The organism is Burkholderia mayonis (assembly GCF_001523745.2).
Classification (GTDB): Bacteria; Pseudomonadota; Gammaproteobacteria; order Burkholderiales; family Burkholderiaceae; genus Burkholderia; species Burkholderia mayonis.
Window position 1 is genome coordinate 2,013,180 of the sequence record NZ_CP013387.1, and the last position, 54,007, is coordinate 2,067,186.

General features: G+C 64.6%; 63 protein-coding genes and 1 pseudogene (1 of these 64 running past the window's edge). 41 read left to right on the forward strand and 23 right to left on the reverse strand.

Features of this window, described 5'->3' with window-relative positions; all coding sequences use genetic code 11:
- Positions 1-2: 2 nt before the first annotated feature.
- The 5 genes from WS70_RS27670 to WS70_RS27690 are packed head-to-tail and all read left to right on the forward strand — an operon-like array spanning position 3 to position 5,552.
- Positions 3-1,403 carry a sigma-54-dependent transcriptional regulator gene (locus tag WS70_RS27670; protein WP_059598274.1) on the forward strand — a complete coding sequence of 467 codons (1,401 nt, stop codon included), beginning with the start codon at positions 3-5 and terminating at the stop codon, positions 1,401-1,403.
- Entirely contained in the window at positions 1,387-1,896 is a 510-nt protein-coding gene (locus WS70_RS27675) for an Hsp20/alpha crystallin family protein (protein WP_059472856.1), read from the forward strand. Before WS70_RS27670 ends, WS70_RS27675 begins: the two co-directional genes overlap by 17 nt.
- Before the next feature lie 7 nt (positions 1,897-1,903).
- Positions 1,904-4,045, forward strand: a complete 2,142-nt coding sequence (locus tag WS70_RS27680) for a CDC48 family AAA ATPase (protein ID WP_059472855.1) — start codon at positions 1,904-1,906, stop codon at positions 4,043-4,045.
- Positions 4,042-4,842: a GvpL/GvpF family gas vesicle protein gene (locus tag WS70_RS27685; protein WP_059472854.1), complete on the forward strand. Its 801-nt coding sequence runs from the start codon at positions 4,042-4,044 to the stop codon at positions 4,840-4,842. The genes WS70_RS27680 and WS70_RS27685 overlap by 4 nt, the downstream gene beginning before the upstream one ends.
- Positions 4,830-5,552, forward strand: a complete 723-nt coding sequence (locus tag WS70_RS27690; RefSeq protein WP_059472853.1) for a GvpL/GvpF family gas vesicle protein — start codon at positions 4,830-4,832, stop codon at positions 5,550-5,552. Before WS70_RS27685 ends, WS70_RS27690 begins: the two co-directional genes overlap by 13 nt.
- A gap of 134 nt (positions 5,553-5,686) precedes the next feature.
- On the opposite strand, the gene WS70_RS27695 is transcribed toward WS70_RS27690, so the two are convergent.
- Entirely contained in the window at positions 5,687-6,709 is a 1,023-nt protein-coding gene (locus tag WS70_RS27695) for a succinylglutamate desuccinylase/aspartoacylase family protein (protein ID WP_059472852.1), read from the reverse strand.
- A 642-nt stretch (positions 6,710-7,351) separates the two neighbouring features.
- Here WS70_RS27695 and WS70_RS27700 point away from each other — a divergent pair.
- The 3 genes from WS70_RS27700 to WS70_RS27710 all read left to right on the forward strand — a co-directional run bounded on the left by WS70_RS27700 (position 7,352) and on the right by WS70_RS27710 (position 10,394).
- Entirely contained in the window at positions 7,352-7,585 is a 234-nt protein-coding gene (locus WS70_RS27700; protein WP_059472850.1) for a DUF7661 family protein, read from the forward strand.
- A gap of 221 nt (positions 7,586-7,806) precedes the next feature.
- Positions 7,807-8,775 (forward strand): YihY/virulence factor BrkB family protein, encoded by a 969-nt coding sequence (locus tag WS70_RS27705; protein WP_082716370.1) that lies wholly within the window; start codon positions 7,807-7,809, stop codon positions 8,773-8,775.
- Between the two features lie 455 nt (positions 8,776-9,230).
- Positions 9,231-10,394, forward strand: coding sequence for a porin (locus WS70_RS27710; RefSeq protein ID WP_059472849.1), 1,164 nt, complete (start codon positions 9,231-9,233; stop codon positions 10,392-10,394).
- Between the two features lie 1,251 nt (positions 10,395-11,645).
- On the opposite strand, the gene WS70_RS27715 is transcribed toward WS70_RS27710, so the two are convergent.
- Entirely contained in the window at positions 11,646-12,089 is a 444-nt protein-coding gene (locus WS70_RS27715; protein WP_059472848.1) for an HU family DNA-binding protein, read from the reverse strand.
- On the opposite strand from WS70_RS27715, the pseudogene WS70_RS27725 reads away from it, so the two are divergent.
- A pseudogene (locus WS70_RS27725) lies at positions 12,088-13,492 on the forward strand (acyltransferase family protein). The gene WS70_RS27715 and the pseudogene WS70_RS27725 overlap by 2 nt on opposite strands.
- A 270-nt stretch (positions 13,493-13,762) precedes the next feature.
- Here WS70_RS27725 and galU read toward each other — a convergent pair.
- Both galU and WS70_RS32570 read right to left on the reverse strand, forming a co-directional pair.
- Positions 13,763-14,650, reverse strand: a complete 888-nt coding sequence (gene galU, locus WS70_RS27730) for a UTP--glucose-1-phosphate uridylyltransferase GalU (protein WP_059472846.1) — start codon at positions 14,648-14,650, stop codon at positions 13,763-13,765.
- A 276-nt stretch (positions 14,651-14,926) separates the two neighbouring features.
- Positions 14,927-15,064: a hypothetical protein gene (locus tag WS70_RS32570; protein WP_203236009.1), complete on the reverse strand. Its 138-nt coding sequence runs from the start codon at positions 15,062-15,064 to the stop codon at positions 14,927-14,929.
- 218 nt (positions 15,065-15,282) lie between these two features.
- On the opposite strand from WS70_RS32570, the gene WS70_RS27740 reads away from it, so the two are divergent.
- Entirely contained in the window at positions 15,283-16,455 is a 1,173-nt protein-coding gene (locus WS70_RS27740) for an acyltransferase family protein (RefSeq protein ID WP_059598272.1), read from the forward strand.
- 465 nt (positions 16,456-16,920) lie between these two features.
- On the opposite strand, the gene WS70_RS27745 is transcribed toward WS70_RS27740, so the two are convergent.
- From WS70_RS27745 to WS70_RS27755, 3 genes are read right to left on the reverse strand one after another with little or no spacing between them, the layout of a single operon-like run.
- Positions 16,921-19,374, reverse strand: coding sequence for a glycosyltransferase family 4 protein (locus WS70_RS27745; protein ID WP_059472844.1), 2,454 nt, complete (start codon positions 19,372-19,374; stop codon positions 16,921-16,923).
- On the reverse strand, positions 19,371-20,840 hold the full coding sequence (locus WS70_RS27750) for an oligosaccharide flippase family protein (RefSeq protein WP_059598271.1): 1,470 nt from the start codon (positions 20,838-20,840) through the stop codon (positions 19,371-19,373). The genes WS70_RS27745 and WS70_RS27750 overlap by 4 nt, the downstream gene beginning before the upstream one ends.
- Before the next feature lie 48 nt (positions 20,841-20,888).
- A complete protein-coding gene (locus WS70_RS27755; protein ID WP_059598270.1) occupies positions 20,889-23,051 on the reverse strand; it encodes an NHL repeat-containing protein in 2,163 nt (720 codons plus the stop codon).
- Positions 23,052-23,605: 554 nt separating this feature from the next.
- Here WS70_RS27755 and WS70_RS27760 point away from each other — a divergent pair.
- Genes WS70_RS27760 through WS70_RS27770 form a run of 3 tightly spaced genes read left to right on the forward strand, consistent with a single transcriptional unit; the run spans position 23,606 to position 26,712 of the window.
- A complete protein-coding gene (locus WS70_RS27760) occupies positions 23,606-24,664 on the forward strand; it encodes an acyltransferase family protein (protein ID WP_059598269.1) in 1,059 nt (352 codons plus the stop codon).
- Between the two features lie 34 nt (positions 24,665-24,698).
- The gene (gmd, locus tag WS70_RS27765; protein ID WP_059598268.1) at positions 24,699-25,742 is read left to right on the forward strand and encodes a GDP-mannose 4,6-dehydratase; all 1,044 of its coding nucleotides are present in this window, start codon (positions 24,699-24,701) and stop codon (positions 25,740-25,742) included.
- Positions 25,729-26,712 (forward strand): GDP-mannose 4,6-dehydratase, encoded by a 984-nt coding sequence (locus WS70_RS27770; RefSeq protein WP_059472839.1) that lies wholly within the window; start codon positions 25,729-25,731, stop codon positions 26,710-26,712. Before gmd ends, WS70_RS27770 begins: the two co-directional genes overlap by 14 nt.
- On the opposite strand, the gene WS70_RS27775 is transcribed toward WS70_RS27770, so the two are convergent.
- From WS70_RS27775 to WS70_RS27840, 14 genes are all read right to left on the reverse strand, one after another.
- Positions 26,697-27,074: a cupin domain-containing protein gene (locus WS70_RS27775; protein WP_059472838.1), complete on the reverse strand. Its 378-nt coding sequence runs from the start codon at positions 27,072-27,074 to the stop codon at positions 26,697-26,699. The genes WS70_RS27770 and WS70_RS27775 overlap by 16 nt on opposite strands.
- A gap of 509 nt (positions 27,075-27,583) precedes the next feature.
- Positions 27,584-27,958, reverse strand: a complete 375-nt coding sequence (locus WS70_RS27780; RefSeq protein ID WP_059598281.1) for a Mor transcription activator family protein — start codon at positions 27,956-27,958, stop codon at positions 27,584-27,586.
- Entirely contained in the window at positions 27,955-28,395 is a 441-nt protein-coding gene (locus WS70_RS27785) for a gp16 family protein (RefSeq protein WP_059598267.1), read from the reverse strand. Before WS70_RS27785 ends, WS70_RS27780 begins: the two co-directional genes overlap by 4 nt.
- Entirely contained in the window at positions 28,379-28,720 is a 342-nt protein-coding gene (locus tag WS70_RS27790; RefSeq protein ID WP_059598266.1) for a DUF2528 family protein, read from the reverse strand. Before WS70_RS27790 ends, WS70_RS27785 begins: the two co-directional genes overlap by 17 nt.
- A 107-nt stretch (positions 28,721-28,827) precedes the next feature.
- Positions 28,828-29,100, reverse strand: a complete 273-nt coding sequence (locus tag WS70_RS27795; protein ID WP_059598265.1) for an HU family DNA-binding protein — start codon at positions 29,098-29,100, stop codon at positions 28,828-28,830.
- Between the two features lie 63 nt (positions 29,101-29,163).
- Positions 29,164-29,781 (reverse strand): DUF3164 family protein, encoded by a 618-nt coding sequence (locus WS70_RS27800; RefSeq protein ID WP_059598264.1) that lies wholly within the window; start codon positions 29,779-29,781, stop codon positions 29,164-29,166.
- A gap of 118 nt (positions 29,782-29,899) precedes the next feature.
- Positions 29,900-30,139 carry a hypothetical protein gene (locus WS70_RS27805; protein WP_059598263.1) on the reverse strand — a complete coding sequence of 80 codons (240 nt, stop codon included), beginning with the start codon at positions 30,137-30,139 and terminating at the stop codon, positions 29,900-29,902.
- On the reverse strand, positions 30,133-30,384 hold the full coding sequence (locus WS70_RS27810; protein ID WP_059598262.1) for a hypothetical protein: 252 nt from the start codon (positions 30,382-30,384) through the stop codon (positions 30,133-30,135). Before WS70_RS27810 ends, WS70_RS27805 begins: the two co-directional genes overlap by 7 nt.
- Entirely contained in the window at positions 30,381-30,710 is a 330-nt protein-coding gene (locus WS70_RS27815; protein WP_059598261.1) for a hypothetical protein, read from the reverse strand. The genes WS70_RS27810 and WS70_RS27815 overlap by 4 nt, the downstream gene beginning before the upstream one ends.
- Before the next feature lies 1 nt (position 30,711).
- Positions 30,712-31,926, reverse strand: a complete 1,215-nt coding sequence (locus tag WS70_RS27820) for an ExeA family protein (RefSeq protein WP_108034086.1) — start codon at positions 31,924-31,926, stop codon at positions 30,712-30,714.
- Entirely contained in the window at positions 31,923-33,722 is a 1,800-nt protein-coding gene (locus tag WS70_RS27825; RefSeq protein WP_059598260.1) for a DDE-type integrase/transposase/recombinase, read from the reverse strand. The genes WS70_RS27820 and WS70_RS27825 overlap by 4 nt, the downstream gene beginning before the upstream one ends.
- Positions 33,723-33,739: 17 nt before the next feature.
- Positions 33,740-34,651 (reverse strand): DUF3102 domain-containing protein, encoded by a 912-nt coding sequence (locus tag WS70_RS27830; protein ID WP_059598259.1) that lies wholly within the window; start codon positions 34,649-34,651, stop codon positions 33,740-33,742.
- A 12-nt stretch (positions 34,652-34,663) separates the two neighbouring features.
- Positions 34,664-34,969: a helix-turn-helix domain-containing protein gene (locus WS70_RS27835; RefSeq protein WP_021158474.1), complete on the reverse strand. Its 306-nt coding sequence runs from the start codon at positions 34,967-34,969 to the stop codon at positions 34,664-34,666.
- Positions 34,966-35,445 carry a hypothetical protein gene (locus WS70_RS27840; protein ID WP_059598258.1) on the reverse strand — a complete coding sequence of 160 codons (480 nt, stop codon included), beginning with the start codon at positions 35,443-35,445 and terminating at the stop codon, positions 34,966-34,968. The genes WS70_RS27835 and WS70_RS27840 overlap by 4 nt, the downstream gene beginning before the upstream one ends.
- Before the next feature lie 120 nt (positions 35,446-35,565).
- Between WS70_RS27840 and WS70_RS27845 the strand changes: the two genes are divergently transcribed.
- Entirely contained in the window at positions 35,566-35,802 is a 237-nt protein-coding gene (locus WS70_RS27845) for a hypothetical protein (RefSeq protein ID WP_059598257.1), read from the forward strand.
- 45 nt (positions 35,803-35,847) lie between these two features.
- Here the strand turns inward: WS70_RS27845 and WS70_RS27850 are convergent, their stop codons facing one another.
- Positions 35,848-36,030: a DNA-binding protein gene (locus tag WS70_RS27850; protein ID WP_059598256.1), complete on the reverse strand. Its 183-nt coding sequence runs from the start codon at positions 36,028-36,030 to the stop codon at positions 35,848-35,850.
- Between the two features lie 125 nt (positions 36,031-36,155).
- On the opposite strand from WS70_RS27850, the gene WS70_RS27855 reads away from it, so the two are divergent.
- The 26 genes from WS70_RS27855 to WS70_RS33485 all read left to right on the forward strand — a co-directional run bounded on the left by WS70_RS27855 (position 36,156) and on the right by WS70_RS33485 (position 52,424).
- Complete coding sequence (locus WS70_RS27855; protein WP_059598255.1) at positions 36,156-36,584, forward strand: helix-turn-helix domain-containing protein; 429 nt, start codon at positions 36,156-36,158, stop codon at positions 36,582-36,584.
- Positions 36,581-37,351: a hypothetical protein gene (locus WS70_RS27860; protein ID WP_059598254.1), complete on the forward strand. Its 771-nt coding sequence runs from the start codon at positions 36,581-36,583 to the stop codon at positions 37,349-37,351. The genes WS70_RS27855 and WS70_RS27860 overlap by 4 nt, the downstream gene beginning before the upstream one ends.
- 73 nt (positions 37,352-37,424) lie before the next feature.
- A complete protein-coding gene (locus tag WS70_RS27865; protein ID WP_059598253.1) occupies positions 37,425-37,613 on the forward strand; it encodes a hypothetical protein in 189 nt (62 codons plus the stop codon).
- A complete protein-coding gene (locus WS70_RS27870; RefSeq protein WP_059598252.1) occupies positions 37,594-38,130 on the forward strand; it encodes a hypothetical protein in 537 nt (178 codons plus the stop codon). Before WS70_RS27865 ends, WS70_RS27870 begins: the two co-directional genes overlap by 20 nt.
- 14 nt (positions 38,131-38,144) lie before the next feature.
- A complete protein-coding gene (locus WS70_RS27875) occupies positions 38,145-38,525 on the forward strand; it encodes a hypothetical protein (protein WP_159082985.1) in 381 nt (126 codons plus the stop codon).
- 100 nt (positions 38,526-38,625) lie between these two features.
- Positions 38,626-38,850, forward strand: a complete 225-nt coding sequence (locus WS70_RS27880; protein ID WP_059598279.1) for a hypothetical protein — start codon at positions 38,626-38,628, stop codon at positions 38,848-38,850.
- Positions 38,851-38,916: 66 nt separating this feature from the next.
- Positions 38,917-39,264, forward strand: coding sequence for a putative holin (locus tag WS70_RS27885; RefSeq protein WP_021158467.1), 348 nt, complete (start codon positions 38,917-38,919; stop codon positions 39,262-39,264).
- 2 nt (positions 39,265-39,266) lie between these two features.
- Positions 39,267-39,878 (forward strand): transglycosylase SLT domain-containing protein, encoded by a 612-nt coding sequence (locus WS70_RS27890; RefSeq protein ID WP_059598250.1) that lies wholly within the window; start codon positions 39,267-39,269, stop codon positions 39,876-39,878.
- Complete coding sequence (locus WS70_RS27895) at positions 39,875-40,474, forward strand: hypothetical protein (RefSeq protein ID WP_059598278.1); 600 nt, start codon at positions 39,875-39,877, stop codon at positions 40,472-40,474. The genes WS70_RS27890 and WS70_RS27895 overlap by 4 nt, the downstream gene beginning before the upstream one ends.
- The gene (locus WS70_RS27900) at positions 40,471-40,809 is read left to right on the forward strand and encodes a hypothetical protein (RefSeq protein ID WP_059598249.1); all 339 of its coding nucleotides are present in this window, start codon (positions 40,471-40,473) and stop codon (positions 40,807-40,809) included. The genes WS70_RS27895 and WS70_RS27900 overlap by 4 nt, the downstream gene beginning before the upstream one ends.
- Positions 40,806-41,138, forward strand: a complete 333-nt coding sequence (locus WS70_RS27905; protein ID WP_006485389.1) for a hypothetical protein — start codon at positions 40,806-40,808, stop codon at positions 41,136-41,138. Before WS70_RS27900 ends, WS70_RS27905 begins: the two co-directional genes overlap by 4 nt.
- 1 nt (position 41,139) lies before the next feature.
- Positions 41,140-41,685 carry a DUF3486 family protein gene (locus WS70_RS27910; RefSeq protein WP_059598248.1) on the forward strand — a complete coding sequence of 182 codons (546 nt, stop codon included), beginning with the start codon at positions 41,140-41,142 and terminating at the stop codon, positions 41,683-41,685.
- A complete protein-coding gene (locus WS70_RS27915) occupies positions 41,682-43,184 on the forward strand; it encodes a terminase large subunit domain-containing protein (protein WP_059598247.1) in 1,503 nt (500 codons plus the stop codon). Before WS70_RS27910 ends, WS70_RS27915 begins: the two co-directional genes overlap by 4 nt.
- Entirely contained in the window at positions 43,181-44,656 is a 1,476-nt protein-coding gene (locus WS70_RS27920; RefSeq protein WP_059598246.1) for a DUF935 domain-containing protein, read from the forward strand. Before WS70_RS27915 ends, WS70_RS27920 begins: the two co-directional genes overlap by 4 nt.
- Positions 44,657-44,678: 22 nt before the next feature.
- Positions 44,679-45,485, forward strand: a complete 807-nt coding sequence (locus WS70_RS27925) for a phage head morphogenesis protein (protein WP_226382877.1) — start codon at positions 44,679-44,681, stop codon at positions 45,483-45,485.
- Positions 45,482-46,009 carry a phage virion morphogenesis protein gene (locus tag WS70_RS27930; RefSeq protein ID WP_059598244.1) on the forward strand — a complete coding sequence of 176 codons (528 nt, stop codon included), beginning with the start codon at positions 45,482-45,484 and terminating at the stop codon, positions 46,007-46,009. Before WS70_RS27925 ends, WS70_RS27930 begins: the two co-directional genes overlap by 4 nt.
- 214 nt (positions 46,010-46,223) lie before the next feature.
- Positions 46,224-47,342, forward strand: coding sequence for a hypothetical protein (locus tag WS70_RS27935; protein ID WP_059598277.1), 1,119 nt, complete (start codon positions 46,224-46,226; stop codon positions 47,340-47,342).
- A 45-nt stretch (positions 47,343-47,387) separates the two neighbouring features.
- Entirely contained in the window at positions 47,388-48,311 is a 924-nt protein-coding gene (locus tag WS70_RS27940) for a major capsid protein (RefSeq protein ID WP_059598243.1), read from the forward strand.
- Positions 48,312-48,385: 74 nt separating this feature from the next.
- Entirely contained in the window at positions 48,386-48,718 is a 333-nt protein-coding gene (locus tag WS70_RS27945) for a DUF2190 family protein (protein WP_059598242.1), read from the forward strand.
- The gene (locus WS70_RS27950) at positions 48,669-49,172 is read left to right on the forward strand and encodes a gp436 family protein (protein ID WP_226382880.1); all 504 of its coding nucleotides are present in this window, start codon (positions 48,669-48,671) and stop codon (positions 49,170-49,172) included. Before WS70_RS27945 ends, WS70_RS27950 begins: the two co-directional genes overlap by 50 nt.
- A complete protein-coding gene (locus tag WS70_RS27955) occupies positions 49,172-49,636 on the forward strand; it encodes a Gp37 family protein (protein WP_059598240.1) in 465 nt (154 codons plus the stop codon). The genes WS70_RS27950 and WS70_RS27955 overlap by 1 nt, the downstream gene beginning before the upstream one ends.
- Positions 49,633-49,878, forward strand: a complete 246-nt coding sequence (locus tag WS70_RS27960) for a hypothetical protein (RefSeq protein ID WP_059598239.1) — start codon at positions 49,633-49,635, stop codon at positions 49,876-49,878. The genes WS70_RS27955 and WS70_RS27960 overlap by 4 nt, the downstream gene beginning before the upstream one ends.
- Before the next feature lie 3 nt (positions 49,879-49,881).
- Positions 49,882-51,315 carry a phage tail sheath subtilisin-like domain-containing protein gene (locus WS70_RS27965; protein ID WP_059598238.1) on the forward strand — a complete coding sequence of 478 codons (1,434 nt, stop codon included), beginning with the start codon at positions 49,882-49,884 and terminating at the stop codon, positions 51,313-51,315.
- Between the two features lie 2 nt (positions 51,316-51,317).
- Positions 51,318-51,842 carry a phage major tail tube protein gene (locus WS70_RS27970; protein WP_059598237.1) on the forward strand — a complete coding sequence of 175 codons (525 nt, stop codon included), beginning with the start codon at positions 51,318-51,320 and terminating at the stop codon, positions 51,840-51,842.
- Between the two features lie 122 nt (positions 51,843-51,964).
- On the forward strand, positions 51,965-52,294 hold the full coding sequence (locus WS70_RS27975) for a phage tail assembly protein (RefSeq protein WP_059598276.1): 330 nt from the start codon (positions 51,965-51,967) through the stop codon (positions 52,292-52,294).
- A 4-nt stretch (positions 52,295-52,298) separates the two neighbouring features.
- Positions 52,299-52,424: a hypothetical protein gene (locus WS70_RS33485; protein ID WP_257791896.1), complete on the forward strand. Its 126-nt coding sequence runs from the start codon at positions 52,299-52,301 to the stop codon at positions 52,422-52,424.
- A 2-nt stretch (positions 52,425-52,426) separates the two neighbouring features.
- Here the strand turns inward: WS70_RS33485 and WS70_RS27985 are convergent, their stop codons facing one another.
- Entirely contained in the window at positions 52,427-52,669 is a 243-nt protein-coding gene (locus WS70_RS27985) for a hypothetical protein (protein WP_059598235.1), read from the reverse strand.
- A 29-nt stretch (positions 52,670-52,698) separates the two neighbouring features.
- On the opposite strand from WS70_RS27985, the gene WS70_RS27990 reads away from it, so the two are divergent.
- Positions 52,699-54,007 carry the 5' portion of a phage tail tape measure protein gene (locus WS70_RS27990; protein WP_059598234.1) on the forward strand. 1,304 nt of this gene lie beyond the right edge of the window, so only the first 1,309 of its 2,613 coding nucleotides appear in the window; the start codon lies at positions 52,699-52,701; its stop codon lies off the right edge, out of view.

Consider the following 54,007-nt stretch of genomic DNA (forward strand, 5'->3'; position numbering starts at 1 on the left):
CCATGAATACGGTTCCAAGCCCGATGCCCGCGCGCGTGCTGATCGTCAACGAGCCGATTTTCGGCTCGCGGCTGACCGAGCTGCTACGCCACGCGGGCCTCGACGCCGTGTCCGCGCAAACCGGCTACGCGGCGCTGCGGACCCTGGAGCAACAGCGCTCCGACGCCGTGGTGCTCGACGACCGCCTGCAGGACATGAGCGGGCTGGACCTGCTGCACGCGATCCGGCGACGGACGCCGCAGATGCCGGCAGTGATGCTCACCGACCATCCGGACGTGCAGGGCGCCATCTGCGCGATGCGGGACGGCGTTCAGGACTACATCTCGAAGTCGGTCGACGACGACGTGCTGGTGCGCGCGGTCAGGACGGCGCTGACCAGCGGCGGCGGCCGGAGCGGCGAGCCGTCGGTCGCCGCCAGCCTGTGCGAAAGCATGGGGCCGAGCGAAGCCGTCGCCCGCCTGGTCGCCCGGATCGGGCTCGTGGCGAAGAGCACGTTTTCGGTCCTGATCCTGGGCGAAAGCGGCGCGGGCAAGGTACTGGTCGCGCGCGCGATCCATCGCAGCAGCGGGCGGCGCGCGGCGCCTTTCGTCGCGATCGATTGCGGCGCGATTCCGGAGCAACTGCTCGAATCGGAACTTTACGGCTACGAGAAAGGTGCGTTCACCGGCGCGGCCGTCGCCAAGTCCGGCAAGTTCTCGGCCGCGAACTACGGTACGCTGTTTCTCGACGAGATCGCCAATCTGCCGCTCGCGTCGCAAGCCAAGCTGCTGCGCGTGATCCAGGAGCGCACGCTGTATCGCGTGGGCGGCAACACACCGCTGCCGCTGGACGTGCGCATCGTCGCCGCCACCAACGAAGACATCGAGCAAAAGGCGCTCGATGGCGGCTTTCGCCGCGACCTCTTCTTCAGGCTGTCCGAATTCGTGATCCACGTCCCCGCGTTGCGCGAACGACGGGACGACATCCTTTACCTGGCGCGGCACTTCGCCACGCAAACCTGCACGGAATTGGACAAGTCCCCCGTCACGTTCTCCGACGCGACTTGCGAGCGCTTGTTGAATCACCCGTGGCCGGGCAACGTCCGGCAGCTACGCAACACGATCCGGCAAGCCGTCCTCGTCGCGGGCGACATCGTGCAGCCGGCTCATCTCAATATCGCCTCGTCCGGCAAGCATGCGGCGCCGGCGCCGGAATTCGGCTGGGAAGGACTGTCGCTGAAGGAAGTGGTACGACGCAATATCGCCGACATCGAACGGCGAGTGATCGAACAGGTGTTGCAGGCGACCCATGGCAACAAGGCCCAAGCGGCACGAGTCTTGCAAGTCGACTACAAGACCATCCATTCGAAGGTCAAGGAGTACCGCATCGAATTCCGAGGAGTCGACGATGAAGACCAAGCGTGACGGAGCGAAAGAAGCCGCCAGTGGCTTCGAAGGCATCATGTCGGGCATCGTGAACCTGGTGGAGAAACTCAACGAACTGGCTCAGACCGGCAATGAACTTCAGCTGCTGAAAGAGCATACGACCGATGCGGGTATCCGGGGCGTCTACGGCATCAACATCAAGGTCGGTTTGGGGCAGGACAAGGATAGGGTCTCGGTCGAGCCGTTCGGCAACATCCGCAAGGACAAGTCCGGCCACGCGGTGGTGCAGGAAGTGATCGAACCGATCGTGGACGTGTTCGAAGAGACCGACCATACGCTCGTGGTGGCGGAAATGCCGGGCGTGAGCCTGGAAGACGTGAGGCTCGACGTCCAGGACGACGTGCTCACGATCGTCGCGGAGCACCGGCCCAAGAAATACATCAAGGAAGTGCTGCTGCCTCGCCCGTATACGCGCGACCAGATGCAATTCGGCTGCAACAACGGGATTCTCGAAATCAAGTGCACGGACTGAAACGGCCATGGACAAAGCTGAACAGACCGGGCTCCAGTTGCGGGTGACCGAAGGGAACGCCCGCGACGTCGGCCGGGCGCTCGCCCGCATGGGGCCGGAGGATCTCGAACTGCTGGCCGCGGCGGTAGGCGATCTGGTCGAAGTGCGCGGCAAGCGCACCACCGTATGCAAGGCCATGCTCGCGCACAAGGAGTTGCGCGCCCAGTCGCGGGTGCAGCTGGACGGCGTCGTGCGCGGCAACGCCGGCGCCGGCATCGACGAGCTCGTCACGCTGAAGAAAGTGACCGCGCGTCCGGCAAACCTGGTGCAGTTGGCGCCCATCAACGCCGCTCCCGCGCCGAGCGACCTCGACTACATCGCGGGATTGCTCGACGGCCTGCCGGTGATCGAGGGCGACCGCATCCGCGCGACGCTGTTCGGCAGCCGCAGCGCGGATTTCAAGGTGACGAGCTGCACGCCGCGCGGACCGGTGCTGATCGGCCCGAACACCGAGCTGTCGATCGGACGGCCCGCGAAAGGCGAACCCGCGGTGGCCGCCCCGACCCTGTCGTACGAAGACATCGGCGGCCTCAAGCCGCAATTGATGCGCATCCGCGAAATGATCGAGCTGCCGCTGCGCTATCCCGAAGTCTTCGAACGGCTCGGCGTCGACGCGCCCAAAGGGGTGTTGCTGTACGGCCCGCCGGGCTGCGGCAAGACCCTGATCGCGCGGGCCATCGCCCATGAGTGCGACGCGACCTTCTTCGCGGTGTCCGGCCCCGAGGTGATACACAAGTTCTACGGCGAATCGGAAGCGCACCTGCGCAAGATTTTCGAGGAAGCCGCGCGCAAGGCGCCCGCCATCGTCTTCCTGGACGAAGTGGATGCGATCGCGCCCAAGCGCGAAACCGTCGTCGGCGAGGTGGAAAAGCGCGTGGTCGCGCAACTGCTGGCGTTGATGGACGGCCTCAACGGCCGTCAGCAGGTCATCGTGATCGCCGCCACCAATCTGCCCAACGCGCTCGATCCGGCGTTGCGCCGGCCGGGCCGCTTCGATCGCGAGATCGCGATCCCGATCCCCGATCGCAACGGCCGTCTCGAAGTGCTCGAAATCCACAGTCGCGGCATGCCGCTCGCGGCCGACGTCGAGCTGGAACATCTCGCCGACATTACTCACGGTTTCGTCGGCGCGGATCTCGAGGCGCTGTGCAAGGAGGCGGCCATGCTCTGCCTGCGCCGCCTGCTGTCGGAACTCGATCTCGGCCTGCGCTCGATTTCCCTCGAGCAGCTCGATCGCCTCATCGTGAACATGGACGACTTCCTGTTCGCGCTGGCCGAGATCGATCCATCGGCCATCCGCGAGGTCTTCGTCGAAATTCCCGACGTGCGCTGGGAAGACGTCGGCGGCCTCGGCAATACGAAGGCGCAGTTGATCGAAGCGCTGGAGTGGCCGCTCAAGTATCCGGAGCTGCTGACGCGTGCGGGCGCCAAGCCGTCCAAGGGAATCCTGCTCGTCGGCCCGCCCGGTTGCGGCAAGACCTGGCTCGCGAAGGCCGCGGCCAACGAGTGCGGCGTCAATTTCATCCCGGTCAAGGGTCCCGAGCTGATGTCGAAGTACATCGGCGAATCCGAAAAAGGCGTGCGCGACGTGTTCCGCAAGGCGCGGCATGCGGCGCCCTGCCTGCTGTTTTTCGACGAAATCGACGCGCTCGCGCCCCGGCGCGGCGAAGGCGCGTCCGGCGCGCACGTGCCGGAACGCCTGCTGTCGCAATTTCTGGCCGAATTCGACGGCATCGAGGATCTGAAAGGCGTGATGGTGCTCGCCGCCACGAATCGCATCGACATGCTCGATCCTGCCGTGTTGCGTCCCGGCCGTTTCGACGAGATCATCGAAATCGCGTTGCCCGACCCGGCCGCCCGCCGCGAGATCTTCGACGTGCATCTGCGCCGCAAGCCGCTCGCGACCGACGTGGCGAGCGAACACCTGGCGGAGGAAAGCGGCGGGTTCTCGGCCGCCGAGATCGCGTCGGTGTGCCGCCGCGCGGCGCTCTCCGCTGTGCGCCGCGCAGTCGCCGCGGGCATCGCCGATCCGGCGCTGGTGCAACTGAGCGGCGCAGACCTGGACGACGCGATCCAGGAGGCCCGGCAGCGGCGCAAGCAAACGCAATGAACGACGCCCTCTATCTGTTTTGCTTCGCGCGCGCCGCCAGTCTCGACCCGGCATTGGCCGCGAGACCGCCCGATGAGCCGCGGCTGCAACTGTTGCGCGAAGGGAATCTGGGCGCGGTGCTGTGCGACGCGTCGCGCAGCGAGTTCGCCGGAGCCGACGCCGAGCGGCGGCTCGCGGACCCTGCCTGGATCGCCGGTCGAGTGGCGACCCACGCCGCGGTGATCGAGTGGGCGATGCGCTATTCGCCCGTCTTTCCGGCCCAGTTCGGCACCTTGTTTTCCAGCGCCAACCGGGTCGCCGCGTTGATGCGAAGCTGTCACCCGCGCATCGGCGGCGTCCTCGATCATGTCGAGGGCAAGACGGAGTGGGCTGTCAAAGGCTGGCTCGATCGACCGGCAGCCACCGACTCGCGGGCCGCGTCGCTCCGCGCCGACGAGCTGGAACCCGCGTCACGCTCGGCCGGCGTCCGTTATCTGCGCGAGCGGCAGCTTCTGGCGCGGGCCAGCCAGAATCTGCGCCGCTGGCTCGAGCAGAGCGTGCCGCAAGTCTCGGCGCGATTGCAGCGCCACGCGGTGGAGATGCGTAGCCGGCCGTGGCGGACATCGGATGCGCCGAACGAAATCGTGGCGAACTGGGCGTTCCTCGTGCGAAACCGCGACGTCCCGGCATTTCGCCGACAGGCGGACGCCATCAACGCCGAGCTCGCCACGCAGGGATTGCGCTTCGACCTCTCCGGGCCATGGCCGCCGTACAGCTTTTGCGTCCCGCTCGCCGAAGAAGCAACATGGTCTGGCTGATCTACGCCGTGCTGAAGCCGAGGCGCGCCATCGCGTTGCCGCCCGGCGTGGACGGCGCGCGGCTCGATATCGTGGACGGCGCGCACCTCTGCACCGTCGTCTCGGAACATCGTCAGGCGCCGTCGGCGACGGTACCGGCGGCGCTCGCCTTCGGCCAGGCGGTGACCGCGCTGTTCCGGCACGGCGCCATCGTGCCGATGCGCTTTCCCACCTGTCTCGACGACAAGCAAGCCGTGCGCGCGTGGCTGGACGACGAATGCGACACGTATGGTGCGCTGCTGCAGCGGATCGACGGCTGCGTCGAAATGGGGCTGCGATTCCAATTCGCCGACGAACCGCGTGCGCAGTCGCGGCCGCACGCAGGCGGTCCCGGCCATGCCTACCTCGCCGCTCGCGCGGCGCCGAGCGCCGTCGCGCTGTCGCAGGGGGAACGCATCGCGGCGACGCTTCGCGGCCTGTATCGCGACTGGCGGTTCGACGGGCGGGTGGAAGGCTTCGCTAGCCTGAGCTTTCTCGTCCGGCAAACCGCGCTCGACGGCTTCCTCGCCCGATGCCGGCAAACGGCGCGCCGGACCGCCTTGCCGATCTACGTGTCGGGGCCGTGGCCGCCGTACAGTTTCGCCGCGGACGAGCGCTCATCGGCGCCGGGTTGCATGGCATCCTCCGGCCGACGAGTCGCACTCGGCCTCGACAGCCGCGTCAAGATCTGAAAACGCCGCAGATTCGATACAACGCGACGACGCTCGTTGAAAACCGCGTGCGAATTGCCGCGCAATCCGCAGCCAGACGGAGATCGGCGTGACGATGCAGCGGGCCGTCGAATGCGCACGACCACCGCGCGCCATCACGCCGATGCGTCGTCTTCCGCGAGCTGAAACAGGCAATCGCCGCGTTGCACCTGCGCGGGCACGCGTTTGCAGACGACTTCGCCGTCGCTCGCGAAGCGCTGCGTGACGGGCTCGCGCAGCGGCGTATCGGGAAAATGAATCAGCGCCGCGGGCTGACCCGCGCGCACGCGCCCGCCCAGCTCGACGAGCGGCTCGTAGAGCCCCTTGTCGTACGCATACACGTAATGATGCGCGCCGCCCACCCGCATGAAGCGCGTCTGCGCGGGCGGACTGTCCGGCACGAGCGGGCCGCGCAGCGCGCCGACGAAGCCGAGGAAATGCAGCAGGCCGCGGCGTGCGTCGCGAATCAGCGCCGGATCGGACATCCCGCCGCCGCCCAGTTCGGTCAGGATCGAGATCGCGCCTTGCCGGCGCGCGGCCGACGACGCATGCACCGGGTTCGGCGCGTGCAGAAACGCGCGCGGCAGGCCGAACGCGGCGAGCAATTCGCGCACGCGCGCGCGCTCCGCCGCATCGCGCGGCTCGAGCGCGAGCATGTTGCCGCCTTGATAGAGGAGCGAGCTGCCGCCCGAATGCAGATCGACGAGATACTGCGCGCGCGGCAGCAGCATGTGCTCGATGTAGTCGGCGATCACGTCGGTCGGCGTGCCGGCCGGGTCGCCCGGAAAGCTGCGGTTCAGGTTGCCGCCGTCGATCGGCGATACGCGCGAGCCCGCGTCCGCCGCCGGGAAATTCGCCATCGGCAGGAAAATCAGTTGCCCGTCGACCATCTCCGCGTCGATCTCCCGCACGACGCGCGATACGACGATCTGCCCTTCGTACTCGTCACCGTGGTTGCCGGCCATCACGAGCACGACGGGGCCGCTGCCGTTGCGAATCGACACGATCGGAACCGGAATCCATCCGTATGCCGAACGATGGACCGAGTGCGGCAGGCGCAGATAGCCGGCGTGCTTGCCGTTCGCGTCGAGATCGATTTCGCTGCGGATCGGATTTCGGAAGCGGGGGGTGTCGGTCATGGTCGGCATCGGCCTGCGACGGCCTGAGCAGTAGCGGGACTGTGTGTGGAAGCTCACCGGCAATCGCCGGCGGGCGCTCGGGGTGCTGCGGCGTGCAACGCATGCGGTTCTGCGACGCCGTTGCGACGGTGCGGTACTGCGGATGCGCCGATGCTGCGGCCGGCGTGCGCCATGTCGACGGCGCGAATGTCGCGGCACGGCGCCGCCGCATATGTCCTGAACGTTCACGGAACAACAGCGTCGCTCGCTTCGCGGGCGCAGCGGGCGCAGCGGGCGCAGCGGGCGCAGCGGGCGCTGCGGGCGTCGCGGGCGCTGCGGGCGTCGCGGGCATCGCGGGCATCGCGGGCGTCAGGATCGTAGCGCGCCGCCGCATCGACGGGAACGACGAATGCATCTGATCGTAATGCGCCGCTTGCTGCTTTGCATAGTGCATCAGCAGCATGGTCGCCGCCGAACGCATCGCACAACGGTTTTCTGCTAACGTCGCCTTGCGAATGCGTTCGTTCCACGCAAGCGCCGCCGGCGAATGCGCCTCCGTTCGCGTGACCGGCTCGGGCGTGCAACCGACTCGAGCGCGCGCCACGCGATCCGTCCCGCGACGCACGCGCGGCCCAAGCGCCCCAACCTTCCGGAGCCCCTCGCATGACAACACACCGGTTCGACGTGTTCGGCAGGCAAATCCTGATCGAGCGCATGCAGGATCGCTGGGTGCCGTTTTATCCCGGCACGGACGGCAAGCGCCGTCCCGCGCATTTCGTCATTCCCGATTTCCTCGAAGCCGACGAGCTGAGCCAGTATCTCGGCGACCTGTTTCACGAAAGCGCGACGCCCGACAACGGCGACGTTCGCCGTCTCGATCTTCCGGAGCCCGATTGACCGTGCGGGCGGCGGCTGCATCCGCCGTCGGCGCCGTAGCGAAGCGCAACGACGGCATGCCGGCGCGAATCCGCGGAGACGCAACGCGCAGCCGGCCCGGCGCTCCACGTTGTCGCCCTTCTTCTCCGGATTGAATAAACTTTTCTCATTGCGCGGCGTCCGACGCAAAAACGGCAAACAACCCTGGCGCGGCTCCACGCCCGCGCCCGTTCGCGCACCCCATGAAATCACTGATCCCGCAGCAACCGCACAAGCTCGTCCGTCATAACGTCAACTGGGCGGTGAACGCGTTCAAGCGCTTCTCCACCGACCGCTGCTCCGCGATGGCGGCGAGCATCGCGTTCTATTCGGCGTTCTCGCTCGCGCCGATGCTCGTGATGGTGATCGCGGTCGCCGGGTGGTTCTTCGGCGCCGACGCCGCGCGCGGCGAGGTGTTCAGTCACGTCCACGAATTGATCGGCAACGAGGCGGCGGCCGGCGTGCAGACGATCGTCGAGAACGCACACCGCAGCGGCAGTCGCGGCGGCATCGCGGCGCTGATCTCGTTCGCGATGCTCGCGGTCGGCGCATCGGCGACGTTCGCATCGCTCAACACGGCGCTCAGCGTGATCTGGCCTGCGGCCGGGACGCGCGCATCGTCCGTGCTCGGCCTCGTGCGGGTGCGGCTCGTCTCGTTCGGACTCGTGCTCGGCGTCGCGTTCCTGCTGATCGTGTCGCTGGTGCTGGACACCGCGATCACGTTCATCGGCCGCTGGCTGTGGGGCAACTCGCCCTATGTCGTGATCGGCAACCTGCTGCAGTTCTCGATCGGCATCGCGGTGCTCGCGTTCGCGTTCGGCACGTTGATGAAGTTCCTGCCGGACGCGCGCGTGTCGATCCGCGACGCGATGACGGGCGGCATCGTCTCCGCCGTGCTGTTCTCGGCGGGCAAGAAGCTCTTCGCGCTGTACCTCGCGCACGCGGGCACCGCGAGCGCGTTCGGCGCCGCGGGATCGTTCGCGGTGCTGCTGATGTGGCTGTACTTTTCGGCCGCAGTGCTGCTGCTCGGCGCGGAATTCGCGGCGGCGCGCGGCGCCGCGCACGCGGCGGACGACGCCGCTGCCGCTGCCGACGCCGAAGCCCACGCCGATACCGCTGCCGCTGCTGCCGAAGCCGAAGCCGCGGCGGTACGTCGCGGCCCGCGCGATTGACGCGATGGACATGTGACTCTAGACAGTCCGCTCCTTACGCCTGCCTTTCCGGGTCTTGCGCCTAAGCAAACGATCGGCTCGGCGCGCAAGTGCGCCGAACGCGGTCGCGCGGATGCATTCCGCCGTACCGTCTTGCGGCGTAGGACCGCGCGTTGAACGCGCTCATGGCCCGACCCGCAAGCGCAAACGTTTGCTCACCCTGATTTTGTTGCATGAACAACCCCGAAACGCTCGTCCTCCCGCGGACGATGCTTGTTGCCGCAACAATCGCAACGCAACAATCGATCAGTGTTCCCCGAACCGAAATAGTCGTTTATGTGATTGATATAAAACGACTTTCCCTCACTGTTACCTTTTCGAGACACTTTATTTTTTTGGATTTCTTGCGTCTGGTGCAGTGCGCTATTCTCCAATCCGCAACAAATAACGACTCACTCGCGTGGAGAAATAACTCGATGAAGAAACTTGCTCTGTCTACCCTCTCGCTCGCCCTGCTGGGCGCAGCCGGCGCAGCTCAGGCTCAAAGCAGCGTCACGCTGTATGGCGTGATTGATACGTCGATCACTTATGTCCACGGCAACGACGGCCAGGCCAACAACGCCTGGATGATGGGCAGCGGCAACCTGCAAGGCAGCCGCTGGGGCCTGAAGGGCACCGAAGATCTGGGCAACGGCCTGAAGGCGATCTTCCAACTCGAAAACGGCTTCAATTCGGCCAACGGCGAACTCGGCCAAGGCAGCCGCATGTTCGGTCGTCAGGCGTTCGTCGGCCTGCAAAGCGATCAATACGGCACGCTGACGCTCGGCCGCCAGTACGATCCGCTCGTCGACCTGGTTCAACCGGTCACAGCAGACAACTACTTCGGCAGCCTGTTCGCCACCCCGGGCGATGTCGACAACAACGACAACAGCCTGCGCGTGAACAACACGGTCAAGTACACGTCGCCCGTGTTCGCCGGCCTCCAGTTCGAAGCCCTGTACGGCTTCAGCGGCATCGCGGGCTCACCGGGCACCGGCCAGACGTGGTCGGCCGCTGCTGCATACAACAACGGCCCGCTCGGCGTCGCAGCCGGCTACTTCCATACGTCGAACTCGGCACCGCTCAGCGCCGCCGGCATTCGTACGGGCTGGGGTGGCTCGTCCGACGCGATCTTCGACGGTTCGAACAACTCGCTGTTCCTGAACAACGGCTACGCGACGGCCAAATCGATCGGCATCGCTCAAGTCGGCGCTCAATACGTGATCGGTCCGGTCACGTTCGGCCTCGGCTACAGCAATGCGCAATACAAGTCGGACAACGCTTCGGCGTTCGGCTCGACCGAGAAGTACAACACGGGTCGCGGCTTCGTCACGTACCAGGCGACGTCGGCACTGCTGCTGGGCCTCGGCTACATCTACACGAAGTCGAGCGGCGATTCGAACGCGAAGTACCACCAGGTTTCGCTGGGTGCGGACTACTCGCTGTCGAAGCGTACCGATGTCTATCTGGCTGGCGCGTACCAGCACGCAAGCGGCACGCAAGCCGGCGGCGGCGAAGCACAGGCGTCGGTCGGCTCGTACGGCATCGGCGGCACGAAGTCGCAAGAAATCGTCGCTCTGGGCCTGCGCCACAAGTTCTAAGCGCAGCCGCAAGCAACGGTTCGGCGACGCTCTCGGGCGTCGCCGGCCGCGACCGCAGAGCCAGCCTGACGCATGTGCGGACGGCTGGCTTTTTTGTTTTGTTAGCAGTGCCGTGCGGACGTACATGCCACGGCAAGAAGACAGTGTTGGCGATTCGCCCGACATCGGCGCGCGCCATGCCGCGCCGCAAGCGCTATACGCGTTCCGCAATCTCGGATAAGGCAACGAGCCCCGAACTTCGCTCGCAGAGCCAGCAAGGCCGGCATGATGCGCCTGCGAGCCAAAGGCTTCGCTGTCGCGAGCCGGGCGGCGCGCAACGAGCAACGCAGCACGGTCGACGCTTTCCGGCGACGCGCGTCGCCGTTTCTCGGCGCTCGGCACAGCACGCTTTCCCGCGCCACACTTCCCCAGTACGATCGCGCGCTTGGATCCGGCGGCGTCTCCGTACATCGCCCGTCAACGCCGCCCAATCCGACGCAGATCATCCGTCGGCGTTTCGCTTCGCCAGTCTGCATTTGAGCCTAGCGCTCGACGCGCGCGGGGCCGAACGACGATGACGATGACGGCGGCGGCGGTAGTCGCCCGCCGACGATCCGCCACGCCGCCATCGCACGGCATACGTGACCGAGCCCTGCCCTCGCCAACCCGATCGCGCCGCACGCTATCGTTGCCGTCGCGCGTGCGAATGCCGATGCGCGTGCCGACCGGTTGCTCCACGCGCAATCTCAAAATGAACCGGCATGCTATCGCCTGCGCGTACCCGACACCGCCACGCCGCACACGTCCTTCGCCGGTCTACATGCGCGTGCTGCGCCGATTTGCTCGACCGTCGACGACTCCTCACTGAAATCGCCCGGCGACGCTTCCATTCGCCATGGACAGCCCGCTTGCTCGTCCGCGCGCCGCGTCGCGTTGCAAGTGCACGGACATCCCGGACATCCCGGCTCGCCGGCGAGCGTCGCGCGACATCGCATCGTCGCCGCGTCGATCCATCGTTCGCCGACAACCAGGAGACTTACGTCTAGCCGCATCGCTGCAACGCCCGCTCCGCCGTCACGGCGACCGCGCCGCGCGCCCCGTTCGCAACCACATTCACTACGCCCGCGCACGACTCGCCGCGCGCCGGACGCCGCACACCTTGCGCCGCACCGCGCCGTGCACAGACAAAAAAATCCCCGCGCGCTTTCGCACGCGGGGACTTTTTCGGACTATCGCAGCTACCGGACGATTCCGGCAAACCGCACGCCGTCCTTACGCTGCCGCGTCCTTCAGCTTCTTCAGCGCACGAGCCTTCACGCGCACGCTGGCCGGCTTCGCCGGGAACCAACGTTCTTCGCCCGTGAACGGATCCTTGCCGAAGCGCTTCTTCTTCGCCGGCACGGCTTGCGCCGAGATCTTCAGAAGGCCCGGCAGCGTGAACTCGCCCGCACCCTTCTTGTGGATCGAACCGAGGATCGCGTTCTCGAGTGCCGTCAGCACAGCCTTCACGGCCTTCAGTTCGACCTCGGCACGCTCGGCGATGTGAGCGGCGAGCGACGCCTTCGTGAACGAGTCCTTGAGCGGCGTCGGAGCGGCAGGCGCCTTCGCGACAGCCTTCTTGGCCACTACTTTCTTCGCGGGCGCTGCTTTCTTGGCAGCCACTTTCTTGGCCGGTGCGGCAGCCTTCTTAGCCACCTTTTTTGCGGAAGTCGCCATGTTTCTCCTACCAGGTGTGGTCGTTGGATACACGAAGCGCGCGACATGCGAGCTTCAACGCCGGATTCTACAAGCGCCGCGCCGCTTCGTGCAGCACTTTTATGCGTTATCCGCGGGTTTCCCGCAGGTTTTGTTGCGCGCCGCTGACTACGGATGTCGTTTCGGCCCGTGTATGCAGCGTTTTTTTGTGTCGCGCGCCGAATCGAAACGGCGAATTATGTTCGACATTTGCATTCCTATACTGTCCGTCGGCATCGCATCGCTTGGGATATGGAATGCGCGCAATCAAGCATGTTAGAGGGCTCGACGGTTTGCGCGCCGTCGCCGTCACACTTGTCTTCCTATCGCACCGCGCGCACTTTGGCGCGGTCGACGTCGGCCAGATCGGCGTCTGGACGTTCTTCCTCATCAGCGGCTTTCTGATCGTCGGCGAACTGCACCGCAGCCGGCTCGCGATCGAGCGCGGCACGTCGTGCCGCCGCTACGCGTTCTGGCTGTTCGCTGGCAAGCGCGCGCTGCGCATCCTGCCCGTCTACTACCTGCTGCTCGCCGCGCTCGCGATCGCGCATCGCCACATCTATCAGCACGGCGTCGACCTCGGGCTGCGCTGGCACGCGGTGTTTCTGTCGAACTATTGGATCGGCGCCGTCAAGGACGGCTGGCCCGGCAGCACATCGCACTTCTGGAGCCTCGCCGTCGAACAGCAGTTCTACCTGATCGCGCCGCTCGCGCTGCTCGCGACCCGCGCGTCGCGCCATCTCGCGTATTGCGCGGCGGCCGTCGCGCTCGCCGCGATCGCGCACGCGCTGCTGTATCTGCAACACGCATCGCCGGTGCTCATTTATGCGTTCTCGCCGTGGAATTTCGCGTTGATCGCGCTCGGCGGCATCGGCGGGATCCTGCACAGCGGCGGCGTGGCCGCGCCGAAAGGCGCTGTCGGCACACTCATGCTTTGGGCCGGCGCTGCAGGCGTGACGTTCTGCGCAACGCTGGCGATGTGGGCCGCGCCGCTTTCCGCCACGGCCGGCGGTCCAGCGGACGTCGCCCTCGGCGTCTCGCTCGGCATCCTGCTGTTCTGGATCGTGAGCCGTCCCGAACATCCAGCCGTCGCGCTGCTCGAATGGGCGCCGATCGCGTACCTCGGCGCCATCAGCTACGGGTTCTATCTGTTCCATAACCTGATTCCGGAGCATCTCGGCGTGATGCCGGGCCTCTACGAACGGCTGCACGTCCCGCATTCGCTACGGGAATTGCTGCCCGAGATCCTGCAGTTTCTGCTGTCCGTGCTGCTCGCGCATCTGTCGTGGCAGTACCTGGAAAAGCGCGTGCTGGATTACAAGAAGCCGCTCGAGAGCGCGTTGCGTCGGCGGTTCGCGCCGCGCGAGCGCACGGCCGTGCGGTGACGCGCACGATGCTGCTAAACGCGTGTATTCGACGACAAGAGCCTGGACCGCTCGAAGCCGCATTGCGCCGCGGGTTCGCGAGCGGCTACACGGGACACTTGATCACGCAAGAGTCATTTGAGCGCCGGAAGTCGGTACGCGGCCAGGCCATTTTGCATGCGGAGCGCTTCCCCGCGCCGCGCCGCCCCGGACATAAAAATGCCCCGGCTCATGCGAACCGGGGCCAACGGAACAACCACCACACACCTTGGACGTCAGAAGACAGGGATGCTAAGCGACTGCGGCAAGCGCGGGCAGACAGTTGCGCAGATACGCCTCGAAATCGCGGCCGACTTCCGGATGCTGGAGCGCGAGCTCGACAGTCGCCTTCAAATAGCCGAGCTTGCTGCCGCAGTCGAAGCGGGTGCCGTAATAGCGGTACGCGAGCACCTGCTCCTCGGTCAGCAGCGACTGCACCGCATCCGTCAGTTGCAGTTCGCCGCCCGCGCCCGGCTTCGTCTTGCGCAGGTGATCGAAGATGCTCGGCATCAGCACGTAGCGCCCGACGACGCCGAGATTCGACGGCGCATGCTCGGGCGCCGGCTTCTCGATGATGCCCGACAGCTTGATGATGTCCTCCTCCCACTCGCGCCCTTCGACGACGCCATACGAGCGGCTTTCCTCGCGCTCGATCGTTTCGACGCCGATCACCGAGCTGTGATAGTGGTTGAAGACGTCGACGAGCTGCTTGAGCACCGGCTGGTCGCCGTGCAGCAGGTCGTCGGCGAGGATCACCGCGAACGGCTCGCCGTGCACGAGCTTCTCCGCGCAGAGCACCGCGTGACCCAGGCCGAGCGCGGCCGGCTGCCGCACGTAGAAGCAATCGACGTGACTCGGCTTGATGCTGCGCACGAGTTCGAGCAGCTTTTCCTTGCCGCGCGCCTCGAGCTCGGACTCGATTTCGAACGACTTGTCGAAGTGATCTTCGATCGCGCGCTTGCTGCGCCCCGTCACGAAGATCATCTCGGTGAGGCCTGCGTTGATCGCCTCTTCGACCGCATACTGGATCAGCGGCTTGTCGACGACCGGCAGCATTTCCTTGGGACTCGCCTTGGTGGCGGGCAAAAACCGTGTGCCGAGACCGGCAACGGGGAACACGGCTTTGGTGACTTTCAACATGATCGCATCCCGAAAGTGTTGACGGTTGGCCGGGCGTCAAATGTCGGGATCGCGCGCCAAGCGCGGCTGCACTCGACGGGCGATGCGCATCGGCATTCGACGCGCCGGCAAAACATCAATCTGAAAAAATCGTCTGCTTGACGCGGCGCTTCTTTCATTAATATGAAAGGACCGCCCGGATATAATCACATTCGGATAATCGTCGCGGAGTCGGTCGATCTTGCCGACCCGCCGGGTGCTTCGCGACAATTTACCGATTCGATCCGTTACATTCAATTATTCGAATTCCTCCGAATAAGGCGCGCGGCCGAAGCCGAAGCAGTTGATCGGCTCGTTCTTCAGCGCGTCCCGATAAGCCGACAGCACGGCCATGACGAGCAATACGGCACCGCTTGCGATCCAATGCATGTCCATCGTGGGCTCCCTCCTTCAATCGACATGGGATCTCAAGCTATCAGAAAAAAATCGATAAATAATTTGCCGCCATACCGCAACGTGAAAACCGTTACGAATGGATACGAATAATTACATTTATTGGATAAGCGATTTTTTTATTCTCCCACCCGGATTTCTTGCGGATTACGATCGAATGGCGTCTTTCGCGTCTTTCTCATTGCAAGGAACCGGACCGCATGAATGCTTCGAGCGTGACGTTGGGCGCGCGGCCGCCCGCCACCGACCACAAGGAACACCTGATCGACGCGCTGCGCGGCTTCGCCGCGCTGCTCGTCGCGTACTTTCACTGCCGGCAGGTCGTGTGGGTCGGGATGCAGAACTTCCATCGGACCTACGGCCATTCGCTCGATCCGAGCGTGATCGTCGGCTATCTGACGTTTCCGTTCGCGTGGGGCTCGGCCGGCGTGCCCATCTTCTTCGTGATCAGCGGCTATTGCATCCACCGCAGCGCGGCGCTCAAGCTCGCCGCCGATCCGGCGTACCGGCTCAACGCGCCGAACTTCTGGGCGCGCCGCTTCGCCCGCATCTATCCGGTGCTGCTCGCCGCGCTCGTCGCGACGCTCGCGTTCGACTCGATCAGCCTGCAGCTCGAGCCCGTCAGCCACAAGATCCGCGACATCGGGCTCACGCCGTTCGCCGTCAACCTGCTGTCGCTGCAGGGCGTCGCGGGGTACACGTACGGGTCGAACGGCGCGCTGTGGACTCTGTCGCTCGAAGTGCAGTTCTACGCGATCTACCCGCTCCTCTTCGCGGCGCGCCGCCGCTTCGGGATGCTGCCCGTCGTCGTCGCGATCGCACTCGTCAACGTCGCGTCGGCCTGGCTGCTCGAGCGGCACGATCTGCAGTTCTTCACGTCGTACTGGCTGTCGTGGACGGTCGGCGCGTGGATCGCCGACGTCCGCGCACAGCGCGACGCGCACGTCGCGCCGGCCCCGTCGCGGCTCTGGTACGTGGCCGCGGCGATCGGCGTCGCGCTCGGCTGCGTCGCGTTCCACTTCGGCCAATACGGCGCGTTCCAGCTATGGGCGGCCGGCTTCGCGTGCTATCTGTACGCGGCGCTCGCGCGGCCCGTGTCGGCCTGCGCGCCGATGCGGGTGCTGTCGTGGTTCGGCGATTTCAGCTACTCGCTTTACCTGATCCATCTTCCGTTCTTCGTGTGCGTCGCGTCGGTGCTGTACCGCTCCGGGCTGCAGTTGTCGATCTGGCCGTCGTTCGCGTTCATCGCGGCCGTCGTGCCCGTCGCGTATCTGTTCTACCGGATGTTCGAGCTGCCGGCGATGCGCTGGTCGGCAAGCCTCAAGCCGAAGCGGGCCATCGCAGCGGCCGCGCAGCAGCGGATGCCCGTCTGACGAACGGGGCGGGCGGCTTGCGGCGCCCCGTGGCGGCGGCGCGGCCCGCCGCGCGAGGATCGAAGCGGCCAACGCGTGCCCGTGTCGGCGGTACGAAAACGCTTGCCGTCAACATGCGCCGAGCGGCCCGGTAAATCGGGCGCATGCATGGCGACGTCGCGGCGAATGTCTTCGTCGCGTCGCCCTCGATACGTCGGTCGAAAGCCGGTCTATATGGTCTTGGACGCGTGAAGACAGCGATCCGAACGTCGCCGCTGCGAACGGTCGCGCGGCACGTCAGGCACGCCGCCCAGCAGCATGGCATTGAACGGACACGCAACAATCCGAGCGGCTGCTCGGCAATATCGCGGATTGCGAAGGAATCCCGGCGTCTGCCGACGACGAGCGCGACAGCGCGTTCAGGTACCCGGTATCGGCAATGTGATCGCCAGGCCGCCGCGCCGCCCGCTCGCCGCCAAACCGGTTTCACCGCCGCCGCGCGGTCCCGACGAGAATCCGCTCGACCTGCTCGACGTAAGTCTGCGTGCCGAAGCGGCTCACCGCGGTGTCGTAGCCATTCGCGACGAGCCGCTCGTACAGGACCGCGTCGGTCCGCAGCGCGGCGAGCGCGTCGGCGAGCGCGTGGGCGTCGCCGGGTTCGCAGAGGAGGCCGTTCACGTCGTCGTCGATGATCTCGACGACGCCGCCCGCGCGCGCCGCGACGACCGGCCGCTTCGCGAGCATCCCTTCGACGATCACGCGGCCGAACGGCTCCGGCGTGATCGACGTGTGCGCGACGACGTCGACCGCCTTCATGCACGCGGCGACGTCGCGCTGGAAGCCGAGGAAATGCACACGCTCGCCGAGCCCGTGCAGCGCGACGTGGCCGCGCAGTTCGGCCGCGTATTCGTCCTCGCCGAAGAGCGGCGCGCCGACGAGCGCGACGTGCATGTCCGGATAGAGCCGCGCCGCCTCGAGCAGCACGTGCTGCCCCTTCCAGTGCGCGAGCCGGCTGAACGAGGCGACGATCCACGCGTCGGCCGGCAAGCCGAAGCGCATGCGCAGCGCGGCCTGGCGGACCGGTTCCAGCGCGACGAACGGCTCGGCCGAGATTCCGTTGAAGACGACCTGCACCGCGCGGCGGTCGAAGTCCGTCAGCGCGAGGAACGCCTGCGCGGACGCGTCCGAGTTCGCGATCACGCGCGTGACGCCGAGCCGCGCGCAATGCTTGATCGCGAGCCGCTGCTTCGAACCGAAATGCGCTTCGCTGACGATGTCGCGCAGATGCCAGACGACCGGCTTGCGCGCGAGCCGCCCGGCGAGCGCGCCGACCACCATCGCGCGCTGCGTATTCGCGTAGATCACGTCGGCGTCGCGCGCGCGGCGCGCGACGTCGCGCACGAGCGCGAGCAGGCTGCCCGCCGCGCGCAGCGACACGCCGCCCTGCTTGTGAACGCCCGCGAGTGCGCGCTGGCCGACGACGTCGACACGCACGCCCGCTTCGTCGAGCGCCGCGCGGAACGGACCGTCGTCGAACAGCACGACGTCGGCCGAATCGCGCAGATGCTTCATGATTTCGAGCAGCGACAGCTCGGCGCCGCCCAGCACGCCGCTCTGGTCGAGCACGAGCGCCTTCAGGCCGCTCGCCGCGAGCGACATGCCGCTGGCCGGCTGCGCGGCGCCCGCGCGCATCGCGCGCGCCTGCGCGTTCGGCAGCAGCGCATCGATCTGCGCGACGAAGCGCCGCCGGAAATGCGCGGCGGAAAACCGCTCGGCGTTCGCGCGGCAGTCCTCTGGCTCGAAGCGGTCCGGCGCGCGCTCGAAGTCGTCGACCGCTTCGACGATCGCGCGCGCGCTCTGCTCGTCGAAGAACACGCCGGTCGGCCGCTCGTGCGACGCCGCGTCGCGCACCGTCTCGAGCGCGCCGCCCTTGCCGAACGCGATGACGGGCGTGCCGCACGCCTGCGCCTCGACGACCGAAATCCCGAAATCCTCCTCCGCCGCGAACACGAACGCCTTCGCGCGGCGCATCCGGTCCTGCAGCACCGAGAACGGCTGATAGCCCATGATCTCGACGTTCGGCGCGGCCTTCGCGCGGATCTTCCGCATGTCCGGGCCGTCGCCGATCACGACGAGCCGCCGCTCGGGCATCTGCGCGAACGCTTCGACGATCAGGTCGATCTTCTTGTACGGCACCATCCGCGACGCGGTCAGGTAGAAGTCTTCCTTGTGCGTCGACAGCGTGAACGCGTCGACGTCGACGGGCGGAAACACGACCGCGGCGTCGCGCTGATAGACCTTGTGGATGCGCCGCGCGATGAACGCCGAGTTCGCGACGAAGCGGTCGACCGAGTTCGACGTGCGCACGTCCCAATTGCGGATGTAATGCAGGATCAGCCGCGCGACCGCCGATTTGACACCGCGCGTCAACTGCGATTGTTCGAGGTACTGATGCTGGAGATCCCACGCGTAGCGGATCGGCGAATGCACGTAGCTGACGTGTACCTGGTCCGGCCCGGTGAGAATGCCCTTCGCGACCGCGTGGCTGCTCGAAATGACGAGATCGTACGCGGACACGTCGAGCTGCTCGATCGCGAGCGGCATCAGCGGCAGATAGCTGCGGTACTTCGTGCGCGCGTACGGCAGCTTCTGGATGAACGACGTCGTGACCGGCTTGCCGCGCAGGAACGTGCGATCGTCGACGAAATCGACGAGGCTGAACAGATCCGCGTCCGGAAAGCACGCGACGATCTGCTCGAGCACGCGCTCGGCGCCCGCATAGGTGACGAGCCAGTCGTGGACGATCGCAACGCGCAGCGGCCGCGCCGCGTCGCGCGCACGCTGCGGAAGCGGCGGCGCATCGGCGACGCGCGCGTCGCGCTCGACGTCCTGAAACGTCGCGGCGCGCTGCAACGGGTGTTCTGCAAGATCGCGATTCATACGCTCTTCCTCGGGTTCAGGCGCACGAGCACGCTGCGCGCGAGCGCGCGCATGCCGGGCGTCATCGTGATCGACCAGCCGACATTCAACGCGACCGCGACCGCGCACCCGGCGACCGCGGCGGCGAGGCCGCCGGGCAGCGCGTGCGCGAAGTAAAGGCTCGCAAGCAGGAATGCGAGGTGCGCGAACATGTCGAGCGCGATCGCGCGCATCCGGATCGCGGACAGATACAGCAGCACGCCGTAATCGACGAGCGCGCGCGCGGCGACGACGACCGCCGCGCCGATCAGCCCGAAATGGTGGATGCCGACCCACAGCGCGCCGACGAAGAACGGCATCTGCACGAGGCCCGCGGCGGCGGCGCGCGCCGGGTTGACCTGCGACTGGATCAGGATGCGCGTGACGCTTGCCTGTCCGACGAGCCACACGCTGATCACGAGCACGCGGCCGACGGGCGCCGACAGCTCGGCGAGATCCCGGCCGATCCACAGCGTGAGGAACGGCCCGAGCGCGAAGACCGCGACGATCGCGACCGGCGTGAACACGCCGTTCAGGAATTCGAGCGACTGCTTGACGAGCGTGTCCGCGTGATCGCGGCCGACCGCCGACAGCCGCGGAAACAGCGTGCGCACGAGCGCGTTCGGCAGCATGTTCAGGCGCGTGACGAGGTTCTGCGGCACCGTGTAATACGTGACGTACTTCGCGCCGAGCCCCGCGCCCAGCATCACGCGATCGAGCGTGTCGGCGATCATGCTCGTCGTGCTCGCGATCAGCATCCAGCCGCCGAAGTTGAAGAGTCCCTTCGCGGTGCCGAGCTGCGGCGGCTCGATCTTGCGGATGCCGAGCACCTTCATGCTCGCCGAGCCGAGCATCACCGCGGCGATGAAGCGCGCGCCGACCGCGGCGGCGAGCACGACCTGCAGCGTCGGCGCGACGAGCCACGCGGCGAACAGCGGCATGAGCTGGAACAGGAAGGTGCCGATCGTCTGGTTCGTGTTGAACACGCCGAAACGCTCGGCGCCGTTGATCGCGCCGGCGAACACCCACGACACGTTCGCGAGCGGAATCGCGAGCGCGAGCCACGGCAGCGCGAGATACACCTCGTGCTGCAGTTCGGCCGACAGCTTCGTGAAGTACGCGGTGTACATGAACGCGCCGAAGTAGATCAGGAGCCCGCCCGCGATCCCGGTCGCGAGGTTCAGCCAGAACGCGCTCCAGAACACGCGCGCGCTCTCTTTCGCGTCGCCGCTCGCGAGCGCCTTCGAGATGTGGTTCTGCGCGGCCATGCTCATGCCGAGATCGAGGATTCCGAAATAGCCGATCAGCGTCCACACGAGGCTCACGACGCCGTAGCGCTCGACGCCGAGCGCCTTGATGTACGCGGGCACCGTCACGAGCGACACGAAAGTCGGCAGGATCAGGCCGAAGAAATTGATCGCGACGTTCTTCAGAATGCCTTTATCCATGGTCACGCCACCCCGCCCCGTTCACGCCCGCCCTCGTCCACGCGCCGGTCATTGCGGCCTCCATCGATACATCATCACTTTGCCGCGCGCGTCCTCCTCGACGAAGATCAGGTACTCGCCGTTGTCGCGCTTGTACGCGCTGATCCCGAACGGGACGTCGACCCAGCCGGACGCGCGCCCGACTTCCGGCCCCGGCTTGATCACGCCGAGCTCGCGGCCGTTCTCCTTGTCGTACACGTGCACGGTGCCGACCGGCTCGACGCCGAACAGATAGCGGCCTTCGACCGTCAGGCCGATCAGCGTGAAGATCGGCTTCGCGTCGAGCTGCCACGGCAGCGAAACCTGGTAACGCACGACGGGCGAACCGCTCGACCACTTGTCGAAGCGCACGAGCACGCGCCCCACTTCCTTCGAAAGGCCGCCCACGCGCGGCGCGCCGGCCGTGTAGCCCGTCACGTACAGCGTGTCGGTCGACGCGTCGTACAGCGAGCGCCGCAGTTCGGTGAACGGCGCGGGCGTCGGATACGTCGTCAGCTTGTCGTACGCGTAGATCGGGTTGCCGGCCTTGTCGAGGCCGCCGAAGCGGAAGCGCCGGATGCCGCGCGTGTCGCTCGTGCGCCAGATGTCGCCGCTCGTGTCGACCCACCAGCCCCAGCCGCCCGCCATGCCCTTGCCGGTCGTGTTCAGCTCGAACTCGCCTTCGTCGATGCGGCCGTTGCCGTTCGCGTCGCGCCAGATCCAGTCGCCGCCCGACGGCCGGTTCGGCACCTTGTCGACGGGCCGTGCGCGGCCCGCGAGCAGCCCCGACGGAATCGCGGTCTCGCCGTCGCGCTTCGGATCGAAGCGATAGATCTTCAGATGGTCCGCGTACATGTCAGTCAGATAGAGGAACGTGCGGCCCGCGACCTTGCGCGCGAACGGCATCCCCGGCCATTGATCGGTGTTGAACACCGGATCGTCCGGATACTTGAAGCGGTTCGACAGGAATCCCGCATATTTCCATTCCTTGCCGACGGGCTTCGACAGATCGAGCTCGAAGCGCTTGTTGCCCGTGTAGACGCTGTTCGGCCGGCCCGGATCGATCCACGCGCCATCGACGAACAACAGGCCCTGCACCTGCCAGCGCAGCCGGCCGTCCGGCGCGTAGCTCTCGAGCGTGCTGCCGAGCCCCGCGCCGATCGTGCCTTGGCCTTGGCGCGGCCCGATGCCGTTCGTCGCGACGTAGACGTTGCCCGCGCGATCGACGCCGACGCCCGTCAGCCCGTTGAAGCGCTGCGGCCCCGGCCGCCCCGCATAGCCCGAGAAGATGCCGCCGCGCTCGCCGAGCGTGCCTGACATCGCATAGCCGCCTCCGCCGGATTTCGAGAAGATCAGGACCTGCTGGCGCGGGCCGTTGTCGGCGATCAGCACGCGGCCCTTCGCGTCGGTCGCGACGTCCACGGCGTCGGTGCCCGACGGCAACGCGGGCGCGTCGTCGATCGCGCGGCCGTCGGAGCGCACGTGCGCGAGTTTCGCCGGCCCGTTCACCGTGCCGGTCAACAGCCACAGCGTGCCGTCGCCCGCGAGCGCGATCCGGCCCGGCTCGTGCGCGCTCCACGCGCCCTTCTTCTGCATCGTCTGCGCGTCGTACACGTTAACGGTGTCGTGCAGCGGATCGGTCGCGTACAGCACGCTGTCGTTCGCCGCGAGGCCCGCGATTTCCGCGCGCGTGTCGGTCGGCACGTCGTTGACCATCAGGAAACTCGCCGCGAGCTTCGCGCGCGCGTCCGACGCCTTCGCGCTGCGAAACGGCGCGGCCTGCTTCACGTCGCCGATGTCGCGGCGCGAGATCCCATACCACTGCCGGCCCTTGTCTGGCCAGAGGCTCGGTCCGACGAGTCGGCCTTTTTCGTTGCCGACCGCGATCGCGACGTACGCATAGCGGCTGTTGACAGCGATCGCATTGCCGCCCGCGTTGCCCCAGCCGTGCGTGCCGCCCGCGAAGCCGAGCATCTTGCCGTCCTGATAGACGCTCGCTTCCGCGCCGCTTTCGTCCCACGGCGCATTCGTATACACCTTGCCGTCGGGCGCGACCGCGATCGCGTGAATGTCGATCTGCGTCCACGTGCCGTCGCCATAGCCATAGGTGTTGCCGATCCACGACGTCGTCGCGGGCAGCACGTTCTCTGCTCTCGCGGCGCCCGTCAGCATCGCCGCCGCGCACACCGCCACTCCCATCCGCATCAAACGTCGCAAAACGCCTCTCCCTTCGACCGTGACGAGACGCCCGCGCGCGCCTGGCCGAAATGCGAGCCGGACGCACGAAACGCTCGTGCGTTTGCGACGCATGCACGCATCGCAAAATAGGTTTCAAACGATGCGAAGCAGGTTACAAGCAAAAATATTCACAAGAAATTTGGAAATATTTGCGGATATTTCGATGCGCGATCGTGTATCGAATGATCGTTTCGAGCCGCTTTCCGCCGGCGAGAACGGCCGGCGGCGCCTGCGGACGCGCGTAGACAATGCCGCGCGGCATCGCGCGCGCGATCAAGACAATCGGGGTCGAATTTCGCATCGCATCCGCCGGTCGCCCGGCGGACGCGGCTGCCGCGCCGCATCAGAAAAAATCGAACGAACCACAACGCGTTTTTTTGCGGATTTCTTTTCCCTAAAATCGATTTCAACTCGATCTTTCATTTATTTCAGCGGATGCACGACGATCGGAACGACGAAAGCGCAACGCGCGGCCGGCCTCGAATCGTCATCGTCCGCGCCTATGCACGATGACTCGCGATACGCTCGTTGCCCCGCCCGCCCATGCCGGCCGCATCGTCCAGCTCGACGGCCTGCGTGCGTTCGCCGTGCTCGCCGTGTTCTTCCAGCATGCGCTGAAGGCCCCGCTGTGGATCGGCGTCGATCTCTTCTTCGTCCTGAGCGGCCTGCTCATCACCGGCATCCTGCTCGAACGCAAGGCGCGCGGCCAGTCGTACTTCGGCTACTTCTACGCGCGCCGGGTGCGCCGCATCCTGCCGCCGTATCTGCTGCTGCTCGTCGTCTCGTCGATCCTGTTCGGCGTCGAATGGGCAAAACACTGGCCGTGGTACGCGTTCTTCTCGACGAACATCGGGCTGTCGCTCGGCGGCATCGGGCACGAGAGCCTGAACGTGCTGTGGTCGCTCGCCGTCGAGGAGCAGTTCTACATCTTCTGGCCGTTCGTCGTGCTGCTCATCCCCGAGCGCGCGCTCGCGTGGGTCGCGGCCGCGCTGATCGTCGCGGCGCCGCTGCTGCGCGCGGTCGCCACGCCGTGGTTCGATTCGTTCTGGCCGATCTACTACCTGACGCCGTTCCGGATGGACCTGCTCGCCGCGGGCGCGCTGCTTGCCGTCGCGCTGCGCCGCGACCGGCGCGCGCTCGAGCCGTACTACGGCGCGGCGATCGCGCTCGCATGCGCGGCGCTCGCGGCGCTCGCGTGGCTGCACCTGTCATATCCGCGCTTTCGCGCGGCGAACACGCCGCTCTCCAACGCGACGCTCTACAGCATCTCGCTCGTGCTCTGCACATCGATCGTCGTGATCGCGCTGCGCGGCCGCGGCCTCGTGCAGCGCGTGCTGACGAATCCGGCGCTCGTCTATATCGGCACCGTCAGCTACACGATCTATCTCGTCCACCTGAGCGTGCTGTATGCGCTCTGGCCGCTGCACCTGAACCGCTATCCGACGGCGGCGCTCGCGTTCGGCATCACGCTCGCGTATGCGACCGCGAGCTGGTACGGCTTCGAGCAGCGCCTGACGCGCGGCGCGCCCCGGCAAGCGCTCGCGGGCGCCGCGCGCGCATCCGCATGATCCGGTTCACCCATCGTTCGATTAGGAAACCGCAATGACCCAAGCACGCAAGGCGATCATCACCGGGATAACGGGCCAAGACGGCGCTTATCTGACGAAGCTGTTGCTCGACAAGGGCTACGAGATCGTCGGCACGTATCGCCGCACGAGCTCGGTGAATTTCTGGCGCATCGCCGAACTGGGCGTCGACCGGCATCCGAACCTGACGCTCGTCGAGCACGACCTGACCGACCTCGGCTCGAGCCTGCGCCTCATCGAACGCGCGCAGCCGGACGAGCTGTACAACCTCGCCGCGCAGAGCTTCGTCGGCGTATCGTTCGATCAGCCGACGACGACGGCCGACGTCACGGGCCTCGGCGCGCTGAACCTGCTCGAAGCAATCCGCATCGTGAATCCGAAAACGCGCTATTACCAGGCGTCGACGTCGGAGATGTTCGGCAAGGTGCAGGCGATCCCGCAGACCGAGAGCACGCCGTTCTATCCGCGCAGCCCGTACGGCGTCGCGAAGCTGTTCGCGCACTGGACGACGGTCAATTATCGCGAGTCTTATGGCATTTTCGGTTCGAGCGGAATCCTGTTCAATCACGAATCGCCGCTGCGCGGCCGCGAGTTCGTCACGCGCAAGATCACCGACACCATCGCGAAAATCAAGCTCGGCAAGGCGAACCGGCTCGAGCTCGGCAACATGGATGCGAAGCGCGACTGGGGTTTCGCGCTCGAGTATGTCGAAGGGATGTGGCGGATGCTGCAGGCGGACGAGCCCGACACCTACGTGCTCGCGACGAACCGCACCGAGACGGTCCGCGATTTCGTGCGGATGGCATTCGCGGCGGCCGGCTACCAGCTCGAATGGAGCGGCAAGGCCGAAGACGAGCGCGGCATCGACACGGCGACGGGCGACGTGCTCGTGTCGGTGAATCCGAAGTTCTACCGCCCTGCCGAAGTCGATCTGCTGATCGGCTGCGCGGACAAGGCGAAGGACAAGCTCGGCTGGACACCGAAAACAACGCTGGAGGTGCTGTGCCGTATGATGGTCGAAGCCGACATCACGCGAAACCACCACCATGAAACCTTCTGAATCCGGCGCGCGGCGCGCGCTCGTCACCGGCATCGCGGGCTTCACCGGACGCCACCTCGCCGAGCGTCTCGAAGCGGCGGGCTACGACGTGTGGGGCACGGTCGCGCCTGACATCGACGTGTCCGACACCGACATATCCGGCGATCCGCTGCTGCGGCGCTGGCAATGCGTGAAGGCGGATTTGCTCGACGTCGACTCGCTGCACGCGGCGGTCGCCGACGCGCGGCCGCACACGGTCGTACACCTCGCGGCGCGCGCGCACGTCGCGCACGGCAATCCGCAGGACACCTACCTCGTCAACGTGGTCGGCACGCGCAACCTGCTCGCGTCGCTCGCGGGCCTCGACGCGCGCCCGGCTGCGGTGCTGCTTGCGAGCAGCGCGAACGTCTACGGCAACGCGCCGAGCGAAGTGCTCGACGAAACGACGCCGCCGCAGCCGGCGAACGACTACGCGGTCAGCAAGCTCGCGATGGAATACATGGCGAAGCTCTGGCTCGACCGCTTGCCGATCGTGATCGCGCGGCCGTTCAACTACACGGGCGTCGGCCAGAGCGAAGCGTACCTGTTGCCGAAGCTCGTCGCACACTACGCGCGCGGCGAACCGCGGATCTCGCTCGGCAATCTCGACGTGAGCCGCGATTTCTCCGACGTGCGCGACGTCGCCGACGCCTACGTGCGGCTCGTCGACGCCGCGCCGGCGGGCGAGACGTTCAACGTGTGCGCGGAGCGCGGCCATGCATTGAAGGAAGTGCTGGCGATGCTCGCGCGAATCGCGGGCTACGTGATCGACGTCAGCATCGATCCGCGCTTCGTGCGCGCGAACGAAGTGAAGAAGCTGGTCGGCTCGCGGCAGAAGCTGCGCGGCGTGATCGGCGACGTGCGCAGCACGCCGCTCGACGAGACGCTGCGCTGGATGTACGACGCCATGCGCGCGGCGTTCGTCGCACGTGAAGGTCAGCCGGCGAGCTGAGCGTCGATGCTCTTCGCGAACGGCGACGGCGTGTCGCCCGTGTGCAGCGTCGTGACGGTCTCGATCAGTGCGATCCCGCACTCGTCTTCGGCGACCGGGTTGTGCATCGTGTTCTTCGGCACGATGCAGAAATCGCCGGCGTTCAGCACGACGTCGCGATCCTCGAACTGGATCCGCAAGCTGCCGTAGACGACGTAGAACATTTCGTCCTCGTCGGCATGCTTGTGCCACGTGAATTCGCCCTTCAGCTTCGCGACCTTCACGTACTGGTCGTTCACGCGTCCGACGACACGCGGCGACCAGTATTCGGTCACGTCGCGCAACGCCGCTTCGAAGTTGATGCCGGTGCCTGCCTGGAACATGGGGACGCTCGTTGTCGATGCATTCGAGCGGCCAGCTTAGCAGCAACCGCGCGAATGCGCCGAAGCCGGCCTGTCGCGGCTCGGGGTGGCTCGGGGTGGCTCGGGGTGGCTCGGGGTGGCTCGGGGTGGCTCCGCTCGGCGCGGTTGAAGAGAGGTGAGATATTTCCAAGGGAGAACGCGCGATATTTCCGGTATGACGCGGGATGGGACGGGATCACTCGGAACGGCGCTTGCAAACCACTTGCGTAGGTTGAAACAGGAATATATCTCTCTGGGGCAAGGCCCGCGAGGGCCGCGTCAGGCCGAAGGCGAGACTCGCGAGGAGACAGTGGTCAACGGTGGGACCGCGAAGCGGTTGTCCCCGCCCTTGTGGTGGGGGCAACACCGTTGTCCACTGGCGGACGCGGGATTTACGACAACACTTGCGGACCGATTCTGCGGCACCACGTCGACGGCTGCCGAGAAGTCTGAGGGGCGGCTACCTGCCTGTCAAGGCGGCCCCATCACGCTCAATCAGTTGAGGCGGGACTTGCAAACAGGTCGCGTTGACGGGCTGCGATCTCCTCCCGCCTGACTGCCTTGATGATCTTGTAAATCCACTGGAGCGACACGCCGAACTTCCTCGCCAGCTCGGCATGGTTGTCGCCGCGGAACTCGTCAAAAATCTGCCGATCGCGCTGAGACAGTCGGTAAGACACGCCCATCGGAAAATAGATGTTCTGGCCGCCCCAGTGGCCGGCCATACGATCGGCGATTTCGCGGCCGAGCTGGTTGGCTTGATCGGCACCTATGTCGGCCAGCTCGACGAGGGCGTGGGCGACCTGCAGAGACAGGTCGACCAGCAGCTCCGGCCCTTTACTCTTGAACGTTTCGTCTGACTTCATACGGCCTCCGTCGTCCTGGTACGCCATTTCTTGAGGTGCTCGATTACTCGCGACGCCTGGGGCGAACTGAGCCAGTTGAGCGAGTCGACGCCGGTCATGCGCTTGACGAACGCCGCGAGCGCTTCCTCAGACCTGTTCTGTACAACACCGCGGTCGGCCAGTTCGAGCCAGAGGCCGCGGATCATCTTCGATTGCTCGTCGTCTGCTTGCCCGCGTACGCCCTTTTTGGAACGCACCTTAAAGCCGCAGCGCTTCAGGTGTTCCAGAACCTTTTCCAGGTCTGGAATGGTCAGGTCGGCGGCTGATTCCTTCTTTCCAATCTGCCTCAGCACAGCACGGTAGCTGTCGTCGGCCATCGCGAGATCACGCTTTGCGACGTGAATCAGGCGAATGAGCTTCTGCCGGGCCTGAGGCCCGCGGTCAGATTTCGAATACATCGATGTCGTCCGCTTCGAAGGAAAACTCGTCGTAGTCAACGACACTCAGGCCGCTCGATCCGTCCACGGCCGGGAAGCCCTCAATACGACCGGCATTAAATGCGTCCTTCGGAGACAGCGCTTCAACGGACGCCGCGAAAAAGCGTGCGGCAAACAGCTTTAGGAACGCCTGGAGCGGGCCGTGCTGCTCGATGTATGCCTCGCCCTCAGACCAGAATCGAACCAGCTCACACAGCTTGTCGTCGGTCAGGATGTCGTGATCGACGTCCACGACGATCTCGTAGCTGAAGTCGTGCGTCAGCACGTATTGTTTGATGGCAGTCATGTCGTCTCTCGCGGTTCGGTTATTTTCGTGTCCTGGTCGTGCATCGCGGTAGAACGCCGCGAGTGGCGGACGCCCGATCCGTCGGGCGTCTCGCCGCAGCTCGACGATTACTTGACGGCGTCCTTCAACCCTTTACCCGCCTTGAATTTCGGCGCCTTCGAAGCCGGGATCTTGATTTCCTCGCCGGTCGCCGGGTTGCGGCCGGTGCGAGCTGCACGCGCGCCAACGCTGAACACGCCGAAGCCCGTGAGCGTCACGGTGCCGCCTTTCCGCAGGGACTTCGTGATGCCTTCCAGGACGGCCTCCAGTGCAAAGCCGGAATCGGCTTTCGTCAGGCCCGTTTCGGCCACTACGTGGTTGATCAGGTCCGCTTTGTTCATAAATGCTCCGTATGGTGGATACCGCGAGACGCTCGCGGCCAGCGAAATTTCTCGGTGTCTCGGTTACGCGTTCGCGATGTCGAGCGGAATCTGCACGTATTGATCGGTGTCGCCGACGCGCTCGTAGACGCGGACATACGACTTGCTGCCGATCACCTGCAGCGCCTCGCCGATTGCCCGCATCGCTTCGAGCCAGCGCGGATCGGTGATGTCCAGGCGACGCAGCGCGAGAACGCGGCCGGTGTTGATCTGGCCTTCCTTGTCCGTCGCAAACGCTTGCGTCACGATCGCCTGAATCTCGGGGCGGGCGTCCGTGGTCCAGTCACGCAGACACTCGTCGATCATCGATTTGGCGGCCTGCAGGCGCTCGTCGAACGCGATGCGGTCCTGGATGGCCCGCTGGATTCGATAGCGACCGTCGAACGAGTACAGCGTGACGTTGCCCTTCTTACCGCCGACCTTCGAGCCGTATTCTTCGGCGGAGAGGTCGATGAAGGCCGAGATATCGCCGAAGATTCGAGCCTTCAGGTCGACGAGCCCCTTCGATCTCGTTTTGGCTTCGTCCGCCAGCTCGCGAACGAGTCGATCGCGCTCGCGGTCGATCGGTTTGATCATGCTTTCCGGGATCAGGCAGCCTTTCGCGTCCTGCCAGTAACCGTTCGGAATCTGTTTCTGGTCCATGTGTTGCTCCCAATTGGTGAATGGTTGAAGGTTGACTAGCTCGTCCACCAGCGGCGTATTTCCTTGCGACAGAGGCAGATGAGAAAGACGATTCCGGCGCAGATGATGACGACGTCGCTCATAGCCGACCTACCGGTGGTTGTGTGACGCGCGCGACGCGGTAATTCAGCGTGCGGAGCCGGCCTTGCTTGTCGACGAAGTCGACGACATCACCGCGGCTCAGGTCGGTCGCTCCAATCACACGTACGCCCTCCCAAAGCCAGCCCTGAAACGGGCTGCACTCGACAACGATTCCGTTCTCGTCGCACTTCCATTCGGTGAAATCCTGTCCGCGATCTTCGAGTTCGATGATCAGCATTTCTTTTCTCCGGTGACATGCGCGTCTACCTGACGGGCCGACTCTTGCGCAAACTCCCGATCGAACGCTCGCAGCTTCTTCAGGCGTGCGAGCACTGCGCGACGAACGGTTTTCTGGAGATACGGCACCTTCAATGCGGCTTCGCACTTCACGCGGTCGAAGTGACGCACCATGAAGATGCGACCGCCGGCCGAGCGGTACTGCGTCTGCACGTCACCGCGACGCGGGCCAAGGAATGGGTTCATGCTGCGATCTCCCAGGTCACGCGAACGCTCATGAAAACGACGTAGGCAAACTGACGATTGCCCTGCCGATGGACAGTGACGCCGCCCGCACGCTTCCGCAGCACGTCGGATGACTTCGCGAGGTACGGGCCGATCTGAATCGTCGGCCGGCCGCCGTCGCGCGGCGCGATCTCTTCCGAGAGCACTCGATAGCCCAGGCCGCGCAGCGCCCGCGCGCAAGCGTTCAGCAGCGTGAGACGCGAGACGCACTCCGCGTCGAACACCCGCGTGCCATCAGGCAGCAGACCGCGCGGGGCGGAGAGTTTCATTTGCACGATGGCACCCATGTCAGACTCCCTTGATCACGTCTGCATTGACGACCGGCACGCCCAGGCCGGCGGCGAGGTTCATTGCGGCCGTCAGGAGGTTGCCGACCGCGAGCGGATACAGGAGCGACACCGTTTCGGCGCGATCGCGTCGCGTGCCGGTCATCGTGAGCCGCGCGCGCAGCGCCTCGACGCCGCTCGCGTCGATCACGTCGCTGACCGGCTTGTCGAGCCGGCCGAACTTGAACCGGAGGTATTCGTCCAGGCGCGGGCCGTCGAGCGGCGCCAGTTCGACCATTTCGCAGCGCTGCACGACTTCGCGGACGTCCTGATTCCGCTCGGACAGCTTGACCTTCAGCTCGGGTTGGCCGATCAGGATGATGGACAGCAGCTTTTTAAAGCCCATCTCCAGCTCGAAGAAGCGCTTCAGATGCTTGAGCGTCGCGATAGGCAGCGCGTGAGCCTCATCGATCACGAGGCAATGCTGGTAGCCCGCCGCGTGGCTTTCCTTCAGCGCCTTGTGCAGTTGCGCGAAGCGGGCTTCCGGGCTGCTCTTGACCTTCTCCAGCGGGGCCACGGCGGCCATGATCGCTTCCGCGATGTGCGTCGCCTTCAGCGTCTTGCCTTTCTGGTCGTTGTCCTCCATCGCGAGCACGTAGGGCTTGATGACGATGATCGGGTGGCTCTCGCGCATCACGCGGTCTTCGAGGTCACGCATCAGCGTCGTCTTGCCGCCGCCCGATTCCGCGACGACGGCGAGGAGCCCGCCATGCTTCGCGGTCTGGAACATCGCCTCGCGCACGTAGCGGATATCGGGGCTGACGAACATGTCTTCGTGCGACTCGATGTCATCCGCGAACGGGTCACGGAACAGGCCGAAGTGCTTACGGGTAGCTGGTGCGAGAACCTGTTTGCGCAGTAACATGGATTCCTCCTGGTTGAGATCGGTATTGCTGTTCGGCTGGGAGACCGGGTGGCCCGTCGTATCCGCCAAGACATCGGTCGGGCCACCCACCTTTTTCATTTCGTCGAAAACACCTGAGCCCGCGTCCGACACCCCTTTGTTCTCCAGGTAGTCGAGAATTCGTTCCCGCAGGTCGAGGTCGTCGAGGCTGCGCGGCCATACGCCGTGATTCACAATCTGGGCGACCGCGGCCTGCGACAGATTCAGGTGCTCCGCAAGTTCTGCCTGCTTGATAGAGGCACGTTGCAGAACGCTTTTCAGGATCAACATCATTGACCTCCTGCCGCTGCGCGTACGAGCTGCAGCGGTTGCTGTTGACCCGCACGCGGGCCGGTAAGCTCGGCGACGATCGCGTCGAGCTGCTCTTGCGGTACGCCGTCCGGATAGCGCTGTTGCAGCCAGCGGAATCGGTCAGCGCTCCAGTCAACGCCAGCAGCTTCGACAGCCGCCTTGATCTGCTTTGCCGCCTCGATCAGCGTGAGCGGTGCCAGTTCGACGCGCGGTGCAACGAGGTCGTGTTCCGTGCCGCGGCGCGGCAGGTACGTCGGAAGATCAGCTTCGTCGAGGTGCTTGTACGGGTCCAGGCGGCCGCCGAACGGCAGTGCTTTGCCTTTACGAGCCGCGTCAGCCTCCGCAGCCGTCGACGTACCGGTAACGAGCTGCTCAATCTGACGGAGCGCGTGTTGCGCCGGTGTATCGGCATGACGGCGGTAGGTTTCGCCGATCACCGCGGCGCTCTCGGCGTAGCCAAATTCGGTACGCGTCACGACCGGGACAACGAAGAACGTCTCGTGTCCGTCTTCGCCCGTCAGGACGGCCTGTGCGGCATCGTCGCGCCACGGATTGCGCGTGATCATCAGCTTCTCGCCGACCATGACGCCCGGCACCGACGACACGTCGTATTCCTCGCCACGGAACGACACGCGCAGCTTCGGCGTGACCTTTCGGCTTTCCGGCGCGGCAACCGCCAGTTCGCGGCAGACGTCGAGAGACGGGGCCTTGATCAGTTGCTGGGCGGTAATGCGCATCCACGCCTCGCTACGCGTAGCGCCGTGGCGGCTATGCGTTTCGGTTGCATTGAAGTGCACGCGCCACCGCTTCGCGAGCGCATTCAGTTCGTCGAGGCTGGTCACCGGTTGGAACTTGAGGCCCGGTTCGAACTTGCGCTCGATGAGGTTCCGCGCGTTTTCCACCTGTCCCGTGGCGCGTGCATTGCCGACCTTGTGTACGATCAGCTCGATACCGAGCGACCGGCACAGATTGCGCGTCATGGAGGCCGTGTTCGCCGAGCCCGCGTCAAGCATCAGAATGCGCGGAACTCCATGCAGCAGGTCGGCGCCGCCGCGTTCCTGCATTGCGTTAATGAGCGTCGAGCAGAGGTTTTCACCTGATTCCGCGCCCATCACGTACTCGGTGTAAATCCAGTCGCTCGCGTGGTCGGAGATTTCGTAGCTCCACACGCGATCGGCAGCGATCCGGGCGAGGTTCTTCGGCTTGTTCTTGTAGAACTCGGCGTGATCCATCACACGAAGTCCGTTCGCACGGGCGTCAGCAGCAGGCTTCAGGTAGTACAGCACGCACAGGCTCGCGTCGATCTGCCATACGTGATTCGGATGCAGGCTCGCCAGCTCGGTCACCGGGGCCGGTGCAAGCAACTGGTCGGGATGCACGCCGTACATGCGCAACGCGCGTTGAATCGCGCTATCGGACAAGGGCCGCAGCTCGCCCGTGGACTCGTCGAGGAATTCCGCGCGGATCATGCCGTTCGCGTGCAAGGTCTGGGCCGCGTCGCCGACCGAATACAGGCGCTTGCCATTCTTCCGGGTCGACTCGATGAGCGTCGCGGAAATCAGCATGGCTTCGTCACGCGTCAGCGAGCTTTGACCGGCGTCGACACGGCGCTTGCGTTGCGTGGTCACAGTGGCTTCCTTCAGTTTGCGCATCAGGGTGGTGAAAGACAGGCCCAGCTCGCGGCAGGCCGCGTTGTAGATCGCACCTTTCTTGCCGTGGCCGGCCGCGCGCGCTGCCTGGGCGACAGCCACAATGCGTTCGTTCAAGACGGCACTCATCGTCGCGGGCCCCCGAGTCAGATAGCGGCGCGTGAGTAGTCGTCAGCCGCAGTTGCCGTATCACGCAGCCATTGCGGGACGTCGTCACCGTCCGTAGCGGTCTTGACGCCGAACTCGCTTCGAAGCTGGTTGAGCGACAACTGGATTTGACCTAGGACGCCGGCCATGAAGTCGTCGTGCGGCGCACCGTTCGTCTCGGCGTGCTGAGCGAGGGTTTCGAACGCGGCACGCAGATTGCCGCGAATGACCGACTCCGCTTCGAAGGCGATCGCGCTGGTTTCCTTGCGGATTTCCGCGCCTTCCTGGTCCGGCGTGACCCGCTTGACGCGCGTTTTCTTCGCGGCCAGCTCGTCGATCTTCGCGTTTTTGTCGGACAGCAGGCGGGCCTGTGCCGTGGCGTTTTCATGCGCTTCCCGAAGCGCGGCACGCAGTTCGCGGCTGGTCATGCGGTCGATATCGTCGAGGTCCATCCCGGCGATCGTGCCGCCGTCCGCGAGCGCCGCCAGCTCTTCGTCATCCTCCGTCATCAGCTCGAAGAGCTTCGTTTTTCCCAAATGTGCCAGCGCTGGCAGATTTGCCTTTAACGTCGGCGATGAATACTTGACAGCGGCTTGCATCATTCGGGCGGCTGTTCGATGCGGAAGCCCGAGTTGTTCCTGGGCGATCTGAATGAACTCCCCATGCGGCTCGTTCTCCTTCAGAAGGATCAGGCGCTTACCGGCTTCCAGCATCGCTTCAGCGGATTGCGCCATGTAAAAGCGGGCCTCGTTCACAACACGATGGCGCTCGTACGGCAAGCCATCGCCGAACTGCTTCGAAATTTCGCTGGAGCGTGCTGCGAGTTTGTTCGCTGCGTCGGTGAGCGCAGGAAGAACCTCCAGGGTGTTGTCCGCGGGAACGGCGGTAGTTTCTTGAGTTTTGCGGCCCATAGCCTTCTCCAGTTAGACGTACTTCTTCAAGCGGTTTTCGGTTTCATCAATGCGAGCGCGGGCGCTATCCAAGCTGCGCAAGATGCCTACGGCGTGTTGCGCCAGCTTCACGGACGGTCGAATCCGCCCCGTCTCAGGAATCCGCTCGGCGAATCCCATCGCCTCAAGCGTCGCTACGTAGCGCGTGATGTTCGAAGGCGACAGGTTCGTCGCCTTGGCGACTTCACCCGGCGTCAGACCGTGCGCGAAATGACCGAGCAGGACGTTGAGAACCTCCAACACTTTCTCGGCGGACTTCGTGGTTGCGTTCGTGGTCACTCGGGCGCCCCCAGGTCGAGCTCGGGTTGGACATGGCGCTCAACGTTGCCGCGATGCCATGCGAGCCCCTCCATTGCTTGCTGAATCGTCGAGATCGTTTCGTCGGCGTTGGCAGAGCCGGCGTAGAAGTCGAGCAGTTGTCCAACGGCCGCGTTGAGCGTGCGCTGCAAGACCTGCATGTCTTCAGCCGTGGCATCGCGACCGGTCGGGATGTCGATGATCAGACGGCCGGCGCTGGCTGCGACCCAGCGAGTAACAAAATCGGCACCGCAGGCGTCTTCGAACGGGCGGATCAGCGAGATCGGCATGCGGCCTGACTGGAACCACTTGTAGAGGGTCCAGTGGTCGGCAAGCCCCATGTGTTCGGAGATTCGCTCGACACTGAGGTTGCGCCGCTCGCGTGCATGCTCTTTGCAGAGTTCTAGCGCGTGCCGGAGGCTATGCGGCTGAATACGTTTCCAATTGCGGCGGCTCATTGGGAATCCCCATTCAGAACGGTTTCCGGCCGATTCCAAACAAATTCCCGTTTTGCGCCTATGCAACAACGTTGCGACTCGTAGAATGAAAAGCGGTTACTCTTACGGGAAAAATGTTCCATGACGGACTCGGATTTCAGTGAGTTGGCGGCACGAGTAGATGCTGTTGGGCAGACGATGCTTCGACTCATCGGCCACCTCGAAGAACAAGGCTGCGTCGACGGCGTACGCTTTTCGCAGGCGCTGCGCCGCTTTGGTGCTGCCCGTCGCCAGTTGCCGGACCAAATACAGGCTCGGGGCGGCGACGTCGTCCTGCAGATGGTGCAGATGCTGGACGAAGCGAGATCCTGCCGATGATCGGGCTGTCGAACCGGAAGCCGAAGGCGTCGCGCATGATTCGCCTCAGGCGGCGGTTTGCTTGATGCCGGCCTTGACGGCAATGTCGTGCGCGCGGCCGAAATGCGCCTTGTCGACGCCGTTGAGGACGCGATAGACGGCGCTGGGCGGAAACTCGTTCTCTTCGGCCCATTGGCGGATGGTTTTGCCTTGGCTGCGGAGCCAGGCTTTGAATTTGGGTACAGTCACGGTTAGCCTCCGTGGTGGTTCGAGGGAGACAGTGGCGAAGCATCTTTGCCGGTGAATTCGCCGCTGTTTGTGAGTGAAGTATGGTATGCGTTTGATTACCTGTCAAGCGCAAATTGGGTAATCGTATGGATTCGATAGGCGAGCGCCTGCGCGAAGAGCGTGAGCGATTGGGGTATAGCCAGACGGCATTCGGGGCGCTGGCGGAAGTGACCAAGCAATCGCAGATCAAGTACGAGAAAGGCGAGCGTTCGCCGGACGCTAGCTACCTCGCGGCAATCATGCGTGTCGGGGCTGATGTCCAGTACATCGTCGGGGCAATTCGGTCGTCGATGGCGTTAGCGCCCGATGAGCAAGAACTCGTCTCGCGATATCGGGCAGCGTCGCTTGAAGTCAAAGCCGCCGCAATCGGTGCGCTTACGGCCGCAAGCACGACAAAGAGCGCGACCCGTCAGGAACAGGTCTTTCACGGATCAGTAGGGCAGGCCGTAAAGGTCGAGGGGGGCCTCGATCAGCAGGGAATCAGTTTTTTCGGTAAAGGCAAGAAGAGAAAATGACCAATGACGCTAACGGGAAACAGGAGTTCAACAAGCGAGTCGGACAAGCCATACAGGCCGGAGAGGCACACATCGCCGATCGCTCGGTACATGTGCATGCCGGCGCAATCGGAAACATTGCTGGCCGGGACATCGTCAACCACGGCGTGCCGATCTCAAACAGCAATGTCGTGAACCTTCAGTTCGGTTCAAAGGAACCAGTCGAGTTCGTGACGAACCATCAGAAAGGCGTGATCATGGAGCTGGTTGGCCAGATCGCGGACGCGACCGGGAATGACGTCCTCAAGATTTCCCGTGCAGTGCTGGCCCGCGCTGGCGCGAAGCGGGTCAAATGGATTCGTAGCGATAGATACCTCGATGTTGAGCAATACCTGTCGTCGTGGTTAAACCGCGTGGCGATCAAGCAGGCAACGCCAAGCGAGACCCAACCGGAATCCATCCGCCCAGCTCCCGTCGAAAGCCGTAGCGTCGACTTGTCTCCGCAACTTCAACTCGCCCAGGCGCAGCTCGCGTCCACCCGAACGACACTGAAAATCACGCTGTTCGCAGCGCTCGCGGGGATCGCCGTGCTCGGTTACTACGGCTGGACCAGCCATCAGACGATCGGCCAGCTCCAGGCAGCATTCGGCGGATGCCAGTACGCGGGGAAAACGTACGCGGTAGGCGCCATCATCGATAACTCGGACGCACCCGACATCGAATGCGTTGTGACGTCAGACGGCAAACCCGGCATGTGGCGTGATCTCACGGCGCGGCGCAAGCGCTGATGATCGACCGGGCGCATCGACCAACCCGAATCTCAACGAGCATTAATTCCTTCTCGAAACAGCAGACAGCAAAATGACCAATCCGAAGAACAACCCGAATTCCGATTCCAACAACAAGGGCGTGCCGGTATACGACAGCGTCGATCATGGGGAGCGCCGTGATTACGGCGATCTCAACAAGGGTTTTGAAGTGGTCAACACGCTGCCGCCGCCTCCGCCGCTGCCGACACGGGATAACAGCAATGGGAACGACCAGTCTTGAACTGCAGTGGCATAACCAGCTCTTCGACATTCGCCGGTCTATCCGCTACCACAACCGCCGCCGCGCGTTTTTCGATCGCCTCGACCAGATGACCAACATGCTGTCGGTGATCTTCGGGTCGACGGCGGTCTACGGCGTGCTCGAACAGCAATACAAGGCGGTCGCGCTCGTCGCGGCCGGGCTCGTCACGGTGCTGTCCGCGATCAATCTGGTAGTCGGATCGTCGCAACGCGCGCGGGCGCATGCGGATTTCTCCCGGCAGTTCATCGGGTTGGAAAAGCGCATGGCGCTGTCGGTGCCGGATGATGCCGTGTTGCTGGCGGTGCGCGGGGAACGTTTGACGATCGAGGCCGAGGAGCCGCCGGTCCTGCACGTGCTCAACGTGATTTGCCACAACGAGCAAATGCGGGCGATGGGATACGCGGATGCCGACCTTGCGAAGGTGGGATTCTGGCAACGCGTGTTCTCCCAGCTTTTCGATTTTCGAGAGTACTTGTTGCGCGCACAAAAGCCGTAAGAATTGAGGAAACAATGTTTGCAAAGGATATTGAAACGTCTGAATTGCTTCGCGAAGCAACACGTTTTTCAGATACGGGGGACTTGGATAAGGCGATTGCATGTTTGAAAGAGACGCATCGACGAATGGCAATATCGCCGGTGTCATATCCTGTAGAGACTTGGCTGCGGCTGCCGCTTTATTTGCAGAAGGCCGGGCGCTTCGCTGAGGCGATGGATGAATTCGCAAAGCTTGTTGCAAACACGCCTACGCGCATCGCTCGCGAACAGCCCCATCTCTCCGCCGCGAAGCACGAAAAATTCGTCACGCAAGATATTGCGATCATCGAGGGCAAAATTCGTCTTGCTTCGGAGCGTGAGGCCAAGACCAAAGCGAGAAAGAATGCGAAAAGCTAAGACGCACATCGGGTGAGCTTCTCAAGTTCTAGCTTCTGATTCGACTTGCTACCGGCCGTATGTGTGCCTATGCTGGATGCTCCGTGCGGTGGAGTCCGATATGAACATTCATCCCGTCATAGCCGCATTCGAGCGTCAGGCGAAGATTCTCGACGTAATCGGTGACGCGCAGGATGCAGACGACGCGATCGCGCTGCTCGCTGGCTGGATCGACCTCGCACTTGAACACCTGACCGACGACGATGTGAGCGTACTCGTCAACGTTGGTGGGCTGCTGTTTCGCGACGGCCTGCAGCGTAAAAACGCTTCCGCGAGCGGCCCCTAAAGCGGATTAAAAGACCTACCCGTGCATGCCGTCCAAGATGACAGCATATCCACTACGGGAGGTCATATGCCCTTCATCAAGCGCTTCCCGCGGCTGACGAGCTGGCTCGTCGCCGCGATCATCCTCGTTGCAGCCATCGCGCTTTTCTCGCCGCAGCAACTGCCCGTCGCCCTCTACAAACTGAGTCTCGTGAGCCTCGCGGCCGTCGTCGCGTACTGGCTCGATCGCGGGCTTTTCCCGTACGCGCGCCCGGACAGCTACCTCGAACACGACTGGCGATACGGCTCGCTCGAAGCGCCCCTCGACGCCGATTTTCGCGTCGTTTCCGGGTACGAGTTGGTGTTTGCCGCGGCCATGCTGCGGCGGGCGGTGATCGTGCTCGGCGTTGTGGTCGGCGTCGCGCTGGGCCTCTGATCATGCGCGCGCTGATCGCCTTTGTCGTCGCGCTGCTCGGCGCCGCCGCACCGGTCGCCGCGCAAGTGCCGGCCGAAGCGTTGACGTATCGCGCCGAGCTGACGCGCAACGCGCGCGCCGTCTGGGGCATCGATGCGCCTGTCTCGTCGTTCGCGGCGCAAATCCACCAGGAAAGCCGCTGGCGCGCGGATGCCGTTAGCGTCGTTGGTGCCCGTGGCATGTCGCAGTTCATGCCGTCAACGGTCGACTGGATTGCGGGTGCCTACCCGGCCGAGCTGGGCGAGGCGCAGCCGTTCAACCCGTCCTGGTCGATTCGTGCGCTCGTGCGCTACGACCGGCACCTCTGGGAACGCATCACGGCAGCCGGCGCATGCGAGCGCATGGCGATGACGCTGTCGGCCTATAACGGCGGCCTGGGCTGGGTCTATCGCGATCAGCGTGTGACGGCCGCCGCTGGCGCCGATCGGCAACGTTGGTTCAGCCATGTCGAGCGGTTCAACGCGGGCCGACATGCGGCGGCGTTCCGCGAGAACCGCGGCTACCCGCGCGTGATCCTGCGCACGTTCGAACCGCGCTACGTGAAGGCCGGGTTCGGGCCGGGAGCATGCTCATGAACTTTCCTGTCTTGCTTTCGCGCGGCCAGTGCGTCGTCGCCGCTGTCGGCGCCGCGGCGATCGGCGCGATCGCCGCCGGCGCGATCGCGTACTTCGGCGGTTACCACGCGGGCGCGCTCGCCGGCGACGCGAAGGTCGCGAAGCTCGAACGCCAGTATGCGGACGGCGCACGCGACGCCGTCGAACAAGCGCGCATCAAGGAACGCGCGGAGACGCAGCGCGCGGCGGCGCTGGCGGGCGACCTGTTCGCCGAGAAAGCCCGGCACGCGCTCGAAGTCGACGAACTGAAACGGAGAATTCCCAGTGTCACGAGCCAATACCGCCCGGCGCCGGATGCGCCTCTTCAGGACTTGCCTCGCTGCGTTTTCACTGTCGGCTTTGTCGGCGTGTGGAACGCCACCGCCGGCGCCGCTGGTATGTCCGCGACCGGTGCTGTCGCCGGAGCTGCTACGCCGACCGGCACCGATGACGCCCTTGATTCCGGGGTACGCCAGGACGACATCCTCGCCCACCACGTCGACGCCAGCCGCCGCAGCCGCGACATCGAATCGCAACTGAACAAGCTGATCGACTACATCGAGGGAGAAACGCGGTGACGTTACAGGTGGAATTCTGGCAACTGGTGTCGATGCTCGCGACGTTCATCGGCTTGCTGATCGCGGCCGGCAAGGTATTGCTTGTGCAAATCGAGCGTCAGCAGAGCGCCCGCGACAAGCGACAAGAGGACCAGCTCGAGACGCTGGGAAAGCAGCTCACGCGGCAAGCCGATTACACGGCGCGGCTGGAGCGCGACTTTCTGCGATTTCAGGCGGATCTACCGCTCCAGTACGTGCGCCGCGAGGACTACGTGCGCAACCAGACGGTCATCGAAGCCAAGCTCGACGCGATCGCGCTCAGATTCGAAAACTTACAACTCCGGGGAAATCAATGACGCCCACCAATCCGCTGGGAATCGACCACGCCAAGGTACGCCGCGAATCGCTGCGCTGGTATCTGATTCTGGCGCTGTACAACGCGCGACCCGAGGAAGTCGTCGAGGACGTGATCCAGATGACGATGCGCTCGATCTTCGCCGACATCACGGCGCTTGAAGTGCGCAAGGAGTTGGACTACCTCGCCGATCGCGTGCTGGTGAAGCTGCGCAAGGAACCGTCCGGCCGCTGGTGGGGCGACCTCACGCGCTACGGCGTCGACATCGCCGAGTACACGATCGATTGCGAGCCGGGCATTGCGCGGCCGGCCAAGTACTGGAGCCAGTGACATGGGGCGCAGCAGCGGCGTGCAACGCCTACCGAAGGCCGTGCGCGAATGGCTCGAAAGCGCGCTCGTCGAGGGCAACTTCACGGGCTACCAGGAGCTGGAGCAAACGCTTCGCGACAAGGGTTACCAGATCAGCAAGTCGGCGATCCATCGGTACGGGCAGCGCATCGAGCGCCGCTTCGCCGCGATCAAGGCGAGCACGGAAGCCGCACGCATCCTGACCGAAGGCGCCGCCGACGACCAGGACGCGCGCTCCGAAGCCGTCATCGCGCTCGTGCAGACCGAGATGTTTGAATCGATCGTCAACCTGCAGGAAGCGACCGACGAAGACGCTGATCCGGGCGAACGCATTGCGCTGCTGTCGAAGGCCGCGAAGAACATCGCGACGCTGGCCCGCGCGAGCGTGAACCAGAAGAAATTCCGCCTGGAGGTGCAGGCGCGCGCGGAAGCGGCAGCCGCGGCCGTCGACAAGGTCGTCAAGAGCGGCGGCCTGTCCGATGACGCGGCAGACGCGATCCGTCGTCAGATTCTCGGGATTGCCGGATGACGATCGTCGAAACCCGTGCAGATCGGGCGCCCGCCGTCCTGCTGCCGTATCAGCAGAAATGGGCCGCCGACACGTCGCCCGTCAAGGTGTGCGAGAAGTCGCGCCGCGTCGGTTTGTCCTGGGGCGAAGCGGCCGATTCGGCGCTGCTCGCAGCCAGCCAGCGCGGCATGGACGTCTGGTACGTCGGTTACAACAAGGACATGGCGCAGGAGTTCATCCGGGACTGCGCCGACTGGGCCAAGTTCTACAGCCTCGCGGCCGACGAGATCGAGGAAACCGAGGAAGTCTTTCAGGACAAGGACGGCGACAAGTCGATCCTCGCGTTCGTGATCCGCTTCGCGTCGGGCTTTCGCGTGACGGCGCTGTCGTCGCGCCCGTCGAACCTGCGCGGCAAGCAAGGCCGCGTGATCATCGACGAGGCAGCGTTCCACGAGCAGCTCGGCGAGCTGCTGAAGGCGGCGATGGCGCTGCTGATGTGGGGCGGTCAGGTTCACATCATTTCGACACACGACGGCGTCGACAACGCGTTCAACGAGCTGGTCACGGATGTTCGCTCCGATAAGAAGCCGTACAGCCTGCATCGCATCACGTTCGAAGACGCGGTTCGTGACGGGCTCTACCAGCGAATTTGCTTGCGCAAGAACGAAGCCTGGACGGCCGAGGGCGAAGCCAAGTGGGTCAAGGACATTCGCGCGTCGTACGGCGCGGATGCCGAGGAAGAGCTGGACTGCGTGCCGAAGAACAGCGGCGGCGCATGGCTCTCGCGCGCGCTGATCGAGTTGCGCATGTCGTCCGATACGCCGGTGCTGCGCTGGGCCTGCAAGCAGGGTTTCGAGGTGCTTCCCGATCACATTCGCGCGGCCGAATGCCGGGACTGGCTCGACGCGACGCTCGGCCCGCTGCTCACGACGCTCCCGGCCGATGCCCGTTCGTACAACGGCGAGGACTTCGGCCGCACGGGCGACCTGACGGTCCATGTGCCGCTGATCGAACAACAAAACCTGATCCGTCGCGTGCCGTTCATCGTCGAGCTGCGCAATGTGCCGTTCCGACAGCAGGAGCAAATCGCCTTCTACCTGCTCGACCGTCTTCCGCGCTTCACGGGCGGCGCCTTCGATGCGCGCGGCAACGGCCAGTACCTCGCAGAGATCGCCATGCAGCGCTACGGCGCGTCGCGCATCCAGCAAGTGATGCTGTCGGAGTCGTGGTATCGCGAACACATGCCGCCCGTGAAGGCCGCATTCGAAGACGGCACGCTCGACGGCCTTCCGAAAGATGCCGACGTGCTCGCCGACCTGCGCGCCGTGCAGGTCATCAAGGGCGTGCCGCGCGTCCCGGACGTGCGCACAACTGGACAGGACGACGGCAAGCGCCACGGCGACGCTGCCATTGCGGTGGCGCTTGCGTATTACGCGAGCCGAGAACTGAACAAGGGGCCGGTGACCGCCAAATCGCGGCGGCGCCGTTCCAGCGTCCGAATGACAGAGGGTTACGCATGAGCAAGGGTTTGTGGGTCAGCCCCACCGAGTTTGTAAAGTTCGGCGAGCCGGACAAGTCGCTGTCGTCGCAGATCGCGACGCGCGCGCGCAGCATCGATTTCTTCGCGCTCGGCATGTACCTGCCGAATCCGGACCCGGTGCTCAAGGCGCTCGGTAAGGACATCCGCGTCTACCGCGAGCTGCGCGCGGATGCGCACGTCGGCGGATGTGTGCGCCGCCGCAAGGCGGCCGTGAAGGCGCTCGAATGGGGCCTCGACCGTGGCAAGTCAAAGAGTCGCGTCGCGAAGTCGATCGCCGACGTCTTCGCCGACCTCGACCTGTCCCGGATCATCACCGAAATGCTGGACGCCGTTCTGTACGGCTATCAGCCGATGGAAATCACCTGGGGCAAGGTCGGCAACTACATCGTGCCGATCGACGTCGTCGGCAAGCCGGCCGACTGGTTCGTCTACGACCCGGACAACCAGCTCCGCTTTCGAAGCAAGGATCACTGGGTGCAGGGCGAAGAGCTGCCGGCCCGCAAGTTCCTGGTGCCGCGCCAGGAGGCGACGTACCTGAATCCGTACGGCTTCCCGGACCTGTCGATGTGCTTCTGGCCGACCACGTTCAAGAAAGGCGGCCTCAAATTCTGGGTGCAGTTCACCGAGAAGTACGGTTCGCCGATGCTGGTCGGAAAGCATCCGCGTAGCGCGTCGGACGCCGAAACCAACCTGCTGCTCGACCGCCTGGACGACATGGTGCAGGACGCCGTCGCGGTCATTCCCGACGATTCCAGCATCGAGATCAAGGAAGCGGCCGGCAAGTCCGGTAGCGCCGACGTCTACGAACGCCTGCTGCACTTCTGTCGCGGCGAGGTGTCGATTGCCTTGCTCGGGCAGAACCAGACCACCGAGGCGACGTCCAATCGTGCGTCCGCGCAGGCCGGGCTTGAGGTGACGGACGACATTCGCGACGGCGACAAGGCGATCGTCGGCGAGGCGATGAACATGCTGATTCGCTGGATTTGCGACCTGAACTTTGACGGCGCCGATCGGCCTGTCTTCGACATGTGGGAGCAGGAGCAGGTCGACGAGATCCAGGCCGGCCGCGACGAGAAGCTCACGCACGCCGGTGCGCGCTTCACGCCAGCGTATTTCAAGCGCGCATACAACCTGCAGGATGGCGACCTGGACGAGCGGCCACTGCCGGTGTCCGCCGTCGACGCGGTCGGCGCCGCATCCTTCGCAGAGTTCGAAGCACCCGACCAGGATGCGCTCGACGCCGCGCTGAACACGCTGTCCGCGCGCGACCTGAATGCCGACGCACAGGCGCTGGTCGCACCGCTTTTAAAGCGGATTGCGAACGGAGCGAGTGCCGACGAGCTGCTCGGCATGCTCGCCGAGCTGTATCCGAACCTCGACGCAGACGCGCTGCAGGAGCGGCTTGCCCGCGCGATCTTCGTCGCGAACCTCTGGGGGCGTCTCCATGCCTGAAGCGGTCGATCTCGGCTACTGCATGAAGCTCCCGCCAAAGAAGGCGATCGAGTATTTGCGCAGCAAGGGCTACGAGATCACGTGGGACTGGGAAGAGCTTTGGCAGGACGCGCAGGCCAAGGCGTTCACCGTCGCCAAGGTGACGCGCCTGGATATCCTGCAGGACATCCGCAACGCCGTCGAAACCGCGATCAGCGAGGGCAAGACGCTGCGCTGGTTCACGAAGGAGCTGACGCCCGTCCTGCAATCCAAAGGCTGGTGGGGAAAGCAGGAGCACGTTGACCAGGACACCGGCGAAGTCAGCCAGGTTCAGCTCGGCAGCCCGTGGCGCCTGCAGACGATCTACCGGACGAACCTGCAGACCGCCTACATGGCCGGCCGCTACGCCGAGCAAATGGCGAACGTCGACGATCGGCCGTACTGGATGTACGTGTCGATCCTCGACAGCCGCACGCGCCCGAGCCATCGGGCAATGAACGGCAAGGTGTTCCGATACGACGATCCGTTCTGGCAGTCGTTCTATCCGCCGAACGGTTGGGGCTGCCGATGCCGCGTGGTTGCGCTGTCGCACGACGAGATCATCGTGCGGGGCATCAAGGTCGAGGCGGCCAGCGACCGCCTCGGCAAGACGCTCAAGCTGGTCAACGAGAAAACCGGCGAGATGCGCGAGGTCGCGACGTTCCGCACCATCGACCCGGTCACGCGTCGCGAGATCGTCGTGTCGCCGGACGTCGGCTGGAGCTACAACCCCGGCGCCGCGGCGTGGCAGCCTGACCTGTCTCGATACACGGGTGATCTCGGCACGATCGCCAGGAGGGAATTGCAATGAGCGATTTCGTGAAATTCCAGATCGATGACTCGGCTCTGCGCACGCGCTTGCTCCAGCTCGAACAAGCCGGCCATCAGAAGGCCGGCGCGATGCGCAAGATCGCGCAGGCCCTCGTGCTGGTCACCGAGGACAACTTCGCCGCGCAGGGGCGGCCGCGCTGGCAAGCGCTGTCGGACGCGACGATTCATATGCGCGTAGGCGGCAAGAAGGCGTACAAGAAAAACGGCGAGCTGACGGCGGCCGCGTCGCGTCGCAAGGCCGGATTGATGATCCTGCAGGACAGCGGGCAAATGGCGGCGAGCGTCTCGACCGATCACGACGACAATTCGGCTGTCATTGGCAGCAACAAGGAGTACGCCGCGATTCACCAGTTCGGCGGGCAAGCTGGCCGCGGATTGAAGGTCACGATTCCCGCTCGGCCGTGGTTGCCCGTTACTGCCGATGGCGAGCTGCAACCTGAAGCGGTTGAGCCGGTGCTCAACACCATCCTGCGTCACTTGATGGGCGCAGCGAATCGCCGCTAACCTGTCGACGAGCCGATCGCGCTCTGCGCGCCTCCGGACCACCCGAGGCGCGCAACGATAGCCTCAGCACCCTGACGCTGCCTCGTAAAGTTTTATAAAGGCTTTATGGGTTTGGTTCGAACCCGCCGCGCTCCCTACATCGCGCGTACAGCCCCGGTTCAATCGTAAAGCCGATTAAAAGACCCGTCCCGTTCGCCGCCCGATGATGGGCGGCATGAACGCGAAACCACTCCACATTTTCCGGGCAGGCACACAGACCGACATGAGCGGTCGCGTGCTTGAGTTCGCCGAAACGGATCTCGCCGCGACGGCTGCCGCATACGACCCGAAGGTCCACGAAGCGCCGATCGTCATCGGCCACCCGCGCGACAACGCGCCGGCGTGGGGCTGGGTCGCTTCTCTCTCGGCGTCGGCCGGCAACCTGCAGGCCGAGCCCACCCAGGTCGATCCGGCGTTCGCCGAACTCGTCAGCGTTGGGCGCTTCAAGAAGATCAGCGCCAGCTTCTATCACCCCGATTCGCCGCACAACCCGACGCCCGGCGTCTACTACCTGCGCCACGTCGGCTTTCTCGGCGCGCAGCCGCCGGCGCTGAAGGGCCTGCGCGACGTGAATTTCAGCGACGGCAACGAGGGTGTTGTCGAGTTCAGCGACTGGGGCCAGGAGCTGAACGCCGGCCTCTGGCGTCGCCTGCGCGAATGGCTGCTGACGCAATTCGGCCAGGACACGGCTGACCTGGTCATTCCCGACTGGCAAATCGAATCGATCCGCGAAGTCGCACGGCAAGACGATGCGCCGACCAGCGCATTCGCCGAGCGCGGCTCGGCAACCAAACCCACCACCACTCAGCAGGAGAACGCCGCAGTGACCCCCGAAGAAAGGGCCGCCCTGGAGGCCGAAAACAACCAGCTCAAGCAGCAGCTCGCCGACGCGCAGGCGCGTGAACGCAAGGCAGCGGACGATCGCCGCCACGGCGAGCACGTGTCGTATGCCGAGCAGCTCGTCACCGGCGGCACGCTCGCACCGAAGCACAAGGATGCGGTCGTCGCGGTGCTCGATTTCGCCGCGCGCGAGCCGTTCGAGTTCGGCGAAGGCGATGCCAAGCAACCACTGGCGACCGCATTCCGGTCGTTTCTCGGCGAGTTGCCGAAGGTCGTCGACTTCGGTGAGCACGCCACGCGCGAACGCGCTGGCGTGACGACGACGGACGCCGACACCGTCGACTACGGCGAGAACGTCGATCCGAAGCGCGCCGAGCTGGACGGCCGCATTCGCGCGTACATGCGCGAGCACAACGTCGACTACGCGGCCGCCGCAAACGCGGTGATCCGCTAACCACCGGCGAAAGCCACTGCAAAGGCCATTGAGCCAGGAGAAATGATGGGACGTCTCTCGAAACTGCGAATCGTCGACCCGGTGCTGACGAATCTCGCGATCGGCTACACGAACGCCGAATTCATCGGCCAGAGCCTGTTTCCGATCGTCGAAGTGGAAAAGGAAGGCGGCAAGATTCCGAAGTTCGGCAAGGAATCGTTTCGCCTCTACAAGACGGAACGTGCGCTGCGTGCGAAGTCGAACCGCATGAATCCGGAAGACCTGGGTAGCGTCGACGTGATCCTCGACGAACACGACCTCGAGTATCCGATCGATTACCGCGAAGACCAGGAATCGGCGTTTCCGCTGGAACAGGCCGCCGTCCAGACTGCGACCGAAGCGATCCAGTTGCGCCGGGAAAAGATGACCGCGGACCTCGCACAAAACCCGAACAGCTACGCGGCGACCAACAAGAAACAGCTCACCGCGGCCGAGAAATTCACCGCGGCCGGCAGCGATCCGGTTGGCGTCGTCGAAGACGGCAAGGAAGCGATCCGCACGAAGATCGGCCGCCGGCCGAACACGATGGTGATCGGTGCGTCGGCCTACAAGACGTTGAAGAACCACCCGCAGCTCATCGAGAAGATCAAGTACTCGATGAAAGGCATCGTGACCGCTGACCTGCTGAAGGAAATCTTCGAGGTCGAGAACGTCGTGGTCGGCGAGGCGATCTACGCCGATGATCGCGACCGCTTCACCGACATCTGGGGCGCCAACATCGTGCTCGCCTACGTTCCCCTGCAGCGCGGCAGCCAGCAGCGCACGCCATACGAGCCGTCGTATGGCTACACGCTGCGCAAGAAAGGCAATCCGGTCGTCGACACGCGTGTCGAGGACGGCAAGCTCGAACTGGTACGCAGCACGGACATTTTCCGTCCGTACCTGCTCGGCGCAGACGCCGGCTACCTGATCTCGGGCATCAACGGCTGATCGCGCGACGCGCCGAATCCCGTACTGACCACGTTTCGCCCTCGGGCGAGACCCACCCGAACGGAACATGACTCATGAAAACGCATCAACCGATCCTTACCACTTCCGTTACCGCTGCCGCCGGCCTGAACCGCTTCCAGTTCGTCGGCTTCGATGGTGGCGTGTGCGCAGCCGGCGCGAAGGCGCTCGGCGTTGCCGAAACGACCGCCGATGTCGGCGAGCAAGCGTCGGTCAACCTGCTCGGCGTCATCCTGGTCATGGCCGGTGCGCCGGTCGACGAGCACGCCGAGGTTGAGGCCGACGCTGCCGGCCAAGCCATTCCGAAGGCGACGGGCGCGTCGAACGGCTACGCGCTCGATGCCGCGACGGCTGCTGGCGACGTCATTCGCATCCTGCGGGGCATTTGACGTGCGTTACTGCACGCTGGCCGACCTGAAGGTGGCCGTGCCGGAACGGACGCTCATCGAGCTGACGAACGACACGACCACCGATTACGGCGCACCGGCGCCGACGACGATCAATTCCGACATCGTCGAAAGCGCCGTGCGCCAGGCGGAGGAGATCGTCGACGCGCACTTGCGTGGTCGCTACAACCTGCCGCTGTCGCCGGTGCCGACGGTCATCAAGGATGTCACGGTCAATCTGGCCCGGCACTGGCTGTATGCCCGCCGACCGGAAGGCGCCGCACTGCCGGACACCGTGTCGCAGACCTTCAAGGCGTCGATGCACATGCTCGAAAAGATTCGCGACAACAAGCTGACGATCGGTGACCCGAGCGGTACGGCGACGCCGGAGCCCGGCGAAATGAAAGTACGCGCGCGCCGTCGCGAGTTCGGTTCGGACCTGCTGGAGCGCTATTGATGGCGACGACGCTTGAAATGGTCGACTCCGTTGTCGCGCGGCTTCGCTTGAAGCTGCCGGCGCTGGTGACCGAGTACTTCCCGGAGCGTCCGGACGATTACCGGCTCAACCATGCGGTCGGCGCGCTGCTGGTCAGCTATCCGGGCAGCCAGTACGACACGACCGTCGACACCGACATGGTTGTTCAGCCGCGGCGGGTGAAGTTCGCGGTTGCGATCGTGCTGCGCCAGCTCAACGGCCGCGGCGGTGCGATCGACGTGCTCGATCACGTTCGCACCGCCCTGGTGGGTTTCCGCCCGCCGGACTGCAAAAAGCTTGCGGCGGTCAGCGACAAGTTTCTCGGGGAGTCGGCCGGCTTGTGGCAGTACGTGATCGAGTTTTCGGCGGGCGCCGTGATTGTCGAGGACGCGGAGCCGAATGAAGGACCGCTGTTGACGCAAGTTACCTATGAGGAGGAATCGTGAAATACCAGTACAGCGGACCGACCAGCGGCGTCACGCTGCATGACGGCGAGAACGTCCAGGAAGTGATGCTTCACACGGGCGCCGAAGTCGAGTTGCCCGAGGGGCACGAGTACACGGCGACACTGTTGGCGATGGGCTATCTGACGCCCGCGTCGACGAAGCCCGCCAAGCCCGCGCGCACCGGCGCGATGGATGATCAACCGAAGACCGCGGACAACGCGGTCGTCGCGAAGGGAGTGTGAGCGATGGCGGCAAACTACTTGCATGGCGTCGAAACCATCGAAAAGGAAACCGGCTCGCGGCCCGTCAAGGTCGTGAAATCGGCCGTCATCGGTCTAATCGGCACGGCGCCGATCGGGCCGGTTAATACGCCGGTGCAGTCGCTGTCCGACGTCGACGCCGCGCAGTTCGGGCCGCAGCTCACGGGTTTCACGATCCCGCAAGCGCTCGATGCGGTCTACGACTACGGCAGCGGGACGGTGATCGTGATCAATGTGCTCGATCCGGCGGTGCACAAGAGCAACGCGCCGAGCGAGCCCGTCACGTTCGACGCAGCAACGGGCCGAGCCAAACTCGCGCATCCGGCCGCATCGAATCTCGTGCTGAAGAACGACTCGGGCAGCGCGACGTATGCCGAAGGCACCGACTACGCCGTCGACCTCGTCAGCGGCATCATCACGCGGATCAAGACCGGCGCGATTCCGGCTGGCGCGACGGCGGCCAAGGCGACCTACGACTACGCGGACCCGACGAAGGTCACGGCCGCCGACATCATCGGCGCGGTGAATGCGGCCGGCATGCGCACGGGGATGAAGGCGCTGAAGGATACGTACAACCTGTACGGCTATTTCTCGAAGATCCTGATCGCCCCGGCGTATTGCACGCAAAACTCGGTTGCGGTCGAGCTGGAAGCGATAGCCGTGCAGCTCGGCGCGATCGCGTACGTCGATGCGCCGATCGGCACCACGCTCGCGCAGGCGCTGGCTGGACGCGGGCCGGCGGGCACGATCAACTTCAACACGTCCAGCGACCGCGTACGCCTCTGCTATCCGCACGTGAAGGTCTACGATGCGACGACCAATGCCGACCGGCTGGAGCCGCTCTCATCGCGCGCGGCGGGTCTGCGGGCACGCGTCGACCTGGACAAAGGCTATTGGTGGTCGAGTTCGAATCAGCAGCTCCTCGGCGTGACGGGCGTCGAGCGGCCGCTGTCGGCCATGATCGACGATCCGAAGTCGGACGTGAACATGCTCAATGAGCAAGGCATCACGACGGTGTTCAACTCGTATGGCTCGGGCTTGCGCCTGTGGGGCAATCGTACGGCTGCATGGCCGACAGTCACGCACATGCGGAACTTCGAGAACGTGCGACGCACCGGCGACGTCATCAACGAGTCCATCCGCTACTTCAGCCTGCAATTCACGGACGTGCCGATCGATCAGGCGGTCATCGACTCAATCGTCGAGTCGGTGAACGGATTCGCCCGTAAGCTGATCGGTGACGGCGCGCTGCTCGGCTTCAAGGCATGGTTCGACCCGGCGCGCAATCCGAAGGAAGAGCTGTCTGCCGGCCATCTGCTCATCAGCTACAAGTACACGGTGCCCCCGCCGCTCGAGCGGCTCACCTACGAAACCGAGATCACCTCGGAGTATCTGCTCACCCTGAAGGGAGGTAACTAATCATGGCGGGTGGCGTCAAAATCAATCGGATCACGAACGCCAACGTGTATCTGAGCGGAAATTCGATGCTTGGCAAGGCCGAAGAAATCAAGCTGCCGGACGTCCAGGCGATCATGGCCGAGCACAAGGCACTCGGCATGATCGGCAAGGTGGAACTGCCCGGCGGCCTGGACAAGCTCGAGGGCGAGATCAAGTGGAACTCGCTCTATGCCGACGTGGCGAAGGCGATGGCCAATCCGTTCAAGGCGGTTGCGCTGCAATGCCGATCGAGCATCGAGATGTACGGCGCGCAAGGCCGTGTGCAGGAAGTCAGCCTCGTGACGTACCTGACCGTGATGTTCAAGAAGAATCCGCTCGGCACGTTCAAGCAACACGAGAACGCCGATTTCAGCTCGTCGTTCGGCGCGACCTACATCAAGCAGGTTATCGACGGCGAGGAAGTGCTGGAGCTGGACTATATGGCCAACATCTTCCGCGTCGGCGGCGAAGACATGCTCGCCGACTTCCGCGCCAACATCGGCGGCTAACCCCACACCTGAGCAGTCGTCCTCGACTTTGGCCCGCTTCGGCGGGCCTTTTTTAATTCTCTCCTCGATACAGCTATCGCGCGCGTGTCGACAATGTGTGCTCTACCTCTACGGAGCACATCGTGAAAATCCCCCTCAAATTCCCCGTCAAACTCGCTACCGGCCAGACGCTCACGGAACTGACGTTGCGCCGCGGCAAACGTAAAGAAATGGCTCTCGCGGCCAAGTACAGCGAAGACCCCGGCGAACAGGAAGACTTCCTGCTCGCCACGCTGACCAATCTCACCGTCGAAGACATCGGCGAACTCGACCTCGCCGACTCGAAGCGGCTCATGGATTCCTTTCGCAGCATGGTTGAGGGACGGGATACCGCCGGAAATGCGGGCGCCCAGCGACCAGCCGCGGAGCAAGGAAACGCAGACGCTGGACTCGGCGCTGCGACCGCTGGATGAGGTATTGCTACTGGTGCTGAAGATTCAGCCGTCCGAAATCGCTGACCTGGACATGGACGACTACTGGCACTGGATCGACGCCGCGGAGCGGGAAATCAAGCGACGCGTCGACACTTCGAAGGGATCTTGAGGTCAGGCGGACCGGCGGCCAAGCCGGCCGCACAGCCACACGACGGCCTTGATCGCCGCAGCGATGAGGTACGAGCCGGCCACCACGACCGGCCCGAGAAAGGCGAAAGCAAAAAACGCGACGATGCCGAAAACGATCGGCACGGACCACCAGGGCAGTTCGATGAACAGCCAGACCGCGAGCGCGACGCCCGCAATTGCAATCACGGCGTAGGTAATGCCTTCGGCGATGGACTGGATGTTCATGGGTGGCCTCGTAATTTTCCGGTAAGGATATGGCAAGCGAATTCTATATCGGCGTAAAGATCGGCGCGACACTACTCGGTAGTTTCGGTGCCGCGCTGTCCGGCACGCGCACAACGCTGAACGGGCTCGGACGTGTCGCCGACGAGCTGCGTGCGAAGCATACCCGCCTCGGGGACGCAATGGCGCGGGCGGTCGCGCATCCGATGCGCAACGTCGCCGAGCTGCGCGGCCAGTACGACCGCCTGGGCCGGACCATCGATCTGGTCCAGGCGAAGCAAGCGGCCCTTGCGACCCGGCTGGCACGCGGCGCCGCGCTGCGCGAGCAACGCCAGGGGCTTGGTGCGGACATGCTCGGCACCTATGCGACCGCCGTTGCGACGGCCGCGCCCGTCATTGGCTCTGTGAAGCAAGCAGCCAGCTTCGAGGCCGGGCTGCGCGATATCGCGATTACCGGCAACCTGACGCGCGATGAGGAGTTCCGTATCGGCGAAACGATGCGTCGGGCGGCTCTTGCGACGAGTCAGGGCCACAACTCCATTCTGGAAGGTGTCGGCACGCTAGTTGCCGCCGGGATGGACGCCAAGGAAGCCGGCCAGAAATCCAGCCTCCTCGGTCAAGTGGCGACAGCGACGAACGCCGACATGAAAGACCTCGCAGGTATGGTCTATTCGTTCTCCGAGACGCTTGGGATCAAGGGCGACGCGTCGCTGAAAGAAGCGTTCAACCGCGCCGCGTATGGCGGCAAGCTCGGCCGGTTCGAGCTGAAGGATATGGCCAAGGCCCTGCCTGAAATGACCGCGGCGTTCGCCGCCAAGGGCATCAAGGGACAAGACGCGTTGACGCAGATTATTGCGAGCCTCGAAGTCGGCCGCGAAGGCGCCGGCAGCGGCGACGAGGCTGTGACGAACCTGCGCAACTGGCTGTCGCACATGAACGCGAAAGCGACCATCGACGCGTACAAGAAGGCCGGCGTCGACTACCAGAAGTCGATGTCCAATCTGGTCGCCGGCGGTTACTCCAGCTACGAGGGTTCGCTGCAGATCGCGCAGAAGTTCATCGCATCGCGCGGCGACGTCTTCATGAAGCAATGGAAGGCCGCCGGCGCCAAGGGCGATGAGGAAGCGCAGCGCAAGCTAATGGAGAGCTTCGGCCTGAACGAGGTGTTCCAGGACATCCAGACCATCAATCACCTGCTCGCGATGCGCCAAGGCTGGGACAAATACCAGCAGAACAAGAAGGATATGGGCAGCAAGCAGGCGCTGAACACGATCGACCAGGACTACGCGCGCCGCGCGGAACTGGCGACCGTCGCATGGGGCCGCTTTCAGACTCAGATTG

Excerpts from the sequence above, each read along its gene's own strand:
- WS70_RS27670 (WP_059598274.1), top strand. The coding sequence starts at position 3 with ATGAATACGGTTCCAAGCCCGATGCCCGCGCGCGTGCTGATCGTCAAC.
- WS70_RS27675 (WP_059472856.1), top strand. The coding sequence starts at position 1,387 with ATGAAGACCAAGCGTGACGGAGCGAAAGAAGCCGCCAGTGGCTTCGAA.
- WS70_RS27680 (WP_059472855.1), top strand. The coding sequence starts at position 1,904 with ATGGACAAAGCTGAACAGACCGGGCTCCAGTTGCGGGTGACCGAAGGG.
- WS70_RS27685 (WP_059472854.1), top strand. The coding sequence starts at position 4,042 with ATGAACGACGCCCTCTATCTGTTTTGCTTCGCGCGCGCCGCCAGTCTC.
- WS70_RS27690 (WP_059472853.1), top strand. The coding sequence starts at position 4,830 with ATGGTCTGGCTGATCTACGCCGTGCTGAAGCCGAGGCGCGCCATCGCG.
- WS70_RS27695 (WP_059472852.1), bottom strand. The coding sequence starts at position 6,709 with ATGACCGACACCCCCCGCTTCCGAAATCCGATCCGCAGCGAAATCGAT.
- WS70_RS27700 (WP_059472850.1), top strand. The coding sequence starts at position 7,352 with ATGACAACACACCGGTTCGACGTGTTCGGCAGGCAAATCCTGATCGAG.
- WS70_RS27705 (WP_082716370.1), top strand. The coding sequence starts at position 7,807 with ATGAAATCACTGATCCCGCAGCAACCGCACAAGCTCGTCCGTCATAAC.
- WS70_RS27710 (WP_059472849.1), top strand. The coding sequence starts at position 9,231 with ATGAAGAAACTTGCTCTGTCTACCCTCTCGCTCGCCCTGCTGGGCGCA.
- WS70_RS27715 (WP_059472848.1), bottom strand. The coding sequence starts at position 12,089 with ATGGCGACTTCCGCAAAAAAGGTGGCTAAGAAGGCTGCCGCACCGGCC.
- galU (WP_059472846.1), bottom strand. The coding sequence starts at position 14,650 with ATGTTGAAAGTCACCAAAGCCGTGTTCCCCGTTGCCGGTCTCGGCACA.
- WS70_RS32570 (WP_203236009.1), bottom strand. The coding sequence starts at position 15,064 with ATGGACATGCATTGGATCGCAAGCGGTGCCGTATTGCTCGTCATGGCC.
- WS70_RS27740 (WP_059598272.1), top strand. The coding sequence starts at position 15,283 with ATGAATGCTTCGAGCGTGACGTTGGGCGCGCGGCCGCCCGCCACCGAC.
- WS70_RS27745 (WP_059472844.1), bottom strand. The coding sequence starts at position 19,374 with ATGAATCGCGATCTTGCAGAACACCCGTTGCAGCGCGCCGCGACGTTT.
- WS70_RS27750 (WP_059598271.1), bottom strand. The coding sequence starts at position 20,840 with ATGGATAAAGGCATTCTGAAGAACGTCGCGATCAATTTCTTCGGCCTG.
- WS70_RS27760 (WP_059598269.1), top strand. The coding sequence starts at position 23,606 with ATGACTCGCGATACGCTCGTTGCCCCGCCCGCCCATGCCGGCCGCATC.
- gmd (WP_059598268.1), top strand. The coding sequence starts at position 24,699 with ATGACCCAAGCACGCAAGGCGATCATCACCGGGATAACGGGCCAAGAC.
- WS70_RS27770 (WP_059472839.1), top strand. The coding sequence starts at position 25,729 with ATGAAACCTTCTGAATCCGGCGCGCGGCGCGCGCTCGTCACCGGCATC.
- WS70_RS27775 (WP_059472838.1), bottom strand. The coding sequence starts at position 27,074 with ATGTTCCAGGCAGGCACCGGCATCAACTTCGAAGCGGCGTTGCGCGAC.
- WS70_RS27780 (WP_059598281.1), bottom strand. The coding sequence starts at position 27,958 with ATGAAGTCAGACGAAACGTTCAAGAGTAAAGGGCCGGAGCTGCTGGTC.
- WS70_RS27785 (WP_059598267.1), bottom strand. The coding sequence starts at position 28,395 with ATGTATTCGAAATCTGACCGCGGGCCTCAGGCCCGGCAGAAGCTCATT.
- WS70_RS27790 (WP_059598266.1), bottom strand. The coding sequence starts at position 28,720 with ATGACTGCCATCAAACAATACGTGCTGACGCACGACTTCAGCTACGAG.
- WS70_RS27795 (WP_059598265.1), bottom strand. The coding sequence starts at position 29,100 with ATGAACAAAGCGGACCTGATCAACCACGTAGTGGCCGAAACGGGCCTG.
- WS70_RS27800 (WP_059598264.1), bottom strand. The coding sequence starts at position 29,781 with ATGGACCAGAAACAGATTCCGAACGGTTACTGGCAGGACGCGAAAGGC.
- WS70_RS27805 (WP_059598263.1), bottom strand. The coding sequence starts at position 30,139 with ATGCTGATCATCGAACTCGAAGATCGCGGACAGGATTTCACCGAATGG.
- WS70_RS27810 (WP_059598262.1), bottom strand. The coding sequence starts at position 30,384 with ATGAACCCATTCCTTGGCCCGCGTCGCGGTGACGTGCAGACGCAGTAC.
- WS70_RS27815 (WP_059598261.1), bottom strand. The coding sequence starts at position 30,710 with ATGGGTGCCATCGTGCAAATGAAACTCTCCGCCCCGCGCGGTCTGCTG.
- WS70_RS27820 (WP_108034086.1), bottom strand. The coding sequence starts at position 31,926 with ATGATGTTGATCCTGAAAAGCGTTCTGCAACGTGCCTCTATCAAGCAG.
- WS70_RS27825 (WP_059598260.1), bottom strand. The coding sequence starts at position 33,722 with ATGAGTGCCGTCTTGAACGAACGCATTGTGGCTGTCGCCCAGGCAGCG.
- WS70_RS27830 (WP_059598259.1), bottom strand. The coding sequence starts at position 34,651 with ATGGGCCGCAAAACTCAAGAAACTACCGCCGTTCCCGCGGACAACACC.
- WS70_RS27840 (WP_059598258.1), bottom strand. The coding sequence starts at position 35,445 with ATGAGCCGCCGCAATTGGAAACGTATTCAGCCGCATAGCCTCCGGCAC.
- WS70_RS27845 (WP_059598257.1), top strand. The coding sequence starts at position 35,566 with ATGACGGACTCGGATTTCAGTGAGTTGGCGGCACGAGTAGATGCTGTT.
- WS70_RS27855 (WP_059598255.1), top strand. The coding sequence starts at position 36,156 with ATGGATTCGATAGGCGAGCGCCTGCGCGAAGAGCGTGAGCGATTGGGG.
- WS70_RS27860 (WP_059598254.1), top strand. The coding sequence starts at position 36,581 with ATGACCAATGACGCTAACGGGAAACAGGAGTTCAACAAGCGAGTCGGA.
- WS70_RS27865 (WP_059598253.1), top strand. The coding sequence starts at position 37,425 with ATGACCAATCCGAAGAACAACCCGAATTCCGATTCCAACAACAAGGGC.
- WS70_RS27870 (WP_059598252.1), top strand. The coding sequence starts at position 37,594 with ATGGGAACGACCAGTCTTGAACTGCAGTGGCATAACCAGCTCTTCGAC.
- WS70_RS27875 (WP_159082985.1), top strand. The coding sequence starts at position 38,145 with ATGTTTGCAAAGGATATTGAAACGTCTGAATTGCTTCGCGAAGCAACA.
- WS70_RS27880 (WP_059598279.1), top strand. The coding sequence starts at position 38,626 with ATGAACATTCATCCCGTCATAGCCGCATTCGAGCGTCAGGCGAAGATT.
- WS70_RS27885 (WP_021158467.1), top strand. The coding sequence starts at position 38,917 with ATGCCCTTCATCAAGCGCTTCCCGCGGCTGACGAGCTGGCTCGTCGCC.
- WS70_RS27890 (WP_059598250.1), top strand. The coding sequence starts at position 39,267 with ATGCGCGCGCTGATCGCCTTTGTCGTCGCGCTGCTCGGCGCCGCCGCA.
- WS70_RS27895 (WP_059598278.1), top strand. The coding sequence starts at position 39,875 with ATGAACTTTCCTGTCTTGCTTTCGCGCGGCCAGTGCGTCGTCGCCGCT.
- WS70_RS27905 (WP_006485389.1), top strand. The coding sequence starts at position 40,806 with ATGACGCCCACCAATCCGCTGGGAATCGACCACGCCAAGGTACGCCGC.
- WS70_RS27910 (WP_059598248.1), top strand. The coding sequence starts at position 41,140 with ATGGGGCGCAGCAGCGGCGTGCAACGCCTACCGAAGGCCGTGCGCGAA.
- WS70_RS27915 (WP_059598247.1), top strand. The coding sequence starts at position 41,682 with ATGACGATCGTCGAAACCCGTGCAGATCGGGCGCCCGCCGTCCTGCTG.
- WS70_RS27920 (WP_059598246.1), top strand. The coding sequence starts at position 43,181 with ATGAGCAAGGGTTTGTGGGTCAGCCCCACCGAGTTTGTAAAGTTCGGC.
- WS70_RS27925 (WP_226382877.1), top strand. The coding sequence starts at position 44,679 with ATGAAGCTCCCGCCAAAGAAGGCGATCGAGTATTTGCGCAGCAAGGGC.
- WS70_RS27930 (WP_059598244.1), top strand. The coding sequence starts at position 45,482 with ATGAGCGATTTCGTGAAATTCCAGATCGATGACTCGGCTCTGCGCACG.
- WS70_RS27935 (WP_059598277.1), top strand. The coding sequence starts at position 46,224 with ATGAACGCGAAACCACTCCACATTTTCCGGGCAGGCACACAGACCGAC.
- WS70_RS27940 (WP_059598243.1), top strand. The coding sequence starts at position 47,388 with ATGGGACGTCTCTCGAAACTGCGAATCGTCGACCCGGTGCTGACGAAT.
- WS70_RS27945 (WP_059598242.1), top strand. The coding sequence starts at position 48,386 with ATGAAAACGCATCAACCGATCCTTACCACTTCCGTTACCGCTGCCGCC.
- WS70_RS27950 (WP_226382880.1), top strand. The coding sequence starts at position 48,669 with ATGCCGCGACGGCTGCTGGCGACGTCATTCGCATCCTGCGGGGCATTT.
- WS70_RS27955 (WP_059598240.1), top strand. The coding sequence starts at position 49,172 with ATGGCGACGACGCTTGAAATGGTCGACTCCGTTGTCGCGCGGCTTCGC.
- WS70_RS27965 (WP_059598238.1), top strand. The coding sequence starts at position 49,882 with ATGGCGGCAAACTACTTGCATGGCGTCGAAACCATCGAAAAGGAAACC.
- WS70_RS27970 (WP_059598237.1), top strand. The coding sequence starts at position 51,318 with ATGGCGGGTGGCGTCAAAATCAATCGGATCACGAACGCCAACGTGTAT.
- WS70_RS27985 (WP_059598235.1), bottom strand. The coding sequence starts at position 52,669 with ATGAACATCCAGTCCATCGCCGAAGGCATTACCTACGCCGTGATTGCA.